Annotated in this window: 51 protein-coding genes and 1 pseudogene (2 of these 52 running past the window's edge); 23 read left to right on the top strand and 29 right to left on the bottom strand. The window is 71.5% G+C overall.

All coding sequences use genetic code 11. The annotated features are described in order from the left end of the window. Window positions 1-575: the 3' portion of an FkbM family methyltransferase gene (locus ACLF3G_RS23225; protein WP_430671785.1), read on the top strand. Its footprint begins 301 nt before the window's first position; only the last 575 of its 876 coding nucleotides appear in the window; its start codon lies beyond the left edge, outside the window; the stop codon is at window positions 573-575. A gap of 24 nt (window positions 576-599) precedes the next feature. On the opposite strand, the gene ACLF3G_RS23220 is transcribed toward ACLF3G_RS23225, so the two are convergent. Beyond that, complete coding sequence (locus ACLF3G_RS23220; protein ID WP_430671784.1) at window positions 600-1,883, bottom strand: lipopolysaccharide biosynthesis protein; 1,284 nt, start codon at window positions 1,881-1,883, stop codon at window positions 600-602. A gap of 194 nt (window positions 1,884-2,077) precedes the next feature. Here ACLF3G_RS23220 and ACLF3G_RS23215 point away from each other — a divergent pair, with 194 nt between their 5' ends. Both ACLF3G_RS23215 and ACLF3G_RS23210 read left to right on the top strand, forming a co-directional pair. Then, a complete protein-coding gene (locus ACLF3G_RS23215) occupies window positions 2,078-2,878 on the top strand; it encodes an FkbM family methyltransferase (RefSeq protein WP_430671783.1) in 801 nt (266 codons plus the stop codon). A gap of 57 nt (window positions 2,879-2,935) precedes the next feature. After that, window positions 2,936-3,787 (top strand): annotated as a pseudogene (locus ACLF3G_RS23210) (alpha/beta fold hydrolase); the annotation flags it as partial. Window positions 3,788-3,834: 47 nt separating this feature from the next. On the opposite strand, the gene ACLF3G_RS23205 reads toward ACLF3G_RS23210, so the two are convergent. Further along, window positions 3,835-4,587 carry a phosphatase PAP2 family protein gene (locus tag ACLF3G_RS23205; protein WP_430671782.1) on the bottom strand — a complete coding sequence of 251 codons (753 nt, stop codon included), beginning with the start codon at window positions 4,585-4,587 and terminating at the stop codon, window positions 3,835-3,837. Between the two features lie 161 nt (window positions 4,588-4,748). Here ACLF3G_RS23205 and ACLF3G_RS23200 point away from each other — a divergent pair, with 161 nt between their 5' ends. Further along, window positions 4,749-6,392, top strand: coding sequence for an alpha-amylase family protein (locus tag ACLF3G_RS23200; RefSeq protein WP_430671781.1), 1,644 nt, complete (start codon window positions 4,749-4,751; stop codon window positions 6,390-6,392). On the opposite strand, the gene ACLF3G_RS23195 is transcribed toward ACLF3G_RS23200, so the two are convergent. The 4 genes from ACLF3G_RS23195 to ACLF3G_RS23180 form a co-directional block, all read right to left on the bottom strand. Continuing rightward, window positions 6,367-7,965 (bottom strand): alpha-amylase family glycosyl hydrolase, encoded by a 1,599-nt coding sequence (locus ACLF3G_RS23195; protein WP_430671780.1) that lies wholly within the window; start codon window positions 7,963-7,965, stop codon window positions 6,367-6,369. The genes ACLF3G_RS23200 and ACLF3G_RS23195 overlap by 26 nt on opposite strands. 68 nt (window positions 7,966-8,033) lie before the next feature. Beyond that, entirely contained in the window at window positions 8,034-8,867 is an 834-nt protein-coding gene (locus ACLF3G_RS23190) for a substrate-binding domain-containing protein (protein WP_430671779.1), read from the bottom strand. Continuing rightward, window positions 8,864-9,580 (bottom strand): ATP-binding cassette domain-containing protein, encoded by a 717-nt coding sequence (locus ACLF3G_RS23185; protein WP_430671778.1) that lies wholly within the window; start codon window positions 9,578-9,580, stop codon window positions 8,864-8,866. Before ACLF3G_RS23185 ends, ACLF3G_RS23190 begins: the two co-directional genes overlap by 4 nt. Then, a complete protein-coding gene (locus tag ACLF3G_RS23180) occupies window positions 9,580-10,284 on the bottom strand; it encodes an ABC transporter permease (protein WP_430671777.1) in 705 nt (234 codons plus the stop codon). Before ACLF3G_RS23180 ends, ACLF3G_RS23185 begins: the two co-directional genes overlap by 1 nt. 101 nt (window positions 10,285-10,385) lie before the next feature. On the opposite strand from ACLF3G_RS23180, the gene ACLF3G_RS23175 reads away from it, so the two are divergent. After that, window positions 10,386-11,267: a substrate-binding domain-containing protein gene (locus ACLF3G_RS23175; protein WP_430671776.1), complete on the top strand. Its 882-nt coding sequence runs from the start codon at window positions 10,386-10,388 to the stop codon at window positions 11,265-11,267. A gap of 3 nt (window positions 11,268-11,270) precedes the next feature. On the opposite strand, the gene ACLF3G_RS23170 is transcribed toward ACLF3G_RS23175, so the two are convergent. Together ACLF3G_RS23170 and ACLF3G_RS23165 are read right to left on the bottom strand one after the other, a co-directional pair. Continuing rightward, window positions 11,271-12,134: a TIGR01459 family HAD-type hydrolase gene (locus ACLF3G_RS23170; protein WP_430671775.1), complete on the bottom strand. Its 864-nt coding sequence runs from the start codon at window positions 12,132-12,134 to the stop codon at window positions 11,271-11,273. Then, a complete protein-coding gene (locus ACLF3G_RS23165; protein WP_430671774.1) occupies window positions 12,131-13,198 on the bottom strand; it encodes a quinone-dependent dihydroorotate dehydrogenase in 1,068 nt (355 codons plus the stop codon). The genes ACLF3G_RS23170 and ACLF3G_RS23165 overlap by 4 nt, the downstream gene beginning before the upstream one ends. Window positions 13,199-13,300: 102 nt before the next feature. On the opposite strand from ACLF3G_RS23165, the gene ACLF3G_RS23160 reads away from it, so the two are divergent. Next, the gene (locus ACLF3G_RS23160; RefSeq protein ID WP_430671773.1) at window positions 13,301-14,158 is read left to right on the top strand and encodes a DMT family transporter; all 858 of its coding nucleotides are present in this window, start codon (window positions 13,301-13,303) and stop codon (window positions 14,156-14,158) included. 44 nt (window positions 14,159-14,202) lie between these two features. Here ACLF3G_RS23160 and ACLF3G_RS23155 read toward each other — a convergent pair whose 3' ends face one another. Further along, window positions 14,203-14,862 (bottom strand): MBL fold metallo-hydrolase, encoded by a 660-nt coding sequence (locus ACLF3G_RS23155; protein WP_430671772.1) that lies wholly within the window; start codon window positions 14,860-14,862, stop codon window positions 14,203-14,205. Window positions 14,863-14,948: 86 nt separating this feature from the next. Then, window positions 14,949-16,271 (bottom strand): reverse transcriptase/maturase family protein, encoded by a 1,323-nt coding sequence (locus tag ACLF3G_RS23150; protein ID WP_430671771.1) that lies wholly within the window; start codon window positions 16,269-16,271, stop codon window positions 14,949-14,951. A 179-nt stretch (window positions 16,272-16,450) separates the two neighbouring features. On the opposite strand from ACLF3G_RS23150, the gene ACLF3G_RS23145 reads away from it, so the two are divergent. Continuing rightward, entirely contained in the window at window positions 16,451-16,585 is a 135-nt protein-coding gene (locus ACLF3G_RS23145; RefSeq protein ID WP_430671770.1) for a hypothetical protein, read from the top strand. Window positions 16,586-16,723: 138 nt separating this feature from the next. Here ACLF3G_RS23145 and ACLF3G_RS23140 read toward each other — a convergent pair whose 3' ends face one another. From ACLF3G_RS23140 to ACLF3G_RS23130, 3 genes are all read right to left on the bottom strand, one after another. Beyond that, complete coding sequence (locus tag ACLF3G_RS23140; protein ID WP_430671769.1) at window positions 16,724-17,134, bottom strand: BLUF domain-containing protein; 411 nt, start codon at window positions 17,132-17,134, stop codon at window positions 16,724-16,726. Between the two features lie 42 nt (window positions 17,135-17,176). Further along, complete coding sequence (gene mutL / locus ACLF3G_RS23135) at window positions 17,177-18,982, bottom strand: DNA mismatch repair endonuclease MutL (protein WP_430671768.1); 1,806 nt, start codon at window positions 18,980-18,982, stop codon at window positions 17,177-17,179. A gap of 148 nt (window positions 18,983-19,130) precedes the next feature. After that, window positions 19,131-19,721: a YqgE/AlgH family protein gene (locus ACLF3G_RS23130; protein ID WP_430671767.1), complete on the bottom strand. Its 591-nt coding sequence runs from the start codon at window positions 19,719-19,721 to the stop codon at window positions 19,131-19,133. 124 nt (window positions 19,722-19,845) lie between these two features. On the opposite strand from ACLF3G_RS23130, the gene ACLF3G_RS23125 reads away from it, so the two are divergent. From ACLF3G_RS23125 to ACLF3G_RS23095, 7 genes are all read left to right on the top strand, one after another. Beyond that, window positions 19,846-20,331 carry a peroxiredoxin gene (locus ACLF3G_RS23125; protein ID WP_430671766.1) on the top strand — a complete coding sequence of 162 codons (486 nt, stop codon included), beginning with the start codon at window positions 19,846-19,848 and terminating at the stop codon, window positions 20,329-20,331. Beyond that, window positions 20,331-20,600 (top strand): hypothetical protein, encoded by a 270-nt coding sequence (locus tag ACLF3G_RS23120; RefSeq protein WP_430671765.1) that lies wholly within the window; start codon window positions 20,331-20,333, stop codon window positions 20,598-20,600. Before ACLF3G_RS23125 ends, ACLF3G_RS23120 begins: the two co-directional genes overlap by 1 nt. 42 nt (window positions 20,601-20,642) lie before the next feature. After that, complete coding sequence (locus tag ACLF3G_RS23115; protein WP_430671764.1) at window positions 20,643-22,079, top strand: M20/M25/M40 family metallo-hydrolase; 1,437 nt, start codon at window positions 20,643-20,645, stop codon at window positions 22,077-22,079. A 101-nt stretch (window positions 22,080-22,180) separates the two neighbouring features. Next, window positions 22,181-22,756 (top strand): GbsR/MarR family transcriptional regulator, encoded by a 576-nt coding sequence (locus tag ACLF3G_RS23110; RefSeq protein ID WP_430671763.1) that lies wholly within the window; start codon window positions 22,181-22,183, stop codon window positions 22,754-22,756. Between the two features lie 4 nt (window positions 22,757-22,760). Next, a complete protein-coding gene (locus ACLF3G_RS23105; RefSeq protein WP_430671762.1) occupies window positions 22,761-24,143 on the top strand; it encodes a cytochrome ubiquinol oxidase subunit I in 1,383 nt (460 codons plus the stop codon). Next, window positions 24,140-25,153 (top strand): cytochrome d ubiquinol oxidase subunit II, encoded by a 1,014-nt coding sequence (locus ACLF3G_RS23100; RefSeq protein WP_430671761.1) that lies wholly within the window; start codon window positions 24,140-24,142, stop codon window positions 25,151-25,153. Before ACLF3G_RS23105 ends, ACLF3G_RS23100 begins: the two co-directional genes overlap by 4 nt. Window positions 25,154-25,163: 10 nt before the next feature. Then, on the top strand, window positions 25,164-25,628 hold the full coding sequence (locus ACLF3G_RS23095) for a DUF427 domain-containing protein (protein WP_430671760.1): 465 nt from the start codon (window positions 25,164-25,166) through the stop codon (window positions 25,626-25,628). A 22-nt stretch (window positions 25,629-25,650) separates the two neighbouring features. Here the strand turns inward: ACLF3G_RS23095 and ACLF3G_RS23090 are convergent, their stop codons facing one another. The 4 genes from ACLF3G_RS23090 to ispH form a co-directional block, all read right to left on the bottom strand. Next, window positions 25,651-26,217, bottom strand: coding sequence for a DedA family protein (locus ACLF3G_RS23090; RefSeq protein ID WP_430671759.1), 567 nt, complete (start codon window positions 26,215-26,217; stop codon window positions 25,651-25,653). A 159-nt stretch (window positions 26,218-26,376) separates the two neighbouring features. Beyond that, the gene (gene rnhA, locus ACLF3G_RS23085) at window positions 26,377-26,823 is read right to left on the bottom strand and encodes a ribonuclease HI (RefSeq protein ID WP_430671803.1); all 447 of its coding nucleotides are present in this window, start codon (window positions 26,821-26,823) and stop codon (window positions 26,377-26,379) included. 13 nt (window positions 26,824-26,836) lie between these two features. Then, window positions 26,837-27,811 (bottom strand): homoserine kinase, encoded by a 975-nt coding sequence (locus tag ACLF3G_RS23080; protein WP_430671758.1) that lies wholly within the window; start codon window positions 27,809-27,811, stop codon window positions 26,837-26,839. A 10-nt stretch (window positions 27,812-27,821) separates the two neighbouring features. Continuing rightward, on the bottom strand, window positions 27,822-28,781 hold the full coding sequence (gene ispH / locus ACLF3G_RS23075) for a 4-hydroxy-3-methylbut-2-enyl diphosphate reductase (RefSeq protein ID WP_430671757.1): 960 nt from the start codon (window positions 28,779-28,781) through the stop codon (window positions 27,822-27,824). Window positions 28,782-28,936: 155 nt separating this feature from the next. Between ispH and ACLF3G_RS23070 the strand changes: the two genes are divergently transcribed. Next, window positions 28,937-29,491, top strand: coding sequence for a hypothetical protein (locus ACLF3G_RS23070; protein WP_430671756.1), 555 nt, complete (start codon window positions 28,937-28,939; stop codon window positions 29,489-29,491). Window position 29,492: 1 nt separating this feature from the next. Here ACLF3G_RS23070 and ACLF3G_RS23065 read toward each other — a convergent pair whose 3' ends face one another. From ACLF3G_RS23065 to ACLF3G_RS23050, 4 genes are all read right to left on the bottom strand, one after another. Further along, entirely contained in the window at window positions 29,493-30,101 is a 609-nt protein-coding gene (locus tag ACLF3G_RS23065; RefSeq protein WP_430671755.1) for a glutathione S-transferase family protein, read from the bottom strand. Window positions 30,102-30,172: 71 nt separating this feature from the next. Then, on the bottom strand, window positions 30,173-30,652 hold the full coding sequence (locus ACLF3G_RS23060) for a GlcG/HbpS family heme-binding protein (RefSeq protein WP_430671754.1): 480 nt from the start codon (window positions 30,650-30,652) through the stop codon (window positions 30,173-30,175). A 61-nt stretch (window positions 30,653-30,713) separates the two neighbouring features. Continuing rightward, window positions 30,714-32,138: a hypothetical protein gene (locus ACLF3G_RS23055; RefSeq protein WP_430671753.1), complete on the bottom strand. Its 1,425-nt coding sequence runs from the start codon at window positions 32,136-32,138 to the stop codon at window positions 30,714-30,716. Between the two features lie 156 nt (window positions 32,139-32,294). After that, window positions 32,295-33,935 (bottom strand): 4Fe-4S dicluster domain-containing protein, encoded by a 1,641-nt coding sequence (locus tag ACLF3G_RS23050; protein ID WP_430671752.1) that lies wholly within the window; start codon window positions 33,933-33,935, stop codon window positions 32,295-32,297. Between the two features lie 86 nt (window positions 33,936-34,021). On the opposite strand from ACLF3G_RS23050, the gene ACLF3G_RS23045 reads away from it, so the two are divergent. The 3 genes from ACLF3G_RS23045 (at window position 34,022) to moaB (ending at window position 37,356) form a co-directional block, all read left to right on the top strand. Continuing rightward, window positions 34,022-34,855 (top strand): uracil-DNA glycosylase, encoded by an 834-nt coding sequence (locus ACLF3G_RS23045; RefSeq protein WP_430671751.1) that lies wholly within the window; start codon window positions 34,022-34,024, stop codon window positions 34,853-34,855. A gap of 264 nt (window positions 34,856-35,119) precedes the next feature. Continuing rightward, on the top strand, window positions 35,120-36,799 hold the full coding sequence (locus ACLF3G_RS23040; RefSeq protein WP_430671750.1) for a lytic transglycosylase domain-containing protein: 1,680 nt from the start codon (window positions 35,120-35,122) through the stop codon (window positions 36,797-36,799). Between the two features lie 17 nt (window positions 36,800-36,816). Then, the gene (gene moaB / locus ACLF3G_RS23035) at window positions 36,817-37,356 is read left to right on the top strand and encodes a molybdenum cofactor biosynthesis protein B (RefSeq protein ID WP_430671749.1); all 540 of its coding nucleotides are present in this window, start codon (window positions 36,817-36,819) and stop codon (window positions 37,354-37,356) included. Between the two features lie 82 nt (window positions 37,357-37,438). Here the strand turns inward: moaB and ACLF3G_RS23030 are convergent, their stop codons facing one another. The 5 genes from ACLF3G_RS23030 to ACLF3G_RS23010 all read right to left on the bottom strand — a co-directional run bounded on the left by ACLF3G_RS23030 (window position 37,439) and on the right by ACLF3G_RS23010 (window position 42,888). Beyond that, on the bottom strand, window positions 37,439-38,614 hold the full coding sequence (locus ACLF3G_RS23030) for a M20 aminoacylase family protein (RefSeq protein ID WP_430671748.1): 1,176 nt from the start codon (window positions 38,612-38,614) through the stop codon (window positions 37,439-37,441). Window positions 38,615-38,625: 11 nt separating this feature from the next. Next, a complete protein-coding gene (locus tag ACLF3G_RS23025) occupies window positions 38,626-39,282 on the bottom strand; it encodes a DUF1028 domain-containing protein (RefSeq protein ID WP_430671747.1) in 657 nt (218 codons plus the stop codon). Continuing rightward, window positions 39,279-39,845 (bottom strand): cytochrome P460 family protein, encoded by a 567-nt coding sequence (locus ACLF3G_RS23020; RefSeq protein WP_430671746.1) that lies wholly within the window; start codon window positions 39,843-39,845, stop codon window positions 39,279-39,281. Before ACLF3G_RS23020 ends, ACLF3G_RS23025 begins: the two co-directional genes overlap by 4 nt. A gap of 95 nt (window positions 39,846-39,940) precedes the next feature. Further along, window positions 39,941-40,636, bottom strand: a complete 696-nt coding sequence (locus tag ACLF3G_RS23015; protein ID WP_430671745.1) for a glutathione S-transferase family protein — start codon at window positions 40,634-40,636, stop codon at window positions 39,941-39,943. After that, window positions 40,633-42,888: a hypothetical protein gene (locus ACLF3G_RS23010; RefSeq protein ID WP_430671744.1), complete on the bottom strand. Its 2,256-nt coding sequence runs from the start codon at window positions 42,886-42,888 to the stop codon at window positions 40,633-40,635. The genes ACLF3G_RS23015 and ACLF3G_RS23010 overlap by 4 nt, the downstream gene beginning before the upstream one ends. A gap of 348 nt (window positions 42,889-43,236) precedes the next feature. Here ACLF3G_RS23010 and ACLF3G_RS23005 point away from each other — a divergent pair, with 348 nt between their 5' ends. From ACLF3G_RS23005 to ACLF3G_RS22985, 5 genes are read left to right on the top strand one after another with little or no spacing between them, the layout of a single operon-like run. Beyond that, entirely contained in the window at window positions 43,237-45,036 is a 1,800-nt protein-coding gene (locus tag ACLF3G_RS23005) for a hypothetical protein (RefSeq protein ID WP_430671743.1), read from the top strand. Beyond that, window positions 45,026-46,201 carry a hypothetical protein gene (locus ACLF3G_RS23000; RefSeq protein WP_430671742.1) on the top strand — a complete coding sequence of 392 codons (1,176 nt, stop codon included), beginning with the start codon at window positions 45,026-45,028 and terminating at the stop codon, window positions 46,199-46,201. Before ACLF3G_RS23005 ends, ACLF3G_RS23000 begins: the two co-directional genes overlap by 11 nt. Window positions 46,202-46,218: 17 nt before the next feature. Then, window positions 46,219-47,280: a hypothetical protein gene (locus tag ACLF3G_RS22995; RefSeq protein WP_430671741.1), complete on the top strand. Its 1,062-nt coding sequence runs from the start codon at window positions 46,219-46,221 to the stop codon at window positions 47,278-47,280. After that, a complete protein-coding gene (gene glpK / locus ACLF3G_RS22990) occupies window positions 47,277-48,767 on the top strand; it encodes a glycerol kinase GlpK (RefSeq protein ID WP_430671740.1) in 1,491 nt (496 codons plus the stop codon). Before ACLF3G_RS22995 ends, glpK begins: the two co-directional genes overlap by 4 nt. Next, entirely contained in the window at window positions 48,764-49,933 is a 1,170-nt protein-coding gene (locus ACLF3G_RS22985; protein WP_430671739.1) for a hypothetical protein, read from the top strand. The genes glpK and ACLF3G_RS22985 overlap by 4 nt, the downstream gene beginning before the upstream one ends. 3 nt (window positions 49,934-49,936) lie before the next feature. Here the strand turns inward: ACLF3G_RS22985 and ACLF3G_RS22980 are convergent, their stop codons facing one another. The 3 genes from ACLF3G_RS22980 to ACLF3G_RS22970 all read right to left on the bottom strand — a co-directional run. Further along, entirely contained in the window at window positions 49,937-51,511 is a 1,575-nt protein-coding gene (locus ACLF3G_RS22980; protein ID WP_430671738.1) for a GMC family oxidoreductase, read from the bottom strand. Between the two features lie 89 nt (window positions 51,512-51,600). Beyond that, window positions 51,601-54,738: an efflux RND transporter permease subunit gene (locus tag ACLF3G_RS22975; protein WP_430671737.1), complete on the bottom strand. Its 3,138-nt coding sequence runs from the start codon at window positions 54,736-54,738 to the stop codon at window positions 51,601-51,603. Next, window positions 54,735-55,089, bottom strand: the 3' portion of a protein-coding gene (locus tag ACLF3G_RS22970) for an efflux RND transporter periplasmic adaptor subunit (protein WP_430671736.1). Its footprint extends 800 nt past the window's final position; the window shows 355 of its 1,155 coding nt (coding positions 801-1,155); its start codon lies off the right edge, out of view — the gene reads right to left on this strand; the stop codon is at window positions 54,735-54,737. Before ACLF3G_RS22970 ends, ACLF3G_RS22975 begins: the two co-directional genes overlap by 4 nt.

The raw sequence follows: 55,089 nt of genomic DNA, 5'->3' as shown, positions 1-55,089 counted from the left end.
CGCTGCGGGCGGCAACGCTGGTCGGGCGCAGCGGGCGGGTGATCGCGGTGGAGCCGGGGCGCGAGGCGCTGCGGGCCCTGCGCGCCAACCTCGCGCTCAACGACATGCCGCAGGTCACGGTCCTGCCGGTGGCGCTCGCGGCCGAGGAGGGCGTGGCGCAGCTTTACCACGTCGCGCTCGGCAACGACCCGCAGGCCTTCTCGCTGCTTCCACAAAAGGGCGATGTCGCGAGCGAGCAGGTGGTGACGCGAACCCTGGATTCGATCCTCGACGAGGCCGGAGCAACGCGGCTGGACCTCATCAAGATGGACGTGGAGGGGCTGGAACTTGCGGTGCTGCGCGGCGGGGCGGCGAGCCTCGCGCGCCTGAAGCCCATGATCATCTTCGAGATCAACGCCGCCGCCGCGCTGGAGGCGAATGGCGCGAGCCACGATGTCTTCGACCTGCTGCTCGCCACGGGCTATCGCATCCACAGGGTCGAGGCGGGCCGCCTGGTCCCGGTCGACCGCCAGCCGGACCAGCATGGCAATCTGCTGGCGGTGCATCCCGAGGGGCCCCAGCCGAGGGGCCTGTAGATCCCGCATCGGAAGGGGATGGGCTCAGAAGGCCCGCGGCACCCGGCGGCGCGCGATCCGGCTTTGCAGGATGGCACCCAGCCCGATGCTGATCGCCGTCATCGCCGCCGCACCCTCGGCGCCCAGCCAGGGGATGGTGGTGACGGCCAGCACCGCGGCCACCGCAAGCTGGACCATGTTCACCCGCAGCAGGTCGTCGCCATGCCCGGTATTGGCGAGCAGCGTGTCGCGGCAGGCCAACAGCGCATTCACGATCTGCCCGAGGCAGAGGATGCGCAAAGCGGCCGCGCCCGGCTCGAACCCCGCCCCCGGAAGCCCCAGCAGCCAGGGCGCCAGCACGATCATCCCCAGCAACGGCGGCACCGCGAGCAGGGCGGAGGACCAGCGCGCGGCGCGCTGCGTCTGGCGCAGCCGGTCCCACTCCTCCAGGCGATACTGTTCCGCCATGCGCGGCGCGGCGATGGTCGCGACGCTGACCAGGATGACCCAGGTCAGCACGGAAAGCCGGCTCGCCATGCTGAAATAGGCCACCGCCTCCGGCGCCGCGAAGGCCGCCAGGATCAGCGTCGGCATGGTGACCAGGGAGACCTGCACCAGCTCCACGCCCAGCAACGGCAGGGCGAGGCGCAGCAGCGGCGTCGCCGGCGCCGCTGACGCGCGGCGCGCCTGGAACCGCGCGCGCTCGGCCCGGATCATGCCGAGCCCCATGGCGAAGGTCAGGAACCGCGCGAGGATCGTGAGGACCAGCGCATCCCCCAAATCCGCGCCCGGCCACAGCCACAGCGCCACCAGCGCAAGCCCTGGCCAAAGCGATGCGCCGGTGAGCTGCGCCGCGACGTTGCGGTGCAAGCCGGCCAATATGCTCCCGGTGGTGAGGGCGAGTGCGTCGGCCAGCACCAGGACGCCGGTCAGCACCAGCACGGGCGCCAGCGCGGGTTGCGCCAGCACCGCATGCGCCACCCATGGACCGGCCAGGCTGGTGGCCCCGCCCACGGCGCAGCCGCCGAGAAAGGCGCCGAGCAGGGCGAGGCGGAGGACCCGCCACGCCGCGGCGCCGTCACCGACGGCCAGTTCGGCCGGGATGCGGTACATCGCGGCGCGTTCCAGCCCGCCGCGCGCAAGTGTGCCGCCCAACCCGCCCCAGGCCAGGGCGATGAAGTACAGTCCCGCATCGGCCAGCCCCAGGCTCTGCGCCACCAGGACGTAGAGGCCGAGCTTGCCGAGGATCTCCAGCCCCCGCGTACCCAGCCCCAGGCCGAGCCGGAGCAGCGAGGCGGCGATCGTGGGAAGCGGCCTCGGCCCTGTCATGCAGTCCTTCCCGGCGCACCCGCCATGCGGGTGACCGCCCGGTCCCGCCGAGCCGTTGCCCGATGTCCCGTTGTTGGCTGTCCAGGGACGGCTATGGGCGTCCGCACCCACGCATGCGATACACCCTGCCCCGCGCAACTCCGAATTGATCTGGGGGCGATTGGCACGATGGATCGCGTATGAGCAGCCTGTCCATGAGCGTCAAGCTGGCGACCTTCCGCTTCAGCCCGGATATGGCCTGGCGCCTCGCAGCCTGGCGCAGCCGGGAGACCCGCTTCGCGCTGCACCTGGCGCGCGGCCTGTCCGATCCGGGCAGGATCGGCGTCGACATCGGCGGCTCCTGGGGGCTGTTCGCCGCCGCCATGGGGCGCTGCGTCCGCCAGTTGCACATCGTCGAACCCAATCCGGCAAAGGTGCAATTCCTGCGCTCCGCCTTCGGGATGCGCCACGTCATCCACGACCTTGCCCTGTCCGACGAGGCCGGGGAGGTGATGCTGCACATCCCCGATGCCTCCTCCGCCCTCGCCACGATCGAGGCCGGCAACCCGGCCACCCAGGCGCCCGGCCGCCAGGTCGCGGTGCGGCGGGAGAGGCTGGATGCGCTGGGGCTTGGACCGGTCGGCTTCATCAAGATGGACGTCGAGGGGCACGAGGCCGCGGCCCTGGCCGGGGCGGAGGCGCTGTTACGACGGGACCACCCGATCCTGCTCATCGAGATGGAGGAGCGGCATCGCCCGGGCGGCGTGCGCAAGACCATCGGATGGCTGGACCAGTTCGGCTACCGCGCCTTCATGCTGGATGCGGGGCGGTTGCGGGATGCGGCGGAGTTCCGGCCGGAGGTGGACCAGCCCCGCTTCGGGCCGAACGACCCGCATCCCAGTCACTACATCAACGACTTCCTGTTCATCCCGTGCGTCAAGGATCCCGCGGGGCTGGCGCGCCTCGCGGGCTTCGGCATCCCGCCCTTGGCGGTCGCCGGCGCGCAGGCGGCCTAGACAGGCCGGGCGGTTGCCGGCGGAGGCAACAGCCTCTCGGCTGGCGCGTTGTCGGGGATGACCAGGATCCGGCAGGCTCGATCGGACGACCGCATGCGTAGCCTTCCGACAGCCGTCCTGGTGGCCGCAGGTCTCGCGGGCGTTCTCCTGGGCCTGTATGCCGGGCGCCGTGTGCCGGCTGGGCTGGGGCCGGCAGGCCGCCTTGCCAGTCGCTGGACCCGGGTGGACGGCATCCCGCTGCACGCCCTGGTCGCCACCGGGCCGCGGGCCGGCACAGGGCGGCTGCCGGTTGTCCTGGTGCATGGCCTCGGCATGTCGAGCCGCTACATGGCGCCGCTGGCACGCGAACTGGCCGGCGACCTGCCGGTCTTCGCGCCCGATCTGCCCGGCTTCGGGCGGAGCGGCGATCCGCCGCAGGTCCTGACGGTGCCCGGGATGGCCGATGCGCTGGCCGGCTGGATGGACGCCAGCGGCATCCGGCGCGCCATGCTGGTGGGCAATTCGCTGGGCTGCGAGGTGCTGGTGGAACTCGCCCTGCGGCGCCCGGACCTGGTCGAGCGGCTGGTCCTGCAGGGACCGACCCCGGATCCGGAGCATGCCTCGGCGCCGCGCCAGGTGGCGCTGTTCTTCCTGACGGCACTGTTCGAGCGGCCCTCGATCGGGCTGGTCGCGGTGGCCGACTACCTGCGGGCCGGGGTGTGGCGCTATGCGGCCACCTTTCGGCACATGACCCGCTATCGCGTGGCGGACGGCCTGCCGCGCATCACGGTGCCCACGCTGATCGTCCTCGGCGCGCGGGACTACCTGGTGCCGCGTGGCTGGGCGGAACGCATGGCACGGCTGCTGCCCCGCGGGCACCTCGCCATCGTGCCGGGCGCGGCGCATGGCATGAACTACTCCCACCCGCGCCAGCTTCGCCGCGCCATCCTGCCCTTCCTGCTGGGTGACGAGGCGGATCAGCCGCCGGTGTCGGTCTCGATCCGGCCGCGCCGTTGCAGCGCGCGGGCGATGAGCCAGAACAGCAGCGCCCAGCCGGCGCCGACCGTCCAGCCGGCCAGCACATCCGTCGGCCAGTGGACGCCGAGGTAGACGCGGCTGACGCCGACCAGCAGCGTCAGCAGCACGGCGCAGCCGAGCACGAAGACCTTGACCCGCCCATCCGGCTCCACGCGCGCCAGCAAAACGCCGAGGGTCAGGTAGACCACCGCCGCCATCATGGAATGCCCGCTCGGGAAGCTGGCGGTGGAGACGTAGGAGCCGTGCGGCACCAGGTCCGGGCGGGTGCGGTCGAAGGCCGCCTTCAGCAGGGTGCTCGCCAGGATGCCGCTGCCCACGGCGGCGAGAAGCAGCCCCGCCGCGTGCCACAGCCGTCGCAGTGCCATGAACGCCGAGACGGCGAGGATCAGCAGCACCAGCACGGCCACGCCACCGAGCGCGGTGATGTCCCGCCCCATTTCCACAAGCCATCCGGGCCCCAGCGGGTCCGCCGGATCGGCCGCGGAACGCAGCGCGAGGAGCAGCGCGCGATCGATCGCCAGCGTCTCGCCCTCCACCACTGCGTCGGCGAGCTCGATGAAGCCCCAGGCGCTTCCGGCCAGCAGAAGCAGCAGGATCACGGTCCCCAGTTCCATCCGCTCGCCGAAGGAGGCCAGCGCCCGGACCAGCCATTCTGCCGGATGCCGGCGGCGATGTTCCGTCTCGATCCCCATGCGCCCCTTCGACTCTGACTTGCTGGCAGTGCGCCGGCCCCGACCTCGCCGCATGTGAACGGCCGGGAGAGGAATACGTTGCCGCCGGCTCGTCTCCGGAAGCTGGCAGATGCCGATTCGCGGAACCATTGGATGCCGGGGCGGTTGCCGTCCCGGAAGCCATGCAGGGACGCGCCATGATCAACCTGTGGTACAAGAACGCGGTCATCTACTGCCTCGACGTCAAGACCTTCATGGATTCGAACGGCGACGGCATCGGTGACTTCCGTGGCCTGGCGGACCGGCTGGACCACATCGAGGCGCTGGGTGCGACCTGCGTCTGGCTGCTGCCCTTCCACCCGAGCCCGAACCGCGACAACGGCTACGACATCACCGACTACTATGGCGTCGATCCGCGCCTCGGCACACTGGGCGACTTCGTCGAGTTCACCCACGCCGCGCGCGACCGCGGCCTGCGCATCATCGTCGACCTGGTGGTCAACCACACCTCGATCGACCACCCCTGGTTCCAGGAGGCACGGCAGCCGGGATCCCCGCGTCGCGATTGGTACGTGTGGTCGGAGGAAGAACCCGCCGACATGCATGAGGGGATGGTCTTCCCCGGCCAGCAGGATTCGACCTGGAGCTGGGACGACACGGCGCAGGCCTGGTACATGCACCGCTTCTACAAGCACCAGCCCGACCTCAACATCGCCAACCCCGAGGTGCGCGAGGAGATCGAGCGCATCATGGGCTTCTGGCTGCAACTCGGCGCCACCGGCTTCCGGCTCGACGCCGTGCCGTTCCTGATCGAGTACCGCGGCGTGGAGGCGCCGAAGGACCGTCCCGATCCGCATCAGTACCTGGTCGAGATGCGGGACTTCCTGGACTGGCGCGAGGCGGAGTCCGTGCTGATCGCGGAGGCGAACATCGAGATGTCCGACCTCGACGAGTATTTCGGCGACGGCGACCGGTTGCAGATGATCATCAACTTCGTGCTGAACCAGCAGGTCTTCCTGGCGCTCGCACGGGGCGAGGCGGAGCCGGTGATGCGCATCATGCGCGATACGCCGAAGATTCCGCTGATCGCGCAATGGGGCAGCTTCCTGCGCAACCACGACGAGCTGGATCTCGGCCGGCTGACGGAGGCCGAGCGCGCCGAGACGTTCGAGGCCTTCGCGCCCGATGAGAACATGCGGATCTATGAGCGCGGCATCCGGCGTCGCCTCGCGCCGATGCTGGGCGGCGACCTGCGGCGCATCGCCATGGCGCACAGCCTGATGTTCGCGCTGCCCGGCACGCCGGTGATCTGGTACGGCGAGGAACTCGGCATGGGCGAGGATTTGTCGCTGCCGGAACGCTTTCCCGTGCGCACCCCGATGCAGTGGAGCGAGGAGGAGAATGGCGGCTTTTCCGGAGCGCCGACGGATCGCCTGGTGCGGCCGGTGGTCCGCGGCGGCGAATTCGGCTTCGAGCGGCTGAACGTGGCGGCGCAGCGCAACCGGCACGACTCCCTTCTCGAACACAACCGCCGCCTGATCGCCACGCGCCGCGCCTGCCCCGAGATCGGCTGGGGCCCCTGCGAGGTGATGGAGACCGGCGTGGCAAGCGTGCTGGCGCTGCGTTCGGAATGGCGTGGCGGCGTGGTGGTCACCCTGCACAACCTGGCGGCGGAGCCCGTGGAAATCAGCCTGCCGGACGATCCGGGCATCCTGATCCAGCTTCTCGGCAGTTCCGAACTGCCCGAGCGGGACGCGGCCACCCGCCCGATTCCGCTGGAGGGTTATGGCTTCCGCTGGTTCAGGTTGCGCGGCGAGCGGCGATAGGGGCGAGGATCACGCCCTCCGCCGGCCGCAGCACCACCTCATCGACGTGGCCGGCCCGGTCCAGCGCCGTCGACAGCAGCAGCTGCGCGGGGCCGATATCCAGGCGGCGGGTCTCTTCGCCGAAGTTCAGCGCGATGCGCAGTCGCGATCCGCTGGCGGCGTCGTGCCGTTCATAGACCAGCACGTCACCCTCGGCGGAGATTGGCACATGGACGCCGGCCCGCAGCGCCACCTGCGCGCGCCGCAGCGCGATGAGGTCGCGGTATAGCGTCAGGATGGACTGCGGGTCCTCCGCGAGCCGCGCGACGTTGCGCTGTGCGAAGTCCGGCGATAGCGGCAGCCACGGCTCGCCGGTGGTGAAGCCGCCGTGGCGCGAGCCGTCCCACGGCATCGGCGTGCGCGCGGGGTCGCGGCCCAGGCCACGGCCGGGCTCGCGCCGTTCCCACGGGTCCTGCACGCGATCCGCTGGGATCGCCACGTTCTCCATGCCGATCTCGTCGCCGTAGTACAGTGTCGGCGTGCCGCGCAGCGTCAGCAGCAGCATCGCGGCGATGCGTGCCTGCGCCGCGCCGATGCGCGTCGCGATCCGCTTCTGGTCGTGGTTGCCAAGCACCCAGTTCGGCCAGCCCTCCGCGGGCAGTGCGGCTTCATACTCCGCGATCAGCTTCGCGATCGCCGGCGCCGTCCAATCCGCGAAGATGAGCTGGAAGTTGAAGGGCAGGTGCGCGCCCTCCATCTCCGCGCCGTAGTACGCCACAAGCCGTTCCAGCGGCAGGTAGATCTCGCCGATCAGGACGCGGTCGGGGTAGGCATCCAGCACCGCGCGCATCTCGGCCACCACCGCGTGAATCTCCGGCTGGTCGGCGGAATGGACCTGCAGCAGGCGGTCGATGCCGGCGTTGTGCGGCTGCCAGGCGGGGTTGGGCGGGTTGTCGCGGAACTGCGCATCCTTGATGAGATGCCAGATGACATCGACCCGGAAGCCATCCACGCCGCGATCCAGCCAGAAGCGCAGCGCGTCGTGCATGGCGCGGCGCACCTCCGGGTTGCGCCAGTTCAGGTCCGGCTGCTCCGGCAGGAAAGCGTGGTGGTAGTACTGGCCTGTATGTTCATCGAGCGTCCAGGCGCTACCGCCGAAATTGGCCAGCCAGTTGTTGGGCGGCCCGCCATCCGGGGCCGGGTCGCGCCAGATGTACCAGTTCCGCTTCGGGTTGGCGCGCGATGCGCGGCTTTCGCGGAACCAGGGGTGCTGGTCCGAGCTATGGTTCGGCACGAAATCCAGGATGACCTTGAGCCCGCGCGCGTGCGCCTCGGCCACCAGCAGGTCGAATTCATCGAGCGATCCGAAGACCGGGTCGATCTCGCAGTAATCCGCCACGTCGTAGCCGAAATCCGCCATTGGCGAAGGGTAGATCGGTGAGATCCAGATGGCGTCGACGCCGAGCCATTCCGGATGGTCCAGGCGCTGGCGGATGCCGCTGAGATCGCCGATGCCATCCCCGCTGCCATCCTGGAAGGACCGTGGATAGATCTGGTAGACGATCCCGTGCTTCCACCAGACGGCGTCGACCATGCCTGCATCTCCTCGATCAGCGTTCGCATATCGAGGATCAGCGAGGCTATGCGGTCTGGGTTCCGCGGCTACTCCGGCTGCGATGCGTTCGGGAAGAACAGCTGCTCGCCGTTGATCCGGTAGGAGGCGATGGCGTCCTGGCCGGTCGGCGAGACGATCCAGTCGATGAAGCGTTGCGCGTCCGCCGCCTTCACATGCGGGTGCCGCTGCGGGCTGACCAGCATGACGCCGTACTGGTTGGCCAGCCGTGCATCGCCCTCGACCAGGATGCGCAGCCCCTGCCGGTTGGCGAAGCTGAGCCAGGTGCCGCGATCCGTCAGTACGTAGGCCTCCTGCGCGGCCGCGGTGTTGAGCGTCGGGCCCATGCCCTGGCCGACCTCGCGGTACCAGGCGCCGCGCCCGGCCACTGGATCGACGCCGGCCCTCTGCCACAGGCGAAGCTCGGCCGCATGGGTGCCGCTGCGGTCGCCACGGCTGATAAAGGCCGCGCGGGCCTCAGCGATGCGGCGCAGGGCATCGTTGGTGTCGCGTAGGCCGGCAACACCGGCGGGGTCCGCGGCTGGGCCGACCAGGACGAAGTCGTTGAACATCACGTGCAGCCGTGATCCGCCATGGCCATCCTGCACGAAGCGCTGTTCCGCCGCATGGTCATGCACGAAGACCACATCGGCATCGCCGCGGCGGCCCACATCCAGGGCCTGCCCGGTGCCAAGCGCGACCACACGAACCGCAATGCCGGATTCCGCCTGGAAGCGCGGCAGGATATGGCGGAACAGGCCGGATTGCTCGGTGCTGGTGGTGGAGGCGACGGTGATGAAGCGGTCCTGCGCCTGCACGGCGAACGGCAGCGCAAAGGCCAAGGCCAACAGAACGCGGCGGAGCACGACAGTGTCCTGGTTCACCACACCAGTTCCCCGCGCAGGAAGGCCGCGGCTTCCGGTGTGGCGGGCCTGCTGAAGAAGGCGTCGGCCGGCGTCTGCTCCAGCAGCCGCCCGCGATGCAGGAACAGCATCTCGCCCGCCAGGCGCCGGGCCTGGCCGAGGTCGTGCGTGGTCATGACGATCTTGGTGCCGCGCGCCACGAGCGTCGCGACGATCGTTTCCACGGCGCGGGTCGCGGAGGGGTCCAGGCTGGCGCAGGGCTCGTCCAGGAACAGCACCTCCGGCGCCAGCGCCGCGGCGCGCGCCAGGGCGAGCCGCTGCTGCTCGCCGCCCGAGAGGCTCCGCGCCGGCTGCTGGGCGAGGGCGGCCAGCCCCACCATCTCCAGCGCCGCCCGGGCGAGCGCCTGCCGTGCCGCGGCCGCCACGCCGGCCAGCTTCAGCGGGTAGATTGCGTTGGCCAGTACGCTGCGGCGGAGCAGCACCGGCCGCTGGAATACCATGGCCTGCCGCCGCGCCGCCGCAGGTCCGGCCCAGATGATCCGTCCCGCGCTCGGGACCAGCAGGCCGTGCAGCAGTCGCAGCAGCACCGATTTGCCGGCGCCGTTGGGGCCGATGATCAGCGTCGGCGGCCCGGCCTGGATCGCCAGGTCGACCGCGGTCAGGATCGGCGTGCCGGCGACGGTGTAGCCCAGCGCCTCCGCGCGCAGCGGCAGGATGGTGTCGGGCGCGCGCATCAGGCCGCCGCCCGCGCGGCCACGTCGCGCAACCCCTGCGCCAGCGCGTTCACCACCAGCACGATCGCCATCAGCACCATGCCGAGCGCCAGCGCCAGCGGCAGGTTGCCGGCGCTGGTCTCCAGCGCGATGGCGGTGGTCATCACACGCGTGAAACCCTCGATGTTGCCGCCGACGATCATCACCGCGCCAACCTCCGCCGAGGCGCGGCCAAAGCCGGCCAGCAGCACGGTCAGCAGCGCGAAGCGGCCATCCCACAGCAGCGTCGGCACGGCGCGCGCGCGGCTGGCGCCGAAGGAGCGGAGCTGTTCGGCGTATTCCTCCCACAGCCCTTCCAGCACCTGGCGCGACAGGGCGGCGAGAATGGGCGCGATCAGCACGGCCTGGGCAATCACCATGGCGGCCGGAGTGAACAGCAGCCCGAACGCGCCGAGTGGACCGGAACGCGACAGCAGCAGGTAGATCAGCAGCCCTGCGACCACCGGCGGCAGCCCCATCAGCGCGTTCAGCACCGCCAGGATCGCGCCGCGCCCCGGAAACCGCGCCACGGCCAGCAGCGCACCGAGCGGCAGCCCGACCAGGGCCGCGATCAGCAGCGCGGAGAAGCTGATCCGCAGCGACAGCAGCACGATCTGCGCCACGGCCGGGTCTGCGGTGGCGACAAGATGCAGGGCGGTGGTGGCGGCGGTTCCGAGGTCGTTCAAGTCGGCTCCCTGGGCAGGCTGCAAACTGCGGATGGCAGCCACAGGGGTCAACCCGGCAAACCCTTGACGCAACGACACCATCTGCCGTTCCCTGCCGGCACATGCCGGATGTCCTGACCCTGCGCGAGGCGGCGGCCTATCTCCGGCTTTCGGAGCGATCGCTCTATGACCTGGCGCGGGCCCAGCGCCTGCCCTGCGTCCAGCTTGGCGGCAAGTGGCTGTTCCCCCGCGCGAAGCTGGAGCACTGGCTGGCGGCCCAGGCCGAGGGTCCGGCGGGCGAGCACCGCCCGGACCCGCCGCCGATCCTGGCCGGCAGCCACGACCCGCTGCTCGACTGGGCGGTGCGCCAATCCGGCTGCGGCCTGGCGCTGCGGGCGGGCGGCAGCCTGGAGGGGCTTGCGGCCCTGGCGGCCGGCCAGGCGATGGCCGCCGCGATGCATCTTCGTGACCCGGACACCGGCGCCTTCAACGAACCCGCGGTGCGGGAGGATCTGCCGGGCCGCCCTATGGTCGGCATCATCTGGGCCTGGCGCGCCCAGGGCCTGATCCTGCCGCCCGGCAACCCCCGCGGCCTGCATCGCATCGAGGATCTGGTCCAGCCGGGCCTGCGCGTCGCCGGTCGCCAGAAGCGCGCCGGCAGCCATGTCCTGCTGGTGCATCTGCTGGGCGAGTCCGGCATCCGCCTGGAACAGGTCGGCTTCCTGCCGACCCCGGCGCTGGCCGAGGACGAGGTGGCGGCCGCGGTGCAGGAAGGTCGTGCCGATGCCGGCTTCGGGATCGGCGCCGAGGCCACCGCCCGCGGCCTGGCCTTCGTGCCGCTGTTCCGGGAGCGCTTCGACCTGGTGATGGCGCGGCGGCACTATTTCGCGCCGCCGATGCAGCACTTGCTGCGGTTCGCCCGCCACCCGGAGTTCGCCGCCCGCGCCGGGCGCCTCGGCGGCTACCAAGTGGCGGAGAACGGCGCCGTCGCGTTCAGCCTGTAGCCGCTACCAGCGCAGCGCGGCCAGGGTGGCGACGGGGCGCACCCCCTCCGCCGCCGCTTCCGCCGCCAGGCGCTCCGGGTCCGGTGTCGCGCCATGGGCGTGCGCGGCCAGCCCGGTCAGCGCCCAGACCGCATCGATGCCTGCCGCCTGCGCGCCGGCCAGGTCCGTGTGCGGGCTGTCGCCGATGGCGACGATGCGGGACCGGTCGCTCAGGCCCAGCAGCTCCAGCACCGGTGGGTAGCAGGCCGGGTCGGGCTTGCCGATCTCGATCGCCATCGGCCCGCCCAGCGCCAAGTACAGGTCCGCCAGCGCCCCGGCGCACAGCACGCGCTGGTCCCCCACCATCACATGCCGGTCCGGATTGACGCAGACCATCGGCAGGTGGCGTGCGGCGCAGGCGGTCAGCGCGGCGCGATACGGCTCGATGTCGGTGTTGCCACGGGCCGGCTCCGGCCCCGTGTTCAGCACGAACTCCGCATCCTCCGCCCGGTCCACCAGCACCAGGCCGGTCTCCGCCGGCACGGACAGGTCGCGTTCCGGCCCGATATGCAGCGCCCGCGTGCCGAGTGCCGCGAAATCCGCCCGGTCCCGGTGCTTCAGGTGGCGCCAGGCCAACTCGCCCGAGGTCATGGTGCCGTCCCACAGCGCGCGGTCCAGCCCCATCCCGGTCAGCAGCGCATCGACCACGAAGGACCGGCGCGGCGCGTTGGACAGGAAGGCGATGCGCTTGCCGGCGGCCTTCAGCCGGCCCAGCGCATCGGCCACCCCGGGATAGGGCTGGCGGCCATCATGCACCACGCCCCACAGATCCAGGATGAAGCCGTCATAGCGCTCCGCCAGCGGGGCGACGCCGTCCAGCATCCTCATCGCACGTCGACTCCCACGGCCTCGGCCACATTGGCAAAACCCTCCCGCCGCAGCGCGGCGGCGAGGTCGCGCTTCAGGCGCGGAATCAGCGCCGGCCCGCCATAGGCGAAGGCGGCATACAGCTGCACCAGCGCGGCGCCGGCCTTGATCTTCTCCAGCGCCTCCGCCCCGGTCGAGACGCCGCCACAGCCGATCAGCACCAGGTCGCGCCCCCGCGCCAGCCCCGCCACGCGCCGCAGCAACTCCGTCGAGGCGGCGCGCAGCGGCGGGCCGGACAGGCCGCCGGCCTGCGCCTTCAAGGCCGATCGCAGCGGCGCCGGGCGGGCGATGGTGGTGTTGGAGACGATGAGCCCCTGGATGCCATGGGCGACGGCGGCCTCCACGATCGGCTCCACCGCCGCCGGCGAAAGGTCCGGCGCGATCTTCACCAGGATCGGCGGCCGTGGCCCCGTCAGCGCGGCACGGGCCTCCGCGACGGCGACCAGGATCTCCCGCAGCTGCGATTCGCCCTGCAGGTCGCGCAGGCCCGGCGTGTTGGGGGAGGAGACGTTGATGGCGACGTAGCCGGCATGCGGGGCCACGGCGGCATACAGCGCCGGATAATCCCGCAGCGGCGCCGCGCCATCCTTGTTGATGGCGATGTTCACGCCGAGCACGGCCGGGCGCTTCGCCGGCAGATGCGCCAGCCGGGCCAGGAAGGCGGGCAGGCCGGCATTGTTCATGCCCATGCGGTTGATCACCGCCCGGTCCTCCGCCAGCCGGAACAGGCGGGGCTTCGGATTGCCGATCTGCGGCTTCGGCGTGACGGAGCCGGCCTCCACGAAGCCGAAGCCCAGCCGCATCAGCGGCGCCAGCGCCACCGCCGACTTGTCGAAGCCGGCAGCCAGGCCGATCGGGTTGCGGAAATCGAGGCCCAGCGCGCGCGTCGCCAGCACCGGATCGTCGGCGGATCGGTCGGCGCCGGCCAGGCCGAAGCGCAGCGCGCGCAGCGCCAGGTCATGCGCGCGTTCGGGGTCCATGCCGCGCATCAGCGGCATCAGGACGGAGGCGAGTTGCGGGGTCATTGGACGCGGCTTTTGCACGGGATGCAGGCCGGTGGAAAGGTGTCCTGGTTGCAAGGCAGCCCGCCCACGGCCACAACCCCGCCGTTTCCAGGGGAGGATGATGTGCGCGGTCCCGCGCTGATGCTGGCCGGGATCGGCCTGTTCGGCCTGCTCGATGCCAACAGCAAGCTGCTGTCCGATGGCCATTCGGTCTGGCAGGTGTTGCTGGTGCGATTCGTGACGCTGCTGGTGGTGGTGCTGGCGATGCGCGCGCTGGTGCCGGGCTGGGGCGGGCCCCTGACCACGCGCTTCCCCCGGCTGCATGCGGCGCGCGCGCTGGTGATGCTCGGCAGCGCCATCTGCTTCTTCCAGGCCTTCAGCCGGCTGCCGCTGGCCGAGGGCTACCTGGTGTTCTTCACCTCCCCCTTCATCGTGCTGGCGCTGTCCGCGCTGTTCCTGCGGGAGGCGCCGGGCCGCGCCGCCTGGGGCTGGTGCGCGGTGGGTTTTTGCGGCGTGGCGGTGGGGCTGGCGCCGGGCTTGTCCGGCATGGCGGGGGGCGCGCCGGTGGCGGGGTATCTGTACGCGCTCGGCGGCACCTTCTGCTATTCGGCGGTCTTCACCCTGAACCGGCAGTTGCGCGGCGAGCCCGGCATCGCCCGCGTGCTGGTCTGGCCCTCCCTGCTCGGCCTGGCGGTGATGCTGCCGCTGGGGCTGGCCAACTGGTCCACGCCGAGCTTGCTGACCCTGGGGCAGATGGTGGGCAACGGGCTGATCGTCGGCCTCGCCACCGTGGCGCTGGCCGAGGCGTTCCGGCACGCCTCCGCCAGCCGGCTGGCGCCCTTCGGCTATTCCGGCCTGGTCTGGTCGCTGACCTGGGACTTCGCCTTCTGGAGCCGCGTGCCCGGCGCCGCGATGCTGGCCGGCGCCGCCGTGGTGGTCTTCGCCTGCATCATGAGCGAACGCGCCGCCGCCCGCTGGTAGCCCTCTCTCCCCACGAGGGGAGAGGGTTGGGTGCGGGGGTGGCCCTACCGCGGCAGGAAGGGATTGGTGCGCCGTTCCTCGCCGAAGGTGGAACCCGGGCCGTGGCCGCAGAGGAAGCGCATCTCGTCCCCCAGCGGTAGCAGCTTGGTGACGATGGCGTGGATCAGCGCCTCGTGGCCGCCATAGGGGAAGTCCGTGCGGCCGATGGAGCCGCGGAACAGCACATCCCCCACCACCGCGAAGCCGAGCGCCACATTGGTGAACACCACATGGCCGGGCGCATGGCCGGGGCAGTGCAGCACGCCGAACTCCTGGCCCGCGATGCGCACCGTCTCACCCTCCGTCAGCCAGCGATCCGGCGTGGCATTGGCGAGGTCCGGGATGCCGTATTGCCGCGCCTGGTCGGCGATGCCCGAGAGCAGGAAGGCATCGTCGCGATGCGGACCCTCGATGGGGACGGGCGCGGATTGCGCGGCGACCAGCGCATCCCGCAACGCCTCCGCCCCGCCGGCATGGTCCAGATGGCCATGGGTGAGCAGGATGTTGTCGATGGTGCAGCCGGCCTTGGCGATGGCGGCCAGGATGCGCGGCACATCGCCGCCCGGGTCGATGACCGTGCCGTGCAGGGTCTCGGCATCCCAGATCAGGGCGCAGTTCTGCTGGAAGGGGGTGACGGGGATTTGGGCGGCTTGGAGCTTGGACATGTGAGGAGAGGTGAAGGGGGAGGGAAGAAGAGTCAAATTTCGCTCGTACCGCGAGCTTAGTACTGTTTCAGCAATCGGGGTTGCGCCTATTCCTGAGAAGTTTGAGTTGACCGCAAAGCTTTCAGCTTCGCGATTTCCAGCGCCGCAGCCTTCTCGAGCCGCTTAACTTGATGCTTTATCTTCTGATTGGCAGCGAAGGACCCGCAGCTACGGCGGCCATAGGCTGAAAAATTTCGGATTGTCTTGAGGCCGTCCACTCGGTTCACCTTAACGCAAGTGAATCGTCTTGTAAGTTTCTTCAAGTAGACTTTTCGGCCTTTGCTGTCGGATTTCGATGAAAGGGCGATTTTCCGAGTTCGTTTGATGGCCTGGCGCATTTTGCGCCACTGCCGCGAAAGAGAGCTTTCCCGAATCGTGGCGCCCTGCTCAAGAAGATTGAAGCCTAAATATTGCGCTGCTTTTCCTGCGCGCGGCATTTCACTCTCGATATCAAAATGTGTTCTCTCGGTCTTCGATTCAGATAAATCAAGTTTCTCGCGAGATATGTATTCTTTGATGGCAACTTCAGCGGCGGCAGAATGCTCTGGAGAGCAGATTAGCAATATGTCATCTGAATAGCGACGGTACAGAGCGCCAAATTTTGCCGCTAAAGCAGCGGCAGCAGTGTCAAATTCAACCATGTAAAGATTCGACATCACGGCACTGATCGGCGTTCCTTGGGGAATGCCCCGGCGCCTGCCGTCGAGTAATTCAGGATTGATATGGATCTTGATTTTTTCTTCCTTAAGCTCCCGCAGGCTGCAGATCCTATCGCGGGTCCGATGCTTGAGACGCGCTCCGAATTTATTATGCGCTTTCAAAGCATCAATTTCAACAAAATGAAATCGTGTAATGGACTGGAAGACCTTGTACCAATCCTCTGGTATTTCTGAAACGCCAAGGAGGTTTTTTAGGCGGCTCTTTAAAAGAGCATGGTCAAGCGTGTCGAAGAAGCTAGAGACATCGAAAGCCAAAATTGAAGCTTGCCTAAGCTGGTGCGCAAATCGAAGCGCCTCCGCGGCAAAATCGTAGTTTGATAGTCCTATCCCACGATATGCTATTACGTTTCGGTTTAATCCCGACATTGAATAGTGATTCTCAAGTTTTTCCTCTAAAAGGTGACCATAGTAAGAAAAAATACAGGCATCCTTGTGAGATGCGTACTTTATCGGCCTCTCTTTCAGTACCACCGAACGGGGGCCTGAGGGAGTCAGCCTTTTATATCTTTTCTCTGTTTTTAGATAGTGAATCAGTGGAGAAAAAGAGTGGCTGGCAACGTAAGCTCCGTCCATCGCCTTTTCCGCGAAGTCGACGCTGATCGGTCGATCGAAGTGGCGATATCCGCGAGGCTTGAACCATTCAGTTGCCACGTACGCCCCCACTCGCAAAGTCCGGGGGACTAGCCCTGACCCTGAGCCCCGGAGCTACCCGGACGTCCCCCGAACGCACGCCACCATCTGCTAGAACAGGATTGGCCATTGAACCAATTGCATCCAGCACGGGTCTCAAAAACGCGAGGTGGTATAGTGTAACCGTGGAGGTCCGAGCGATGCTCAGTGTCTCATTCGACATGGTGGCGGTGGCGGCGATGCTGGCCAGCATCGTCGTCGCCGGCAACCTGATCGAGGTTGACCGTTCCAACAGTTTTACCGCTCGGCCAATTCCGGCAGCCAGATGGAGATGAGCAACAAGCAGGCATTGTTCAAGTTATACGATGCGGTTGTGGGTAATTTTGTTCCGCAACCTTCGCGTGTGCCTTCCTGGTGACGATCAAACCTGAGCTTCGGTCGAACGGCGCCAACAGGTCTGCCTACTTGTTTAGCTACCCTACCTCCCCCGCCACCCGCTCAAACACCCCCCGCGCCTCCGCCGCCGAGGCGCGCGTCACCGCCCCGCCCCGCACATCTTCCCGGCTCCACATCCAGCTCCGCGCCGGGTCGTCCAGCATGTCCCAGTTCGGAAAAAGCCGCGCCGGCGCGTCGCCGACCCACACCAGCGAGACCTCCAAATGCCGGTCATCCCGCAGGATGCGGCCGAAGGTGGCGGTCACCTTGCTGCGCTCGCCTTCCAGCATCTGCATGAACAGGTCGGCGCGGCAGATCAGCGCGCCGGTCAGCCCGTCCCGCTTGTTGTTGCGCCGGGCGGCCATCAGGATGTCGTCCAGCATCTCCCCGGTGAAGCCGAAGGGGCGGGAGGTGTAGATCAACTGCATCATCGGTGTGTTCTGGGGCATCTTCGGCGCGTCCATTCCGGGTTGGCGCCATCCTGCCCTGGTTCAGCGCCGGCCGAACAGCCTCTCCAGCTCCGCCTTGCCGAAGCGCAGCACGGTGGGGCGGCCGTGGGAACAGGTGGCGGCGCGCGGCGTCGCCTCCATCTGGCGCAGCAGCGCCGCCATCTCCGCGGACCCGAGCCGCCGCCCGGCACGGATGGAGCCATGGCAGGCCAGCCGCGCCACCGCCGCATCCAGCCGCGCCTCCAGCGCCAGCGCCTCGTCCATCTCGGCGAGTTCCTCGGCCAGGTCACGCAGCAGCGGCGCCGGGTCGGGCGCGCCGAGCAGCGCCGGCATGGCGCGCACCAGCACCGCGCCGGGGCCGAACCCCTCGATCTCCAGACCGAGCCGCGCCAGCGCCGCCACCTGGTCCAGCAGCCGCGCCGCATCGGCCGCCGGCATCTCCACCACCGCCGGCAGCAGCAGCGGCTGGGCGCGGACGCCGCCTTCCACCAACTGCGCCCGCAGCGCCTCATGCGTCAGCCGTTCATGCGCCGCATGCTGGTCCACCAGCACCAGCGACCCATCCGCCGCCTCCGCCAGCACATAGGTCTCCAGGATTTGGCCCAGCGGCCGGCCGAGCGGGCCATCCTGCGGGAAGTCGGGCAGGGGGGCCGGCAGCGGCGCGGCGGCGAAGCCCAGCGGCAGAGAAGGCCCGCGCGGCCGCTGCGGCAGCGGGCCGGAGGGCGGTCGCCAGCCGGGGAAGATGCCGGGCGGCGCGGCCTCGGCGAAACCGGGCGGCGCCGCGAAGGCCCCGGCGCCGAGGTCGTCCGGCGCCGCCCCGGGCGCGCCCACCGCCACGGCGCGGCGCAGCGCGGAAATCATCAGCCCGCGCACCGCCTCCGCATTGCGGAAGCGCAGCTCGGACTTCATCGGGTGGACGTTCACGTCCACGGTCTCCGGCGGCACCTCCAGGAACAGCGCCGCGGCCGGGAAGCGCTTCGCCGGCACCAGGTCGCGATAGGCGACGCGCAGCGCCGTGCGCAGCAGCGGGTCGCGCACCGGGCGGCGATTCACCACCAAATGTTGCGCGGCGGAGGTCGCGTGGTGATGCGTCGGCAGCCCGGCGAGGCCGGACAGGCTCGCGCCGTCGCGGGAGGCCTCCACCGGCACCGCCGCGGCGGCGAAATCCGGCCCGAGCAGGCCGGCGATGCGCGCCGCGCGGTCGGCGGGGGGCAGGGACAGCGCGACGCGGCCCTCGACCTCGACCCGGAAGGCCACTTCGGGCCAGGCCATGGCGAGGCGCCGCACCGCCTCCACCGCCTGTTCCGCCTCGTGGCGGGGGCTGCGCAGGAAGGCACGGCGGGCCGGGGTGGCGAAGAACAGGTCGCGCACCTCCACGCGCGTGCCGGGCGCGCCGGCGGCCGGCGCCACATCGCCCTTGCGGCCGCCCTCCACCTGGATCGCATGCGCCGCCGCGCCCGCGGTGCGGGAGGTGAGGGTGAGGCGGGAGACCGCGCCGATGGAGGGCAGCGCCTCCCCCCGGAAGCCCAGCGTCGCGATGCGAAACAGCATCGCCTCCTCCGCCAGCTTGGAGGTGGCGTGGCGATCCATCGCGAGGCTCAGGTCCGCGGCGTCCATGCCGTGGCCGTCATCCTCCACCAGGATGCGGCCGATGCCGCCGTCCTCCAGCGTCACGGAAATGCGGGTGGCGCCGGCATCCAGCGCGTTCTCCACCAGCTCCTTCACCGCCGCGGCCGGGCGTTCGACCACCTCGCCGGCGGCGATGCGGTTGGCGGTGGTCTCGGACAGCAGGCGAATCCGGGGCGCCATGCCGCTGGTGTGCGGCGCCCCCCGCGGGAAGTCCAGCATCAGTCCACAATCAGTGCTGGCGGCCCGCTCTCGGGCGGGCCGAGGCCGCGAAGGCGGCCCGCGCCCAGACCAGCCGAGCCAGCGGACCTGTCAGTGCAAGGCGCGAAGGCAAGCGCGCGGAGCGCGCGCCCGCCATCTGAGGGCAAAATCACGCATGTCCGGCGCTGCCGGACAATGCCGAGGGGTCGATGCCGAGCTTGGCCATCGCGGCCCGCCACAGCTGGTCCGGCTGTTCGGCGAACAGCAGATCCTCATCCGCCGGCACCGACAGCCAGGCGTTCTGCTGCAATTCATTGTCGAGCTGCCCCGGACCCCAGCCGGCATAGCCCAGCGCCAGCAGGCCCGCGCGCGGACCGCCGCCGCTGGCGATGGCCTTCAGGATCTCGACGCTGGCTGTCAGCGCCAGGCCCGGCTGCACCGTCAGGCTGCCCTCCGTCTCCCAATCCGCGGTGTGCAGCACGAAGCCGCGGCCGCCTTCCACCGGGCCGCCCTGCGTCAGGCGGATGCGGCGTGCCGGCGGCACCGGGTCCAGGCCGAGCTGGCCGAGCAGTTCATCGAAGGACAAATTGTCCAGCGGCTGGTTCAGCACCAGCCCCATCGCACCCTCGGGCGAATGCGCGCAGAGGCAGATCACGGTGCGGGTGAAGCGCGGGTCGGCCATGCCCGGCATCGCGACCAGCAGCTGGCCGGTCAGGTAGCCTTCGGCGTCGGTCGGTGAGTTGGGATCGCGGCTTGCCATGATGCGCCAATACATGGCGCTGGCCGGGCGGCGTCGCAAGCGCGCCCGCCCCTTGCGGAGGGACGTCGCATGGACGCGGAGGTGCATCTTGATCTAATCAGGGCAAGGATTCAGGAGACCGCGTATGACCATCAAGCCAGGCGACAGCATCCCGGCCGCCACCCTCATGCAGGCCACCGCGGAAGGACCGAAGGAGGTCTCGACCGAGGCGCTGTTCAAGGGCAAGACCGTGGTGCTGTTCGGCGTCCCCGGCGCCTTCACGCCGACCTGCTCCGCGAAGCACCTGCCGGGCTTCGTGACCCAGGCGGATGCGCTGCGCGCCAAGGGCGTGGACACCATTGCCTGCATGTCGGTCAACGATGCCTTCGTGATGGGCGCCTGGGCCAAGGACCAGGGCATCACCGACCAGGTGGTGATGCTGGCCGATGGCTCCGCCGCCTTCACCAAGGCGCTCGGCCTGGAATTCGACCTGACCGCGCGTGGCCTCGGCGTCCGCAGCCAGCGTTTCGTGCTGGTGGCGAAGGACGGCAAGGTTTCGCATGTGGCGGTGGAGGCGCCGGGCGCCTTCGAGGTCTCCAAGGCCGAAGCGGTGCTGGCCCACCTGTCGTGATGAACCCGGGCGCCTACGCGCTGTTCGCCTGGCAGGCGGGCTGGGTCTTCACGCTGCGCAGCATGCAGCTTGGCACCGACCCGGTCGGCGCCACCGCTGCGCTGGCCGAGATGGTGGCGGAGAAGCAGAAGGCTTTCACCGATGGCGCCTTCGCCGCCAGCCGTGCCGTGATGAATGGCGCCCGGATGGATGTCGTGGCAGAGGCGGCGCTGCGCCCGGCCCGTCGCCGCGTCTCCGCCAACATGCGGGCGCTGAACCGCAAGCCGTAGAAACCGCCGCGGATCGGCCGCCGCGATGCGAAGGGGGCCGGCATGACAGCGCATGATCGCGTTCAGGGGCTCATCGCCGAGCGGCTTCCGCAGCACCTGGACCTGCTGCGCGACTACATGGCGATCCCGAGCACGCTCGGCGATGCCGCGGGCGTCCGGCGCGCGGCCGAGTTCCTGGCGGCGCAGTATCGCGCGCTCGGCTGCCAGGTCGCGGAGGTGGTGGAAACGCCGAGCCTGCCGGCGGTCTGGGCCAGCTACGATGCCGGCGCGGCGCGGACCCTCGCCGTCTATGGCTACCTCGACACCAACGGCCTCGGCAGTGGCTGGACGGTCGAACCCTACCAGGGGGTGGTGGCGGCGCATCCGGCCTTCCCGCGCGTGCTGTATGGCCGGGGCGCGGCCAGCAAGGGCGGCGCGCTGGCCTTCCTGCAGGCGCTGCGCGCCATCCGCGATGCGGAGGGCGAATTACCGATCAACCTACTGTTCCTGATCGAGGGGGAGGAGTTCCTCGGAAGCCCCTTCATGCCGGACCTGATCAAGCGCTATGAACCCCAGCTGGCGCGTGCCGATGCAGTGATCTGGCCCGGTCCCAGCCAGGCGGCGAATGGCGACGTGGCGCTGTTCCTCGGCAACAAGGGCCTGCTGAAGCTCGAGATCACCTGTTCCTCGGCATCCTGGGGGCGCGGGCCAATGGGCGCGGCGGCGCATTCCTCGACCCAGGGCGTGCTGGACTCGCCGACCTGGCGCCTGGTCCACGCGCTGGCCACGCTCTACGACCCGAAGACCGGGCGCATCCTGGTGGACGGCTTCACCGAGGGGCTGAGCCCGCCGACGCCGGAGGAGGACGCGCTGCTCGACCAGCTGGCCGCGCTCTACCGGGGGCGGGAAGCCTCGGCGGTTCCTGGCATCGGCCCACGCGCAACCGTGTCGCGCTTCCTCGGTGATGCGGAGGGGCGCGAGGTATTCCGCCGCTACTGCTTCGAGCCGACCATGAACATCGATGGGCTGGCGGCCGGCATGACGGGTCCAGGCACCCCCGCCTGGACGCTGCCGGAGGTCGCGCGCTGCACCATCGATCATCGACTGCCGCCGGACATCGACCCGGATGCCTGCCTCGCCCGGATCCGCAGCCACTTGGATCGCCAGGGCTACCCGGATATCGGGCTGCGGGTCCTGGGCGCCGTCGGGTCCCAGAAGCTTCCGGTCGAGCATGACCTGGTGCGCGCGGCGCGCGCGGCGCTGTCTCGCCGGGGTATCGAACCCACCATCTGGCCCTGCCGCGGCACCAGCGGCCCGACCGGGCATTTCAGCGCCATCCTGGGCAAGGGCGTGCTCGGCGCCACGGGCCTGGGCTATGCGAGCGGGCATTCCGGCCCTGACGAATTCCTGGTCATCGAGGGCGATGGACGGGTCGGTGGGCTCACGGAACTGGTGGGGTCCCTGGCCGACCTGGTGCTGGACTACGCCAGCGGGGCCTGACGGCGGGCGCCGCTCCGCGCCAGCACGACGGCTGAATGTGGACGACTTGAAACGTTCGCGGGTTTCCCCATTTCAGAAATTACTGAAACTCCGGGAACGACATGAACCTCCCTCCGCTCGTCCAGGCCTTCGTGCTGCATTTCGGTGAGATGGGCAGCCGCTGGGGCATCAATCGCACCGTCGGGCAGATCTACGCCCTGCTGTACGTCTCGCCGGAGCCGCTGAATGCGGAGCAGATCGTCGACGCGCTCGGCGTCTCACGCTCCAACGTCTCGATGGGGCTGAAGGAGCTCCAGGCCTGGAACCTGGCGATCCCGAAGCACATCCCGGACGACAGGCGCGACCATTTCACCACGCCCGACGACGTCTGGCAGATCCTTCGCACCCTGGCCGAGGAGCGCAAGAAGCGGGAGGTCGATCCGACCCTGTCGGTGCTGCGCGAACTGCTGATGCAGACCCCCGGCAGCGCGGAGGAACGCCACGCCCAGGCGCGGATGGCGGAGATGCACGGGCTGATCGAACAGCTCACCACCTGGTACGACGACGTCAAGCGTCTCGAAACCGAAAGGCTTGCATCGCTCCTGGCGCTCGGCGCCCGCGTGACCAGATTGCTCGAAGCGAAGGACAAGGTGGTGGGCCTGGTTCGCGGCCGACCCAACGCAAGCCGGGAGGCCTGAGTCGATGGATCCGATCCTGCTGGCGCGCATCCAGTTCGCCGCCAACATCTCCTTCCACATCCTGTTCCCCACCATCACCATCGCGCTCGGCTGGGTGCTGCTGTTCTTCAAGGTTCGCTACGCGCGCACCCGCGATGAAGCCTGGATGGATGCCTACCGCTTCTGGGTGAAGGTCTTTGCGCTTTCCTTTGCGCTGGGGGTGGTCTCGGGGATCACCATGTCATTCCAGTTCGGCACCAACTGGCCCGGCTTCATGGAGAGGGTGGGCAACATCGCCGGCCCGCTGCTGGCCTATGAGGTGCTGACGGCCTTCTTCCTGGAGGCCACCTTCCTGTCGATCATGCTGTTCGGCTTCAAGCGCGTGCCGGGCTGGATGCACACCGGCGCGACTTTCCTGGTGGCCTTCGGCACCACCATGTCCGCCTTCTGGATCCTGGTGCTGAATTCGTGGATGCACACCCCGGCGGGCTTCGAGATGCGCGACGGCGTGGCGCATGCGACGGACTGGTTCGCCATCATCTTCAACCCCTCCATGCCCTACCGCTTCTCGCACATGCTGACGGCGAGCGGGCTGACCGTCGCCTTCCTGGTCGCCGGCATCTCCGCCTGGCGCTGGCTGCGTGGCGACCGGGCGGAGGGTGTGCGCAAGGCGCTGCGCACCGGCATCGTGATGGCTGCGGTGCTGGCACCGCTGCAGGCGCTGCTGGGCGACCTGCACGGGCTGAACACGCTGGAACACCAGCCTGCCAAGGTCGCGGCGATGGAGGGCAACTGGGAAACCCGCGGCAACGTGCCGCTGGTGCTGTTCGCCATCCCGGACGAGCAGGCCCGCGAGAACCGCTTCGAGATCGCGATCCCGAACGGCGCCAGCCTGATCCTGAAGCACGAGGCGGCCGGCGTGGTGCCCGGGCTGAACGATTTCCGCGGCGAGCATCCGCCCGTCGCGCCGGTGTTCTTCGCCTTCCGTATCATGGTGGGCATCGGCCTGCTGATGATCGCCATGGGCTGGGCCGGGGCCTGGTACCTGTGGCGCCGCGGCGCCCTGCCGCGGCCGCTGCTGTGGGGTTTCGCGCTGATGAGCTTCGGCGGCTGGGTCGCGACGCTCGCCGGCTGGTACGTCACCGAGATCGGCCGTCAGCCCTGGCTGGTGACCGGCGTGCTGAACACCGCCCAGGCCGCCGGGCCGCTGCCGGCATCCAGCATCGGCACCACGCTGGCGATGTACCTGGTGCTCTATGGGCTGCTGCTGGTCGCCTACATCACCACGATCTTCCGCCTGGCCCGTGCCGGCCGCGTGGCGGAGAAGGTGGAGGGCGCGATGATGAAGCCGGGCAGCGCGCCGGGCGACACGGCTCAGGATAAGATGGTGCAGGGAACGCCGGCATGACCCCCTTCCTGCCCGGCGATTGGCTGCCGCTGATCTTCGCGGTGCTGATGGCGGTGGCCATCCTCGCCTATGTCGTGCTCGATGGGTTCGACCTCGGCGTCGGCATCCTGCTGGAAACGGCGGCGGAGGAGTCCGAGCGCGACCGGATGATCGCCGCGATCGGCCCGTTCTGGGATGCCAACGAGACCTGGCTGGTGCTCGGCGTTGGCCTGCTGCTGGTGGCTTTTCCGGTGGCTCACGGCATCATCCTGACAGCGCTGTACATGCCGGTCGCCATCATGCTGGTGGCGCTGACGCTGCGCGGCGTCGCCTTCGAGTTTCGCGCCAAGGCCCGCGACACCGCGCATAAGCGGCGCTGGGACCGCTGGTTCTTCGTGGGCTCCCTGGTCTCGGCGCTGGCGCAGGGCTGGATGCTGGGGCGCTACGTGCTTGGCTTCGCCGAGGGCTGGGCCGCAACCGGCTTTGCGGTGATGGCCGCGATCGGGCTCGCCATCGCCTACGCCTTCATCGGCGCCTGCTGGCTGGTCTGGCGGACGGAAGGTGCGTTGCAGGCGCACGCCATCACCTGGGCGCAGCGCACGCTGTGGCCGGTGGCGCTCGGCATCCTGCTGGTTTCGGCGGTGACGCCGCTGGTCTCGGCCCGCATCGCCGCGCGGTGGTTCGACTGGCCGGGCATCCTGATGCTGGCGCCGATGCCGTTGCTGACGGCGGCGCTGCTGTACGGCCTGTACCGGCTGCTGGCGCGCATGCCGCTGCGCGAGGATGCCTGGCACCAGCTTCCCTTCTGCGGCGCCACAGCGCTGTTCGTGCTGTTCTTCGCCGGCCTCGCCTGGTCCTTCTTCCCCTATGTCGTGCCGGAACGCATGACCATCTGGGAGAGCGCCAGCGCGCCCGAAAGCCTGTCCATCATCCTGGCCGGGGCCGCCTTCGTGCTGCCGATCATCGTGCTGTATACCGTGTTTGCCTGGCGCGTCTTCGGCGGCAAGGCGCGCGACCTGACCTATTACTGAGGATCCCTGGATGCCCGAGCGCGTCGCCGACTACCCGCGTCCGCCGCGGCTGGAGCCGAATTCGCGGCTGGTCCGCATCCGCCTGGGCGGCGAGTGGGTGGCGGAGACGCGCGCCGCGTTCCGGGTGCTGGAGACCTTCCACCCGCCAAGCTGGTACCTGCCGCCAGAGGCCTTCCGCCCCGGCGTGCTGAGCCCGGCGGCGGGGTCCAGCTTCTGCGAGTGGAAGGGCGCTGCGCGGTACTGGGACCTCGCCTGGAACGGCCGGACCGCGCCGCGCGCCGGTTGGAGCTACCCTTCGCCGACATCCGGCTTCGCCGCGATCCGCGATCATGTCGCCGTCTATGCCGGGCTGATGGAGGAATGCCGGGTGGATGAGGAGGTGGTTCAGCCGCAGCCCGGCGGGTTCTACGGCGGTTGGATCACCTCGGAGCTGGTCGGGCCGTTCAAGGGCGGGCCCGGGACTTTGGGGTGGTAGCCTGGGGACTGGTGAACCGCGCTCAGGCCGGTAGCGCCCGTCGCGCGGCCCTGCGGCGCAGCAGGTTGCGTGCCACCAGCAGGCCGAGCAGGGTGAAGACCACGGCACAGATCAGGTAGAACAGCCTTTCCGTCCCGAGCCAGCTGCCGAGGAACCAGCCCGCCGCCACGAAGCTGCTGGCCCAGACGCCGGCGCCGATGAAGTTCAGGATGGCGAAGCGGCGATACTCCATCCCCGCCAGGCCGCAGGCGGCGGCGGCGACGTTGCGGATGCCGTACAGGAAGCGGAAGCCCAGCACGAACAGCGTGCCGTGCCGGTGCAGCATCTCGGTCGCCCGTGCGGCGTTGCGCTGGCAGCGCGGGAAACGCGCCAGCGCGCCTGGTCCGTAGCGACGGCCGATAAAGAACCAGGTCTGGTCTCCGGCGAAGGACCCGCCCCAGACCACGACCATCAGCAGCCAGGGGTCGATCCCGCCGGCCGCGGCACCCACCGCGGCGGCGGCCAGGACAAATGTCTCGCCCTCGAAGAAGGCCCAGAGCGCCGCGATGGCATAGGCGTAGCCGCCCCACTCCGCCCAAAGCTCAGCCACCGGCGGCAGCCGAAGCCGGTGGCTCAGGGTTCAGGGTGAGGGCGATGGCAATCTCGGACATCGGGAGCGTTCCCAGCTTCTGGGCGCAGGATGCCATAAATGTGATGGATGAACATCCTCTGATTCAAATCGGTCGCGGCAGGGCGTCGTCGCGCATCATCAGGAGCCCAACCCCTCCCGCGCCTGGGTCGCCAGTACATCCGCTCGCTCGTTCATCACGTCGCCCGCATGCCCGCGCACCCAGCGCCAATCCACTTCATGCGGCTTCGCCGCCGCCAGCAGGCGCTGCCAGAGGGGAAAATTGGCGACAGGCTGCTTCGCGGCGTTGCGCCAGTTGTTGCGGACCCAGCCCTTGATCCAGCGCTCCATCCCGTTGCGGACGTATTCGCTATCCGTGTGCAGCACGACGCGGCAAGGCTTCTTCAGGGCTTCCAGCGCGGCGCAGGCGGCGGTCAACTCCATGCGGTTGTTGGTGGTGGCGGGGTCGGCGCCGGACATTTCCTTCTCCAGCGCCCCGAAGCGCAGGATCGCCGCCCACCCGCCCGGGCCCGGGTTCGGCTTGCAGCCGCCATCGGTCCAGATCTCGACCAGCGGCCGATCATCCAGACTTGTGGCGTGATCAGGCTCCGATGGCACCGGCCGTCTCCACCTGCGCGAAGAAGCGCAGTTTCCTCAGGTATTCCAGGGGGTCCTTCCGGGTCACCAGCGCATCCGCCGGCGTGTGGGTCCAGTCGAACAGGCGGGTCAGCAGGAAGCGCAGCGCGGCGCCGCGGCACAGCACGGGCAGCGCCGCGGCCTCGGCCGGGTCCAGCGGCCGGATGGTCTGGTAGGCGGCCAGCATGGCGCGTGCCTTGGTCAGGTTGAAGCCGCCATCCGGCTCGAAGCACCAGGCGTTCAGGCAGACGGCGATGTCGTAGGCCAGCAGGTCGGTGCAGGCGAAGTAGAAGTCGATCACGCCGGAAACGCGGGGGCGGCCTTCCGCATCCGGCAGGAAGAACACGTTGTCCGGGAACAGGTCGGCGTGGATCTGCCCGACCGGCAGCGCGCCCGGCCATGCGGCCAGGATCGCCGCGTGCTGCGCCTCCAGCTGCGCCATCAGCCCCGGCTGCACCTCGTCGCCACGAGACCGGCAGGCCTCCAGCAGCGGCGCCCAGCCGGCCGGCCCCAGCGCGTTCGGACGGCGCCCCACGAAATCCGCCCCCGCCGCATGCAGCCGCGCCAGCGCCAGGCCGAGCGGGGCCATGTGCTCCGGCCGCACCCGGCGCGGCCAGACGCCTTCAAGGAAGGTGCAGATCGCCGCCGGCCGGCCCGCCAGGTCGCGCAGCGCCTGCCCGTCCCGCCCGCGCACCGGCGTGGGGCACGCCAGGCCACGCGCGGCCAGGTGTTCCATCAGCCCGAGGAAATAGGGCAGCTCCGCCCGGTCGACGCGCTTCTCGTACAGCGTCAGCACGAAGTCGCCGCCCGTGGTGCGCAGGGCGTAGTTGGAATTCTCCACGCCTTCCGCGATGCCACGGAAGGCGATCAATCCACCGATGTCATAATCGCCCAGGAAGGCGCGCAGCGCCTCGTCCGAGACTTCCGTATAGACCGCCATGAAGCTGGATCTATTCGGCGGCGAGGCCGGGCGGCAGGCGGAACACGACCTTCTCCTCGGCCACCACCACCTCCTCCACCGCCAGGTCGAAGCGGGTGGCGAGGCGGGCCAACACTTCCTCCACCAGCACCTCCGGCGCGCTGGCGCCGGCTGTGAGCCCGATGGTGGTGCAGCCATCGGCGATGGCGGGGTCCAGCGAGGACCCGCGCTGCACCAGCAGGGACCGCGCCGCGCCGGCACGCTGCGCAACCTCCGCCAGCCGCACCGAATTGCTGGAATTCGGCGCACCGACCACGATCACCAGCTCCGCCCCCCGCGCCGCGATGGCCTTCACGGCGGCCTGGCGGTTGGTGGTGGCGTAGCAGATATCCTCCTTCGCCGGCGCCGCGATACCGGGGAAGCGGCGGGCCAGGATGGCGACGATGCCGGCGGTGTCATCCACCGAGAGTGTGGTCTGCGTGGTGAATGCCAGCGGCTTGTCGCCGGGCGGGACCACGATCTCCGCCTGTGCCGCATCCTCCACCAGCGTCACGGCGCCGGGCGGCAGTTGCCCCATGGTGCCGATGACCTCCGGGTGGCCGGCATGGCCGATCAGCAGGATGTGGCGCCCGCGGGCGTGGTGACGCTCGGCTTCCCGGTGCACCTTGCTGACCAGCGGGCAGGTCGCATCGAGGGCGAACATCTTCCGGGACGCGGCTTCCTGCGGCACCGCCTTGGGCACGCCATGCGCGGAAAACACCACGGGCCGGCCATCGTCCGGAATCTCCGAAAGCTCCTCGACGAAGACGGCGCCCTGGCGTTCCAGGCTTTCCACCACGAAGCGGTTGTGGACAATTTCATGCCGTACATAGACTGGCGCACCGTGGCGGCGCAGCGCCTCCTCGACGATCTTGATCGCGCGGTCGACGCCGGCACAGAAGCCGCGCGGGCCTGCGAGCAGCACGTTCAGCCGGGGCTTGGTCTCGGGCATCGTGGTCCTTGGCGGCTGGGACCCGGGGGTGGGCCGGGGGGCGGATACGGCATGGCGGGGATGGTCGGACGGCGCCGGCGATGCGATAGACGCGACCTGCGCATTCGGCCGGTATCCTAACGCCCGGCGCCGCGCGTTCAATGGGGGAGGGTGGCATGGCGCGCATCAACCGGTCATCTGGCCTGCTGGCGGGGCTGCTGCTGCTGTCCGGCTGCGGCGCCCTGACCACCCCTGTCGACAACAGCCAGGCGCCATGCCCCCGCATTGCCATCCTGGCGGATGGCGCGGACCTGACCCGCTTCCGCCCCGGCGCCGGGCGTGGCGACCTGACGGCGATGGTGGCCGATGCCCGCATCGCTGGCTTCGACGCCACCTGCGACTACGCCGACCGCGCCCGTACCACGCTGAACGTGCGCGTCACCCCGCGCTTCGATTCGGAACGTGGCCCCGCCGCGGAAGGTCGCACGCTGGACCTGCCCTGGTTCGTCGCCCTGACCGATGCCGCCGATAGCGCCGTGCTGGACCGCCAGGCCTTCGTCACGCGCGTGGCCTTTGGCCCCAACGTCGCCCGCAGCAACGCCACCGGCCAGACGGCCCGGCTCGCCCTGCCGCTGGGCGAGGGGCGCAGCGCGGCCAGCTACACCGTCCGCCTCAGCCTGCAACTGACGCCGGAAGAACTGGCGCTGAACCGGACGCGCGGGCCGCGCTGAATCAGCCTTCCCGCTGCTTCCGTGCCGCCAGCGCGGCGGGACGGGTGAGGCAGGCATCGAGCCAGGCCTTCACGCGTGGGCAGGGGCTGAAGTCGAAGCCGTTCATCGCCGCGCCGTACAGCACGCTGGCCAGGTTGCAATCCGCCATGGTGAAGGCGGCGCCCAGCAGCCAGGGGCCGCCGGCGGCCAAGTGCGCCTCCAGCACCTGCAGCCGCGCCGCCAGGGCCTCCGCTCCGGCGGCGGCCTGCGCCGGGTCGCGCTGGTCGGCCGGGCGGATGAAGGTATTGTAGGCCCATTGCATGGCGGCCGGTTCGGCCTCGGTCGCCGCCCAAAGCGTCCATTGCAGGACGCGGGAGGCGTCGTCGCCGGCCGGCATCAGCGGCGGGCCGGCCTTGGCACCCAGATGCAGGTTGATCGCCAGGCTCTCGAACAGCAGCAGCCCGCCATCCTCCAGCGCCGGGATCTTGCCGTTCGGGTTGATGCCGGCCATCGCCGCCTTCAGCCCGGGGCCGAAGCCGGTCGGCACCACCTCATAGGCCAACCCGGCTTCTTCCGCCGCCCAGATGCAGCGGAAGGCGCGCGAGCGCGCGATGCCATGGATTCGCAGCATATTATCCCGAGTCTCTTGCGGTTGCTGAGCGATCCTTGCCCGGCATCCCGCAAGACGCAATCAGACCTCGATCAGGCCGCGTCGCCGGTATCCGCCGTGAGGCCCGCCGCCTGGATGCCGGCGACGGCGCAGACCTCGTCCTTGTCCGACGCATCGCCGGAAACGCCGACCGCGCCGAGCACCGCGCCATCCACTGCCCGCACCAGCACGCCGCCCGGCACCGGTACGGCGCGGCCACCGGCGAGGTCCGACAGCGCGTTCATGAAGCCCGGCATGGATTGGCTGCGCCGCGCCAGCTCCCGCGATCCGAAGCCGAGCGCCATGGCGCCGAAGGCCTTGCCCCAGGCGATGTCCGGCCGCAGCAGGCTGCTGCCATCCTCCTTCAGCGCCGCCTTCAACTGGCCGCCGGCATCCAGCACCACCACCGTCAGCGGCGCCAGGCCCAACTCGCGGCCCTTGGCCAGTGTGGCATCGAGGATCTGGCGCGCGGCGGCGGTGGTGATGCCGTGCTGGAAGCCGCCAGGGGGGGAATGGGGTGCGGCGTGGGTCATGAACTGTCTCCGGTGAGGCGAGCCTTCCTCTGCCCCGAACCGGCGGCCGCGGGAAGGGGGGTCAGCGGATCGCCAGCTCGACCGGCTCGGCTTCCGTGCCATCGGCCAGGATCGCCCGCAGCACCAGCAGCCGCGCCGACTCGCTCGCCGGGAACTCCACCAGGATGCGGGCCGGATCGCCGGCCAGCAGCGCGGCATCGGTGACGCCGACCGGGAGGCGTTGCGGCCTCGGCTCCGCATCCGTGCGCCACTCCACCGCCGCGAGGCCGGCGCGGAGGTGCCCCGGGATCGGCAGCGGGTTCAGCCGGCTGGGCTCGATCCAGCCCGGCTGGTACAGCGCGAAGGGATGCTGGCGCGCCAGGCTGCGCTGCGCCTGGGCCCGTAGCGCCGCGGCCGGGTCGAAGCGATACGCGACCTCGGCCGAGGCGACGCCGTCCCGGTCCAGGTAGCGCAGGCGCAGCGTCGTGGGGCGGAAAGGGCGCGGCAGGCGGAGGGTCGGCGGCGACTCCTCCGCCCCGACGGCGACCCAGGCGTCATCCTGCCAAAGCTGGACCGCGCTCGCCGGCTCCGGCACGGCCAGGCGCAGCAGCGCCGGCTGGTCCGGCATCCCGGGTGGCGGCAGCAGGGTCGCGACCTCCAGCCGCCGCCCGGCCACCTCCCGCGCCCAGCCCAGCGCCGCGACCCCCTGCCGCAGCACGGCGGCGCGGCGTGGATCCAGGAAGCTGGCCTCGAAGGCGTCAAGACGCTCCGCATCGTCGAAGGGGGCCAGCAACACCGCAATGCCGCCGGCCTCGGCGATGGTCGGGCCCCGAGGCAGCATCGCCGCGATGCGCGCCTGGGCCAGCGCGGCGGCGGCCACCAGGTTATCCGGCTCCGCCACCACCAGCGGGTCCAGCGCCGCGACGCGGGCGGCGGGCTCGGCCAGCGCCAGGGCGTGCAGCAGCTCGGGCAGGGGTGACGGCAAATCGCCCGGCAGCGGCGGCGCGCCCGGCCGCCGCAGCAATTCCGCACCCAGCAGCAGCGAGTCCGGGCGCGGCGCAGGGTCGAGCCGCAGCGCCTGTGCGAGTGCGGACGAAGCGCCCGGCACATCCCGCCGCAAAGCCAGCAGCAGGGCGTTGAAAAGCGCCTCATCCGCCGAGGCGGGCTCGGGCCGGAGCGACGCAGCGGGATCCGAAAGCGCCGCGCGCAGCCGATCCGGGTCCCAGGGATGCGGCGCCAGGCGCAGCGCGCGCTGTTGCCACGCAGCCAGTTGCGGGACGGACCCCGCGAGCAGCCCGCGTGGCTGATCGGCCATCGCCTGCAGCAGCGCCAGGATGCCGAGGCCCGCGGCCAGCCGAGCCGCGCCGCGCGTCCAGGTTGAGGGTCGGATCAGCGTGATGGCGAAGCCCGCGGCAGCCAGCAGCGCCAGCAGGCGGAGCGCCGGTAGGACCGGCTGCAGCAGATCCGCCGCCACGGCCAACCCGGCAGCCGCGCCAAGGCCCGCCATCCGCCATAGCGGCGTCGACCTTCCGGAAGCCGCGCGCGGCGGCGGCGTGACCTTCGCCGGGATGACAACAGTCGGGAGGCGCGGGCCGTCCGCAACCCGCCGCAGGGGCCGGATCGCGTTCATGCCGATGCCGCCCCCGGTGCCGCCCGGCCGAGGCTACATGCCGCCGATGTAGTTCGGGCCGCCACCACCTTCCGGGGTCTTCCAATCGATATTCTGGGTCGGGTCCTTGATGTCGCAGGTTTTGCAGTGGACGCAGTTCTGCGCGTTGATCACCAGGTGCATCTCGCCCTCCCCGTTGCCGGCCTCGGCGCCGACCGCCTCGTACACCGCGGCCGGACAGTAGCGGCTTTCGGGCGAGGCGAACTGGTCCCAGTTCACGCCCTTCCAGCGGGCCGGGTCGCGCAGCACCAGGTGGCTCGGCTGGTGTTCCTCATGGTTGGTGTTGGAGATGAACACCGAGGACAGCCGGTCGAAGGTCAGCACGCCGTCCGGCTTGGGGTAGACGATCTTCTTTGCCTGCGCCGCCGGCTTCAGCGTCTCGTGGTCCGCGTGGTGGCCCCAGGTCCAGGGCGCCTTGCCGCGCAGCACGTAGGTGTCCAGCGCCGCCGCCGCCATGCCGCCCCAGAAGCCATACTTCGCGAAGCCGGGGCGGATGTTGCGCACCCCCTCCAATTCCGTCCAGACCCAGGAGGCGCGGAGCGCCGCGGGGTAGCTCTCCAGCACCGGCGCCGGCGATTCCCCGGCCAGGGCCTCGGCGATGGCGTCGGCGGCGACCATGCCGGACTTCATCGAGGTGTGCGTGCCCTTGATCTTGGGCACGTTGAGGAAGCCGGCCGCGTCGCCGACCAGCATTCCGCCGGGGAAGACCAGCTTCGGCACCGCCTGGATGCCGCCCTCGTTCAGCGCCCGCGCGCCGTAGCTGATGCGCTTGCCGCCTTCGAGGAAGCCGCGCACCGCCGGGTGCAACTTGAAGCGCTGGAACTCGTCGAAGGGCGACAGCCAGGGGTTCGGATAGTCCAGCCCGACGACGAAGCCGATCGAGACCAGGTTGTCGCCCAGCATGTAGAGCCAGGACCCGCCATAGGTGTCGGAGGCCAGCGGCCAGCCGGTGGAATGCCACACCAGGCCGGGCTTATGCTTCTCCTTCGGGATCTCCCACAGCTCCTTCATCCCGAGCGCGTAGGTCTGCGGGGCGACGCCATCCCGCAGGTTGAAGGTCTCGAACAGGCGCTTGGACAGGCTGCCGCGGCAGCCCTCCGCGAACACCGTGTAGGTGGCGCGCAACTCCATACCCGGTTCGTAGGACGGTCCCTTGCTGCCGTCCTTCTGGATGCCGGCGACGCCGGCGACGACCCCCCGGACCTGACCATCCTCGATGATCGCCTCGGACGCCGCGAAGCCCGGATACAGCTCCACGCCGAGCGCTTCCGCCTTGGCGCCGAGCCAGCGGCACACATTGCCGAGGGAGACGACATAGTTGCCCTCGTTGTGCATCTGCGGCGGGGTCGGCAGCTTGAATCCGCGGGTCTCCGTCAGCAGCATGAAGCGGTCGTCGGTGACGGCGGTGGTCAGCCCCGGCGGGTCGTCACGCCAATCCGGGAACAACTCGTCCAGCGCGCGGGGTTCCAGCACGGCGCCGGACAGGATGTGGGCGCCGATCTCGCCGCCCTTTTCCACCAGGCAGACATTGGTGTCCGGGCGCGCCTGCTTCAGCCGGATCGCGGTGGCGAGGCCGGCCGGGCCGCCGCCCACGACCAGCACATCGAATTCCATGGCCTCGCGCTCGTCCGACATTACTGTTCCTCCGGCGTTCCTGGTCGCCACGGATGTAGCGTCGCCGCCCATTGCGCGGAACCCCGAAGCGGCCCGATATCGCGCCCATGCAGGCAGGATTGCGCGAGGCGCTGCTGGCCGCCCTGCGGCTGCAGATCGAGTTCGGGGCGGATGAGGCGCTGGAAGCGGCGCCGCTGGACCGCCTGGCCGCCCGCGCCCCGGCGCCCGCCCCACCGGAGCCGCCTCCCGGCGCACTGGCGAAACCTGCGTTGGCGCAACCCGCCCTCCGCAGCGCGCCGACCCTGCCGCTGGTCACCACCCCGGCCGCCGCCACCGCCGCACTGGCTGCCACCGCGCAATCCCTGGCGGAACTGCGGGAGGCCATCGCCAATACCGACAGCCCGCTGCGCGATACCGCCACCAACCTGGTCTTCGCCGATGGCGTGCCCGAGTCCGGCCTGATGATGATCGGCGAGGCGCCGGGCGGCGACGAGGATCGCCAGGGCAAGCCTTTCGTCGGCGTCTCCGGCCAGTTGCTCGACCGCATGATGGCGAGCATCGGCCTTGACCGGCGGCAGAACTTCTACCTGGCCAACATCCTGCCCTGGCGCCCCCCCGGCAACCGCACGCCGACGGATGGGGAGGTGGCGATGTTCCTGCCCTTCATGCTGCGCCACGTCGCGCTGGTCCGCCCGCGCCACATCGTGCTGCTCGGCGGCGTCTCGGCCAAGGCGCTGCTGCGGGCGAAGGATGGCATCACCCGGCTGCGTGGCCGCTGGCACAGCCTGCCGGAGCCGGGCGGGGAGGGGGTGGCCGGCCTGCCTGCGCTGCCCACGCTGCACCCGGCCTACCTGCTGCGCACGCCATCCGCGAAGCGGGAGGCCTGGGCCGACCTGATCCTGTTGCGCCGCACACTGGATGGCGAGGTCCCGCCCGGCTGAAGAATCTTGTGTGAGCGGAACGAGACAACCGCCTGATTCCAGGCGGGATGTCTCGTGATATGAGATTCGCTTTTCATTAAGGGGTTGCCACCAACCCGAAGGCGCCGCTAGGGGTGGCGCGCCATGCAAGCGCTCTGCCAAAAGGCCCCGCGCCCACGACCGGCAACCAGCCTGCGCTCCACCGCGCGGGCCCTGCTGTTCGGGGCGACGTTGACGATGGGGGCTCAGGTCCCCGCCGTCGCGCAAGGGTTCGACCAGACCGCCATGAGCGTCCCGCGTCCCACGCTTCGGGACCAGGTCGCCGGGTTCCCGCAACCGCTCGCCCCCTCCGATGCGGCGAGGCTGCAACGCGTTTTCGAGCTGCAATCCCGGGGCGAGGCCGGCCAGGCCGCGCGCGAGACCGAGCGGCTGGAGGATCGCCGCCTGCTCGGCCATGTCCTGGCCGATCGCTGGCTGCGCCGGCCGGAGGCCGCGCCGCTGCCGGAAATCGTGGTCTGGCTGACCGACCATTCGGACCACCCCGACGCCGCCGCACTGCACGCCCTGCTGGAACGCCGTGCCCCCCGCGGCACCATCCTGCCAGCCCTGCCGCGCCAGGAGGCGCTGACCGACGGCACCGACGTGGTGCCGGAGGAGCGCGAACCTTCCGCCCGCAGCATCACCCGCAACCCGTCGCTCGACCGCAGCGTGCGGGAGCGGGCGCGGGAGGATGCGGCCGGCGCGCTGGCCCTGATCGAGCGCAGCCGTACCTCCGGCGCCTATGCCGCACTGCTGCGGGCGGAGGTGGCGCAGGCGCAGTTGCAGCAGGGTCGCGACGAGGAAGCCTTCGCGATTGCCTCCGCCGCCGCCCGGCAATCCGGCGGCAGCGCCATGCCGGGCTACATCGCCGGCCTCGCCGCCTGGGCCTTGAACCGGCCCGAAGCGGCGCTGGCCTATTTCGAGCACGCGGCGCGCTCCGAACTCGCCGCTCCCGCCACCCGCGCGGCGGCCGCCTTCTGGACCGCGCGCGCCGCCGTGCGCGCCCGCCGCCCGCAGGCCTATGTGCCCTGGATGATGCAGGCGGCGCAGGAGCCTCGGACCTTCTACGGGCTGGTGGCGCGCCGGGCGCTCGGCCTGCCGATGGGCTTCGCCTGGCAGAGCGAGGTGGCCGGCAGCGGGGAGGCCGCGGCGATCGCCGAGACCGCCGCCGGCTGGCGCGCCCTGGCGCTGCTGCAGATCGGCCAGGTGGCGCGGGCGGAGGCGGAGCTGAGGTTGTTGTGGCCGCGGGTGCAGGGCAATGCCGGCGTGGCGCGCGCCATGCTGCTGGTGGCCTCCCAGGCCGGCATGTCCGACCTCGCCTCGCAGATCGCCAGCCTGTCGCAATCCGCCGATGGCCGGCCACGCGACTTCGCCCGCTTCCCGCTGCCGCGGCTGGAGCCGATGCATGGCTTCCGCATGGACCCGTCGCTGGTCTATGCGCTGGCCCGGCAGGAATCGAACTTCAATCCAGGCGCGGTATCGCCGGCCGGGGCCCGTGGCATCCTGCAGATCATGCCGGCGACCGCCAGCTACGTCACCGGCGACCGTAGCCTGGCCGGTGCCAACGTGGCCCGGCTGCACGACTCCGCCTTCTCGCTGGAAGTCGGCCAGCGCTACGTCCACTATCTGGCCAGCCACAACCAGGTGGATGGCGACCTGATCCGGCTGCTGGCGGCCTACAACAACGGCCCCGGAAACCTGTCCCGCTGGCTGCCGGCGGTGCGCCACCGCGGCGACCCCTTCCTGTTCATCGAGAGCATCCCGGTCGGCGAGACCCGGCTTTTCGTGCAGCGCGTGCTGGCCTATTCCTGGATCTACGCGACCCGGCTCGGCCTGCCTTCGCCGTCGCTCGACGCCATGGCGACAGGGCGCTTCCCGCAATTCCAGGGGGCGCCGGCGGTGGCGGCGATGCTGGTCTCGCGCTGACCGGGACAGGTGCGGACATGCCCATCGACGAGTCGCGAAAATTCGTGCCGGTGAACATCGCGGTGCTGACGGTGTCGGACACCCGCGACCTCGCCTCCGACCGCAGTGGGGAGACCTTGGCGGGGCGGATCACGACCGCAGGCCACCGCCTGGTGGCGCGCGAGATCCTGAAGGACGAGGCGGCGCTGATCGCGGCGAAGCTGCGCGCCTGGATCGCGGACGACCAGGTCGACTGCGTCATCACCACCGGCGGCACCGGCATCACCGGCCGCGACGTGACGCCGGAGGCCTTCGCCCGGGTGCTGGAGAAGGAGATCACCGGCTTCGGCGAGCTGTTCCGCATGCTCAGCTACGCCAAGATCGGCACCTCCACCATCCAGTCCCGCGCCATCGGCGGCGTCGCCGGCGGCACCTACCTGTTTGCGCTGCCGGGCAGTACGGGGGCCTGCAAGGATGCCTGGGACGACATCCTGGTGCACCAGCTCGACAGCCGTTTCCGGCCCTGCAACCTGGTGGAGCTGATGCCGCGGCTGCAGGAACACCTGCGCGCCGCGTGAGGCACCGAAAGCCCTCTCGCCCGGTGGGGGGTTCAACGCATGCGTTGAACGGTTGGGTGAGGGGGGCGCCCTGCCCCGGTCGTCAGCCCCGCTTCAACTCCTGCTCCACCATCCCCGCGAAGAAGCTCGCCCCGATCGGCAGCAGGTCGTCGTTGAAGTCGTACTGCACCGTGTGCACCGGCGCGCTGCCCTTGGCGCCGGCGGCCTGGCCGAGCTTGATGTAGGCGCCGGGCTTCTCCAGCAGCATGAAGGAGAAATCCTCCCCGCCCATCACCGGCGGCATGTCGCGCCGCACCTTGCCCTCGCCGAGCACATTCGCCGCGATCCGCGCTGCCAGCCGCGCCTGCTCGGCGTGGTTCACCGTGGCGGGGTAGCCGCGGGTGTAGGTCAGCTCCGCCACCGCGTCATGCGCTGCCGCCGTCGCCTCGATCACCCGGCGCATGGACGCCTCGACCAGGTCCTGCACCGCGGGGGACAGGGTGCGCACCGTGCCGTTGAGCATCGCCTCGTCGGGGATGACGTTGCTCGCCGTGCCGGCGTGGAACTGCGTGGTAGAGATCACGGCGGATTCCAGCGGGTCCACGCGCCGCGCCACGATGGTCTGCAACGCCGTGACGATATGCGCGCCGACCACCACCGGGTCGATGCCGCCATGCGGCCGCGCGGCGTGGCCGCCCTTGCCGCGGACGATCACGGTGAAGCCGTCGCTTGCCGCCATCATCACGTCGTCGCGGATATCGGCCTCGCCGATCGGCAGGGACGGGTCGTTGTGCATGCCGTAGACGCTGTCGCAGGGGAAGCGGCTGAACAGGCCCTCGTCCATCATCACCTTGGCGCCGGCGCCGCCTTCTTCCGCAGGCTGGAAGATGAAGTTCACCGTACCGTCGAAGTTGCGGGTCTCCGCCAGGTACTTCGCGGCGCCGAGCAGCATGGTGGTGTGGCCGTCATGCCCGCAGGCATGCATCACGCCTGGGGTCTGGGAGGCATAAGGCAGGCCGGTCGCCTCCGTCATCGGCAGCGCGTCCATGTCCGCGCGCAGGCCGATGCTGCGGCCGGAGCTGCCCTGGCCGCGCAGCACGCCGACGACGCCGGTTGTGGCGATGTTGGTGTGCACCTCGATGCCCCAGGACGCCAGCAGCTTGGCTACCTGCGCCGCCGTGCGGTGTTCCTCGTAGCGCAGCTCCGGATGCGTGTGCAGGTCGCGGCGCCACGCCTCCATCTCGGGCTGCATGTCGGCGAGACGATTGATGATGGGCATGAGGTGTCCGTTCAGAGCACGATGGCGGAATCGGGATTGAGCACGCGGACGACATAGGCGTCCACCAGCGGCGCGTATTCGGCCCACAACGCGCGCAGCGCAGGGATCGGCGCCGCGTGGCCATCGGCGCGCAAATCCACCAGGGCGAAGTCGTGCGCGCCGAAGACCAGCAGGCTGGCGGAGCGCACCGCGCCATGCTCGCCGCCCGCCGCCTCCCCAGCCTCCAGCCCGCGCAGCAGGCGCTCGGCGAGCGGCAGGGACGGGTCCGCGGCAAAGCCGGCCGCCATGGCGTCCGGCACCTGGGCGCTGGACAGGATGTTGCCGATGGCGACCACGTCCGGTCCATGGGCCGCCCCGAATTCGCGCTTCACATGCGCGCCGTGGAAATGCGCCGTGCGGCCATCCCGGTCGATCGCCGCCAGTTGCCGCCAGCCATGGTCGGGGGTGGAGGCGACCAGCGCCGCCACCGTCTCCGCCGCCGTGCAGCCGGACCGCAGCAGCCCGATGCCGCGCGGACCAAGCCGCGGATCCGTCCGATGCTGCGTCAGCACCGCCCCCACGCCCGGTGCCACGGCCTGCACGCGGGCGCCGACGGCGAGGGAGGAGGTGGTGGCGGCGGCCCCGAACTGGCCGGTGCGGGCGCAGCGGCCGATGAGGGAGAAGGTCATCTTGTCTGCACGTAGTCCCAGAAGTTGAAGGCGAAATCCTGCTGCGCGCGGGTGTTGATGTGGCAGGTGAAGCAGGAGGTCATGGGGATGTTGCGGCGCGCGCCGGTGCCGTCGAAGGCGGCGTATTCCCATTCGCCGTTGCGGATTTCCGGCCCGTAGCCCTCGCCCCAGCCGGCTTCCTTCTGCTGCACCCCGAGCGCGATCCAGCCCGGCACCGCGATGAAGCGGCCCTGCTGGTCGAGCAGCGGATTGCCGGCGGCGTCCACCCGGGCGCGGGTATCCGCCATGATGATGAGCGTGCCATGCGGCAGCGGCTGGCCAGGCCGGGCGGCGGCGAAGGCCTCCGGATTGACGTACAGGTGCCGGATGATCTTGCGATCCGCCTTGTCCACCGTGGCGTAGCGGATGAAGCGGGTCTGCCAATCCTCCGGAAGGGTGATGTTGTGCGGCCCGGTGCTATAGGCCGCGCGCGGCTGCGCCCGGGCCGATTGGTCCAGGGCCAGCGCAGCGAGTGCTAGCAGGGCGAGCGCCGCGGCGCCGCCCAATACCGTCTTGTTGTTCATGAGGTGGCCGTCCTTGTCCCGGGGTCCCGCTCTCCGCCTCGCATCAGGGCACAGCCGCGCCCTCCGGAACAGTGACAGCCTGTCAATCTGTCGGGTCAGTCGAAGGCCGGGACGTGCCGAGCCAGGCCACCATGCAGGTCCAGCATCCGCTGCCGCCAGGCCTCCACCGGGTCATCCGCCGCCAGCACCTTGAAGGGGCTGACGCAGCGGGCCCATTGGAAGCCGCCGAAGACAATGCAATCCGCATACAGCGGCGCCGCGCCGCCGAGGAAGGGCTGCGCGCGCAGCATCATGCGCAGCGGGTGCAGGTCGCGCCGGAAACCCTCCACCGCCTGGTCGCGATCCGCCGTCACCGCTTCCAGTGGCTGGCCGAAGCGGGCCTCCCGGCTGCTGCGGAAATACGCCGCGTCGGCCTCGGCCAGCACGCCGGGGATGTCGGAGACCACCAGCCGCACCAGCCCGGCATTCACCACGGCATCGGTCCAGGTGTTGACGAAACGCGCCAGCGCCCGGCCGCCCGCACCGCCGAACAGGGTGGGGCGGTCGGAGTAGGTGTCCTCCAGGTATTCGGCGATGGTCCAGCTATCGGTCACGGCGCGGTCGCCATCCAGCAGAACCGGCACCTTGTCGCCGCCATGCGCGCCAATCGCCTCCCGGTCGGTGAAGCGCCACGGGATCGTCTCCACCGGCAGTCCCTTGGCCGCCAGGGCCATGCGGGTGCGCCAGCAATAAGGGCTGAACCGGCGGTCCGGATCGGCCCCGGCGAGGTCGTACAGGCGCAAGGCGGTCATGGAGCTTCCTCATCCTCACCACGGCGGATCGCCGCGGCGCCGGCGGCATCGCCGAGCTGGTCAAGCCGCACCGCGATCTCCTCCCGCTCCACCAGGTCGGCGAGGGCGGCCCGGGCGCGCAAGGCGGCAACCAGTTCGGCGCGGCGACCCTGGCGGGTCAGCACGGATTCGTAGCGGCGCCGCCAGCCGGCCCCGAGTGTCTCCTCCGCCACGCCACGCAGCGCCGGCTGCATCGCCTGCGGTGCGGAGGCCAGCGCCAGGAACAGCACCTGTTCCTGCTGCGAACGAGACAGCTTCGGCAGCAGGCCGCGCAGCGTCGCGACGCCGGCACCCATGCCTTCGGCGCGCAGCCGGGCCAGCACCAGGGCGGCGCCGAAGCGGGCCGGCTCCGTGTCCGCGCGCACGGCCAGCAGTGGCGCGGCGTCCTCCGGCGCCAGTACGGCCAGCAGCGCAAGCCGCGCGGTGCCGGCCTCGCCTGGCGCACCGGCTTCCCGCTTCAGCCGCGGGATGGCCGGGTGCTGGGCGGCGGACAGTTGCGCCGCGGCCGCGCCGGCCTCCGGCGCCGAGGCCAGCAGCAGCACCACGCGGTCCCGCGCCGTGGCCTCCGCCGCCCAGGCCAGCAGGTTCAGCGCGGCGGACAGGGTGGTGGCGTTCAGCGGGCGGGACAGCGCGGCCGCCACCGCCACTTCCTCGGTCGTCCAGCCTTCGGGCAGGGTGGGGGCGGCACGCAGCGCGGCGGCGGCGGCTTCCGCCAGCGCCGGGTCGCGCTGCTGCGCCGCCATGGACAGCGTGCCGGCCAGCGCGGTGGGGGAGGCCGTGCCGCCGCCGCGCAGGAACATCGCCGCATCGGCGAGGCGCCCTTCCGCCAGCGCCAGCCGCAGCCAGGCCTCGCCTGTCACAGGCCCCTGGCCGCGCCAGCGTTCCAGCAGCGGCAGCGCGGCGGCACGGCGTTCGGGCAGCGCGGCGAGTTCGGCGAACAGGCGGATGCTGGCCGGGTCAGGACTGTCACCCTGCACAACGCGGCGCAGCCGGTCATGCGCCGCCTGGTCCTGGCCGAGTTCGCGCAGCACGGCGGCGACGCCGCGGGCGCCCTCCACCGATTCGGGCGGCAGTTCCAGCGCCGCCTGGGCAAAGCGGCGGGCCGCCACGCGGTCGCCACGCGCCAGCGCCACCACGGCGGCGGCGTCGGGCCGTGCCGCCAGGCGCTGGGGGTCGATCTGGCGGAACAGCCCGGGCTGCCCGGCCGCCTCGCGCCCCTGGGTCGAGTCACGGTTCTGGGACCGCGCCGCCTCGTGCAGCCGCATCGGCAGGTCGGCCGGCCAGGCATCCGGCGGTAGCAGCGCGGCGACGGCGAAGGCTTCCTCCAGTTGGCCCTCGCGCAGCGCCAGTTCGACCAGCAGGGCGCCGCCGCCAGGTGGCAGGCCCTCCGTCGCGCGCAGCGCCATCAGGCGGGCGAGCGCCGCGCCCGCCCAGCCGGCCCGCGCCTCGGCCTGGGCCAGCAGCAGCCCGGTCGCGGGGCGCGACTGGTCCTCGGCGGGCAGGCCTTCCAGCAGGTACAGCGCGAGGTCGGGGCGGCCATCGCCCATCAGCACGCGGCGCAGTGCCTCCGCCAGGTCCGGCGCCACCTCCGCCAGCAGCCCGCCGAGCGGCCGCATGGCGAGCGACGGGTCGGGCAGGCGGGCGGCGGCCTGCATGGCGCGCAGCGCCAGTTCCGGGGTCGGGCTGCGACTGGTGGCGGCGAGCAGGCCGGCAAAGGCGCCCGCGGCATCCCCGGCCTCGATGCGGAGCGCAGCGAGCCGCAGCGCCTCCTGCTCCGTCGCGGCGCCGGTGGCGGAAAGCCGCTCCAACGCGGCGCGTGCCGCAGCCGCATCGCCGAGTTCGGCGCGCAGCTGCATCGCCTCCCGTAGCGGCTCCGGCTCGCCGGTCATGCCGTGCAGGCGTTCCAGCGCAATGGCGAGTTGCAGCGGGCGGTGGCTGGCGCGAAGCTGGTCCACCAGGCGCCTCAGCGAGCCGGCATCGGTGGGATTGGCGGCGGCGAGGCGTTCCAGGCTGGCGGCCAGCCGGTCCTCCGCCGGACGCAGCAGGTCGATGCTGCGGGCGGGTGGCGGTGCAGCCGGGGGCGGCAGCAGCGTCGCAGCGGCCAGTGCGGCGAGGGTCGCGGCGCCGAGGGCGAGCCCGAAGCGGCGCGCCTCCGGCCCGGCCCGGAGAGGGTCGTGGGAGTCCGGCTCGGGGAGGGCAGTGGTGGCGGACATCGCGATGCAACTGGTAGCGGGGTGGCGTGCGGCCCGCCAGGGGTTTGGCCAGGGGCGACGCCCGATCCCGCGCTGCGGCGGCGGTCGGCGGGGCGTGCCGGGGCTGGTCCTGCGGGTGGAGTATCGATATGTGGTTGAGGTGGGGGTTCCGGACGCGGCGGGACCGGCGACAGGATCGGGGATAGAGGGTTGAAGATGCCGACCGCCTCGGCTGGCCGTCGCCCGGAGGCCGCGTCGCCGGAGGCTGACGCCCGACTCGATCCGCCCCCCGCGCCGCCGCGCCGCCGGATGCCGCCCGCGGTGGAGCCCCCGGCATCCGAGGAGGCCAGGCGGCCCGCGCAACCCACGATGCCGATCCAGGCGTCGGCGGCCCAGGCGCAGGATGGTCGCGCCGCACGGCCCGTTCGGCCGCGGCGACGTTGGCCGTGGTCGCGCCCGGACCGCCCCGCCGATGCCGCGGTCGCCCGGCTGCGTGCCATGGCGCCGGAGGCGCCGAAGCCATTTGCCCCGCCGGAGGCGCCGAAGCCATTTGCCCCGCCGGAGGCGCCGAAGCCATTTGCCCCGCCGGAGGCGCCGAAGCCGTTCGCCCCGCCGGAGGCGCCGAAGCCGTTCGCCCCGCCGGAGGCGGCGAGGCCTTTCGCTCGGCCGGAGGCGCCGAGGCCACCCGCGCCGCCCGCGAGGCCTGCCGTGGAGGTCGAGGCGTCGCCGCAGCCGGCCGCTGCACCCGAACCGGCCGCCGCGGCGGTCCGCGCCGCGACGGTCCTGCCCGGCCTGCCGCTGCCGAACCTGCCGCCGCTTGAGCTGCCGCTGCGGCCGCTGCTGGAGGGGTTCCTGCTGCTGGCGCTGCTGGCCGGGCTGGATGCGGTGGTGACCGGCGGCACCGGCTTCGCGAACTGGCCGGGCTCCCCCTTCATGCTGCCGGTGCTGTATGTCGCGGCGCGCTACGGCCTGCTGCCCGGCATTGCTGTGGCCCTGGCGGCAGGCGTGCTACGGCTCGGCCTCGCCGTCGCCTCCGATGTCTGGAACGCCAGCGCCTGGGCGCTGCCGCTGGCCTGGCCGCTGATGGCCGGGCTGGTCGGGTATTTTACCGACCAGGCGCGCCGCCAGCTCGGCGCCGCCCGCGCCGCCGCTGCCGCTGCGCAGGCGGACCGCGACGCCATTGCCGATTCGAACGAGCGCCTGGCCGAACGGGCGCTGGAACTCGATGCCCGGCTCGGCGCGCGGCTGAAGGCCACCACCGCGGTGTTCGAGGCTGCCCGCATCCTTGGCACCGGGACGGAGGGCGTGGTGCGCGGCGCCACCGGCCTGCTGCGCGCGGCGACCGGCTGCACCTCCTGTTCCTTCTGGCTGGCCGAGGACAACACCCTGCACCTGGTCGCCGCCGAGGGCTGGCCGGCCGGCAGCCGGCTGGCGCAGACCCTGCTGCCGGGGCCGCTGACCGATGCGCTCGGCCAGGGCCGCGGCGCGTTGGTGGCGACCAGGCTGGCGGACCGGCTGGCGCTGGGCGGCGAGGGCATCCTGGCGGCGCCGGTGTTCTCGCCCTGGGACGACACGCTGCTGGGCATGGTGAAGATCGAGGATATCGGCTTCGCCGATCTCGCGCTGGAGACCATCGCCGCGCTCGAATCGGCCGCCACCTGGATCGGCGCGGCACTGGCCGAGGCGCGGGCGCGGGAGGCGGCGGAACAGGCTTCCGGCGTCGCGTCGCAGGGCCACGCCCCGGGCCTCGCGGGCGGTGGGCTGATGGTGCCGGGCGACGAGGCCGCGCGGGCCATCGCGGTGATGACCGGCATGGCGCGGCGGCTTGGCTTCGAACTGGCGCTGCTCTCGGCCGAGATTCCCGCCGGCCCGCGCGGCGCGGCGGCGCTGGAGGCGACGCGGGCGGCGATGGCGGAAGCCTTCCGAGGCTCCGACCTGCTGCTGGAATCGCGGCTGGAGGAACGCCGCCTGTCCATCCTGCTGCCCGGCTCCGCCGTGGCGGGTGCGGAGATCGCGGCGGCGCGGCTGCGCGGCCTGCTGGCCGAACGCGCGCCGGCGGCGACCGCGCAGGTGGTGGTGGGCGTGGCGTTGCTGCATCGCCCGGCGCCGGCACGGGCTGCACCGATGCAGCCGGGACAGGGGCCGCCGGCCGGTGGCCATGGCCGATAGACGCCGGACGCTGCGCCGGGCGGCCGATGCCGGCCGGCCGGCGGCGCCCTATTCCGGGCCGGAGCGGCGCGTGGCGGAGCGTCGCCGCTCCATGCCGGCCCACGGCGAGGCGGGCGCGCGGCAGGCGCTGCTCGGCCTGGTGCTGGCGCAGGCGGTGGTGGTGGCGGCGCTGTCCTTCGGGCTGTGGCTGGCGGCGCTGGTGCTGCACCTCGCCTGCTGCCTGGCCCTGCCGTTCCTGCTGCGGCGCGAGGAAGTTGGCGCCGCGGGCTGGCCCGGACTGGTGTTGCGGTTGCTGGCGCCGCTGCTGCCGGCGCTTGGTCCGCTTGCGGTCGCCGGCGCGGTCGCGGCCCTGATCGGCGGCGTGCCGCGACGGCTGCGCGACGTGCCGGCGCCACTGCCGGAGGACCCGCTGGATGCGCGGCTGGCCGCCATCGCCGGCGCCCGCGGCGGCAGCGCCCTGCCGGCCGGGCTGCTATTGGAATCGCTCGGCGACGTGCTGCGCTGGGGCCATGCCCGGCAGAAGGCGCAGGCGCTGGAACTGGCGGTGCAGCCGGGCCGGTCGGGCGGCGCGGCGCTGCTGCGCCTGGCGCTCGGCGACCCTGATCCGCAGGTCCGCGCCCGCGCCGAGGCCCTGCGGCCGCAGGCGGAGCGCCGGCTGCTGGAGGCGGTGGAGGCGCTGCGCGGCCGTGGCCGATCCGCCGCCGGCAGCCGGCCGCTGCAACGGCAGACGGACCGCGAGCTGGCCCGCGCGCTCGACCGCGCTGCGTTTTCCGGCCTGCTGGAGCCGCCGCGCGCCGATGCCTGTCGCGCCGAGGCCGCCGGCCTGTGGCAGGCGCTGGCCGAGCCCGGTCCCGAGGGCCCGGATGCCGAGGCGGAGGCGGCGCTGGGGCGGAACCTGCTGGCCCTTGGCGACCTGCCGGCGGCCCGCCTGGCGCTGGAATCGGCGGTGGCGCAGGGAAGCGCGGGATTCGAGGCGATCGGCTGGCTGGCGGAATGCCTGTTCCGCGCCCGCGACTTCGCGGCGCTCGAGGCCCTGGTGCTGCGCTGGCGGCCGCTGCTGGAGGCCGAAGCGCTGCACGAGGGCGCGGCACCCTCGCAATCCCTGGCCTCGGCCGGCCCGCATGCCGCCGCGTGGCGGCTGTGGCTCGCGGAGGCCTCGGCATGATGCACGGTCCGCAACCCATGATCCTCGGCCCGGCCGGGGCGCTGGCGGCGGGCGCCTGGCTGGGGCCCGGGCTGGCCGCGCTGGCCGGCCTGCTGCTGCTGCGGCTGGCTGGGGCGGGCGGCGAATTCCTGGCCCTGTTCATTGTGGTGGCGCTGTCGCTGCTGCTCGGTGCGCCGGTGGCGCTGCTGGCGGCGCTGCGCGGCACCGTGGCCCTGCCACTCGGACTCGCGGCGGCGGGTGCGGCGGCGGCGGCCTTCGCGCTGCTGTTCGGGCTGGACCGGCTGCCGCTGGCGCAGGCGCTGCCCGGGGCGATGGCGGCGGCGGCGCTGTGCCTGCTGTGGGTCGGGCTTGGCATCGCCGCGGCCTATGGGCTGCCGCCGCTGGCCGCGCTGGCCGCGGGACTGGGCCTCGGCCTGCTGCTGGCGCTGGGAATTGGCGGCCTCGCAGGGGCCTTCTGGGGGCTGGGGGCGGGTGCGGCGGTGGCCGGCTTCCGCGCCGCCGTGCCGGCCCTGGCGGCGCCTCGGCGGGCCGGGCGGCCGGCGCTGCGCCGGGGCGTCGGCCCCGCTTTCGCGGGCCTGGCGCTGGCGCTGGCGGTGCTGGCCGGGCCGGTCTCGGCGCATCTGCTGCAAGGCCGCCTGATGGGCACGTCCCTGGCCCTGCTGGTGGCGCTGCCTGGCCTGGCGCTGGTGGTGCTGGCGCGCGGGCTGACGCCCTTCGGCCTTGGCACCCGGCTTCTGGCCTTGCAGGCACTGGCCGTGGCGCTGGGGCTGGCGATAGGCTCGGCGCCGGCCGCCGCCGGGCTGCTTCCGGCCGAGGGGCTTGCCGGATTCCGCCTGGCGCTGCTCGGCGCCGCCTTCCTGCCCGCCTTCGCGGTGTTGCAGGCCACGCTGTTGAGCCGTGCCGCCCTGGCGCCCGCCATCCTGTCCGCGCTGCTGCTGGCGGGGCTTTCGGCCGGGCTGGGGCCGCTGCTGGCGCTGGCCGGGCCACACCTGGCCCCGGCTGGCGGTTTTGCCGCACCGGTACTGGCGACCGGCTTCGCCTTCCTGCTGGTGCTGCGCAACCCGGAGACCAAGGGATGAAGGACCTGCTGCTCGCCATCGACCAGGGCACCACCTCCACCCGCAGCATCCTGCACGGGCCGGACTTGGCGCCGCTCGCCTCGGCGCAGCGCGAATTGCCGCAGCATTTTCCGGCCTCGGGCTGGGTGGAGCACGAGCCGGAAGACATCTGGCAGGCCACATTGGCCACGATGCGGGAGGCACTTGCCAAGGGTGGCGCCGCCGCCGACCAGCTTGCCGGCATCGGCATCACCAACCAGCGGGAGACCACCCTGCTGTGGGACCGCGCCACCGGCCGGCCGATCCACCGCGCCATCGTGTGGCAGGACCGCCGCACCGCGGCGCACTGCGCCAGGCTGGCGGCGGAGGGGGCGGGCGCGCTGATCGCGGAGCGCAGCGGGCTGCTGCCTGACCCCTATTTCTCCGCCACCAAGCTGGCCTGGCTGCTGGAGAATGTCGGCGGCGCGCGGGCCGCGGCGGCACGTGGCGACCTCGCCTTCGGTACCGTGGACAGCTTCCTGCTGTGGCGGCTGACCGGCGGGCGGGTGCATGCGACGGACGCCACCAACGCCGCCCGTACCATGCTGTTCGACATTCGCCGCGGCTGCTGGGATGCCGATTTGCTGAGGCTTTTCGACATCCCGGACTCGGTGTTGCCGGAGGTGCGGGACAACGCCGCGGAATTCGGCACAACGGAGCCCGGGCTGCTGGGTGCCGCCGTCCCGGTGCGCGGCATGGCGGGCGACCAGCACGCGGCGATGCTCGGCCAGGCCTGCTTCGCACCGGGCATGGTGAAATCCACCTACGGCACCGGCTGCTTCCTGCTGTTGAACACCGGCGACGTGGCGGTGCCGTCGAAGAACCGGCTGCTGACGACGCTGGCCTGGCAATTGGGTGGGCACCGCACCTATGCGCTGGAAGGCGCCATCTTCATCGCCGGCGCGGCGGTGCAATGGCTGCGGGATGGGCTCGGCCTCATCAAGGACGCCGCCGAAAGCGGCACGCTGGCGCTGCGCGCCGACCCCGCCCAGGCCGTCTATTTCGTGCCCGCCTTCACCGGCCTCGGCGCGCCGCATTGGGATGCGGAGGCGCGCGGCGCGATCTTCGGCCTGACGCGCAACACCGGCCGGGCCGAGATCTGCCGCGCCGCGCTGGAAAGCGTCGCCTTCCAGACCCGCGACCTGGTGCAGGCGATGCAGGCGGATTGGGGCGCGCAGGGCGGGGGAACGGTCCTTCGCGTTGATGGCGGCATGACAGCCTCCGACTTCGCCATGCAGGCGCTGTCCGACCTGCTCGGCGCACCGGTCGACCGGCCGGAGGTGCAGGAGACCACGGCGCTCGGCGCCGCCTACCTCGCCGGCTTGCAGGCGGGACTGCTGCCGCCGCCGGGGCCGGCGGTGGCCCATTGGCGGCTGGATCGCCGCTTCCAGCCGGCCATGCCGCGCGCTGAGGCGGATCGTCGCCACGCCGGCTGGCAGGACGCGGTGCGGCGCGTGCTGACCCGATGAGCGTTCTGGCCAGCCTGGGGCTGGTGCCGGTGATCAACGCCGCCGGCACCGTCACACGGCTGTCCGGCGGCATCATGGCGCCAGAGGTGGCGGCCGCGATGGCGGAAGCCTCCGCGGCCTGCTTCGACATGCTGGATGTGCAGGCCGCGGCGAGCCGGGAGATCGCGGCGGCCACGGGCGCGGAGGCCGGCATCGTCACCGGCGGTGCCTCCGCCGCGCTGCTGCTGGGGGCGGCGGCCTGCCTCGCCGGGCTGGACCCGATCGCCATGAACACGCTGCCGGCGCCAGGTGCGGTCCGGGAGTTCGTCATGGCCCGCAGCCAGCGCAACATGTACGACCGCGCGCTGGAAGTGGCCGGTGGCCGCATCGTCGAGGTCGGCATCCCGGACCGTTTCTCCGGGGCCGGGGTGCGCGATGCCTCGGTGGGGGAGATCGCCGCGGCGATCGGGCCAGAGACCGCGGCGGTGTTCTGGGTGGCGCAGCCCTGGTCGGAACCCGCGCTGGCGGAGGTGGTGCGCGTGGCGCATGCCGCCGGCGTGCCGGTGCTGGTCGATGCGGCGGCACAGCTTCCACCGCTGGCGAACCTGACGGCCTTCATCGAGGCTGGCGCCGACCTTGTTGCGTTTTCCGGCGGCAAGGCGATCGGCGGGCCGCAGGCCAGCGGCATGCTGGCGGGGCGGCGGCCCCTGGTCGCCTCGGCCCTGGTGCAGATGCTGGACCTGGATCTGCCGGACGAGCAGTTCCGGCTGCCGGTGGAATTCGCCGGCAACGAGATGCTGCCCTTCCTGCCGCGGCACGGCATCGGCCGGTCCTGCAAGGCGGGGAAGGAGGAGGTGGTGGGCCTGCTGGTGGCGCTCCGCCGCTTCGTGGCGGAAGGCGACGCGGCGCGGGGCGCGCGGATGCTGGCACGGTTGCGGGCCGTGCAGGATGCAATCGGCGAGCGGCCCGGCGCGGAAATACTGCCCGGCCCAACCCCGCTGCTGCTGCTGCGCTGCGCCGATGCGCGGGCTGCGCGGCAGGCGGAGGCCGCGCTGCGCGCCCGCCGCCCCGCCATCCATGTGAACCAGTCCCGGCTGCGCGACGGCGTGCTGGTGGTGCATCCGGCGGCGCTGGCGGATGCCGATCTTGCAGAACTCGGGCGCGGGCTGGCGGCGGTGCTGGGCTGAGCTTCAGCCGGCGCGCATCCGCCGCGCCAGCGCCTCCCCGATCAGCACGCAGGTGAAGTGCAAATTGGCGCGGCAATCCGTCGGCATGATCGAGGCATCCGCCACCCGCAGCCCGGTCACGCCGCGCACCGCGAGGTCCGGGTCCACCACGCCGCGCGGGTCCTCGTAAGCCGTCATGTGGCAGGTGCCGGCGGCGTGCTGGATGTCGCCGGCCTCGGCCAGCATCAGCGCGTCCAGCGCGTCGTCGTCCAGCGCTGCCGCCTGATCCATCGACAGCGCGCTCTCGCCGAAATGGATGCGCTCGGCCAGGCGCGCCAGCGGGTCCAGCGCCGTCATCCGCGCCAGGCGGCGCACGCCGTCGCGCAGCCGCAGGCGGTCGCGCGCATCCGCCAGCATGTTCTCCTCGACCACCGGCTGCGCCTCCGGGTCCGCGGAGGTCAGCGACAGCTCGCCGCGGGAGAAGGCGTCGTACAGCGCGACGCCGACCGCGCCCTGTGCCGCCGGCTCGCCATCGGGCGTCAGGCCACGGTGGTTGTAGGCGATCAGGATCATGTCACGCTCGCCGCCTCCGGCGAGCCGGCTGCTGTAGGTGACGCAGCAATTGGTGTGGCGCGCATCGGCGCCGCGCGCGCGGTGCTCCGGCTTCAGGACCAGGCTGGCGCGCAGGATCGGGTGGTCCATCAGGTTGCGACCGACCGCTGGCAGGTCGTGCAGCACGGCGATGCCGAGGCGTTGCAGCGCCGCCGCCGGGCCAAGGCCGGAGCGCATCAGGATGGTCGGGCTGTGGATCGCGCCGGCGCAAAGGACGATTTCTGGCGCCAGGATTTCCTGCCAGTCCTCGCCCTCGAAGCGTACCCGGACGCCGCGGGCGCGGTTGCCCTCGAACACCACGCGGTCGACCAGAGCGCCGCCACGGATCACCAGGTTGGGCCGGCCGCGCGCGGGTTCCAGGTAGCCGTCATTCGTCGTGATGCGCTGGCCCTCGCGCAGGTTGATCGGGTTGCAGGAGACGCCCTCGCCCTCCGGCGCGTTGAGATCCGGCTTCCAGGGATGCCCCGCCGCCAGCGCCGCGTCGCGCAGCCCGAGATCGACGGCGCCCCATTCCGCCACCGGCATCCGGAACACCGGCAGCGGGCCGCCCTGGCGGAGGCCGGGTGCGACGCCGGTATCGGCATCATCCTCGATGGCGTCCTGGATCGGCCGCAGGTCGCGTGCCGACCAACCCTCGCAGCCGGCTTCCGCCCAGGCATCGAACGCGGCCGGGACGCCGCGGATGGCGATCTGGGCATTGACCGCCGAGGACCCGCCCATCGCCTTGCCGCGCCAGTAGAATTTCGGCTCCTGCACCGCCGTGCGCCGCGTCATCAGTCCGGGCCACTGCCACGCGGCCTGGTGCGCCGGGTCGTGCATGAAGGGGATGATGTTGGCGCTGCGCAGTGCCGGCGGCGCTTCCGCCGCGCGCCAGTCGCGCCCGGCCTCCAGCAGCAGCACGCGTCGGTGGCCGTCCTCCGACAGCCGGGCGGCAAGCGGCGCGCCGGCGGAACCGGCCCCGACCACGATCACGTCGAAGGGCTGCATCGTCTGGCTCCGCTGGTGGCGACCCGCAGGCAACCAGCTTGCGGGCCCGCCGGCAAGCTACTCGGCCCGCAAGCTACTCGACCCGCAAGCTACTCCGCCGGCGCCGGTGCGCCGCGTGGCCGGAAGCGGCGGGCGATCCAGCCCTCCGCCTGGTCGATGTAGATGTAGGCGACAGGCACGAAGATCAGGCTGAGCAGGGTGGAGGTGATGAGCCCGCCGATCACCACCAGCGCCATCGGCGAACGGAATTCGCTGTCCGCGCCGATGCCGAGCGCGATGTGCGTCATGCCGGCGACCATGGCGATGGTGGTCATCACGATGGGCCGCGCCCGCTTGCGCGCCGCCTCGACGATCGCGGCCTCCCGTCCCACGCCGTCGCCACGGATCATGATGGCGTACTCGACCAGCAGGATGGAGTTCTTGGCGACGATGCCCATCAGCATCAGCACGCCGATGACGGCGGAGACGCCGAGCGATTTCTGCGCCAGCAGCAGCGCCATCAGCGCCCCGCCAAGCGACAGCGGCAGCGCGCTCATGATCGTCAGCGGTTGCAGGAAGCCGCCGAACAGCAGAACCAGCACGAGGTAGACCAGCAGCACGCCGGACCCCAGCGCCATCAGGAAGCCGCCGAACAACTCCGCCATCACCTCGGTATCGCCGGTCGGCTGTTCGCGTACGCCGGGCGGCAGGTTCTGCATGCTGGGCAGGCTGGCGATCAGCCTGGTGCCCTCGCCGAGCGGCAGGCCGTTCAGCTCCGCCTCCACCGTCGCCTTGCGCAGCCGGTCCAGCCGGTCGATCTGGGCGGGGCCGGAGCCGTGGCGGATTTCCGCCACCGTCTCCAGTGGCACGCCGATGCCGGCGCGGCCCTCCACGCGCAGCGACCGCAACTGGTTCAGGTCGCCGCGGGCGCGCTGGTCCAGCATGACGCGGATCGGGATCTGCCGGTCCGGCAGGTTGAAGCGCGCCAGTGCCTGGTCCACGTCGCCCACGGTTGCCAACCTTGCCGTGCTGGCGATGGCGGTGACGGACACGCCGAGTTCCGCGGCGCGCGCCTGCATCGGCAGGATCTGCAGTTCGGGCCGGGCGAGGGAGGCGGTGGACCGTGCGCCGGCCAGTTCCGGCAGCGCCCGCATCTCCGCCTCCACGGCGCGGGAGGCCGCGGCCAGCGCGACGCTGTCGGTGCCGACCAGCGTGACCTGCAGCTTCGAGCCGCTCTGGCCATCCGCGCCGAAGCGGATGCGGGCGCCGCGCAGGCGCTCCAGCTCCGGCCGCAGCGCCGCTTCCACCTGTGCCTGGCTCAGTGCGCGCTGCGACATCGGCACCAGCGAGACGATGAGGTTCGCCGTGCGCGGGTCGCCGGCGCGGGTCACGGTGCCGAGGCCGGGCGGGCCGCCGCTGGTCAGGGTGCCCATGCTGGCGAAGACGGAGGTGACCTCCGGCCGCGCCAGCATGATGCGCGTCGCCTCCTGCACCACTGCCTCGGTCTCGGCAAGGGATGCGCCGGGCGGCAATTCGATTGCGAGCGAGGCACGGCCGCGATCGGCGCCGGGAACGAAGTCGCGCGGGATGTAGGGCACCAGCGCGATCGACAGCGCGAAGAACAGCACGCCGCCGGCCAGCGTGGTCAGCTTGTGGCGCAGGCACCAGCCAAGCATGGCCATGTAGCCGCGCGTCACGAAGCCATCCGGGCGCGCCGGCGTGTCGCGTCCACCAGGACGCGCAGATGCGCGATGCGCCTTCAGGAAGTAGGCGCCGAGCAGCGGGGTCAGCAGCCGCGCGACGACCAGGGAGAAGGCGACGGCGGCGGCGACGGTCAGGCCGAACTGGCGGAAGAACTGCCCGGGGATGCCCGGCATGAACGCGACCGGCACGAAGACCGCGAGGATGGTCGCCGTCGTCGCCACCACTGCCAGCCCGATCTCCGAGGAGGCATCCAGCGCGGCACGATACACGCTGATGCCCGGCGTCTGGCGGATGTGGCGGACGATGTTCTCGATCTCGACGATCGCATCGTCCACCAGCACGCCCACCACCAGCGTCAGGCCGAGCAGCGTGACGTTGTTCAGCGAGAAGCCCAGCATCTGCATGACGAAGAAGGTCGGGATCAGCGACAGCGGCATGGCGATGGAGGCCATGACCGTCGCGCGCCAGTCGCGCAGGAACAGCCAGACCACGATCATCGCCAGGATGGAGCCGATGACCAGCGCCTCCACCGCCGCGTGGAAGCCGGCGCGGACGAAGACGGCCGTGGAGGTCACGGGGGTGATCGTCACCTCCGGGTGCTCAGCCATCAGGTTCTGTGCGCGCGCCATGACGCCATCGGCGACGCGGACCTCCGACGATCCGCGGGTGCGCAGGATCTCGAAGGCGACGACCGGGCGGCCATCCAGCCGCGCCGCGGTGCGCACTTCCGCCGTGCCGTCCTCGACCTCCGCCAGATCGCCGAGGCGTGCGGTGCGGCCGTTCGGCAGGATGATGCTGCGCTCGCGCAGCGCCTCGACGGTGGGTGCGGAGCCCAGGGTGCGGATGGTCTGCTCGCCGCTGCCCACGGTACCGCGGCCGCCGGGCAGGTTGATATTCTGCTCCCGCAGCTGCTGGTTCACCTGGTTGGCGGTGATGCCGAGCGCCAGCAGCCGGTCCGGCCGCAGCGCCACGCGGATCTCGCGCTCCACCCCGCCGACGCGGTTGACCTGCGCCACGCCGCTGACCGACAGCATGGATTTCGCGATGGTGTCGTCGACGAACCAGCTGAGTTCCGCCACCGTCATGCGCGGGGAGGCGACGGTGAAGGTGACGATGGCGCCGCCCGTCGCCTCCACCCGCGTGATGACCGGGTCGCGGATGCTGGCAGGCAGGTCGCTGCGGATCTGCGCGATCTTGTCGCGCACGTCGTTGGTCGCGCGATCGATGTTCTTGCCGAGCGCGAATTCGATGACGGTGGTGGAGCTGCCATCGACGATGGTCGAGGTGATGTGCTTGACGTCGCCGAGCCCGGCGACCGCATCCTCCACCCGCCGCGTCACCTGGCTTTCGAGTTCCGAGGGCGCCGCGCCGGACTGCACGACGGAGACGACGACGGCGGGCAGGTCGATGTCGGGGCTGTTGTTGATGCGCAGCATCGGATAGGCGAACAGGCCAGCCACCGTCAGCAGCAGGAAGATCACGGCGGTGGCGACCGGGTTGCGGATCGCCCAGCCGGAAATGTTCCGGTGCTTCTCCTCGATCATGGCGAGACGCGCACCAGGTCGCCATCGGCCAGGAAGCCGGCGCCGGTGACGACGACGCGCTCACCGGCCGCAAGCCCCTCGCGGATCTCCACCATGCCGTCCTGGCGTTCGCCGGCGACCAGGCGGCGGATCCGGACGCGGTCGGTGCCCTCCGGCAACACGAAGGCCTGCGGCGCGCCGTCCCGGAACACCACGGCGGCCGAGGGCACCATCACCACCTGCCGCACCGGTCCGGCGATCTCGGCGGCGGCGAACATGCCGGGGCGGAGGCCTGAGTCCGCCGGCAGCGCGACATGGACGATACCGAGCCGCGTGTCGGGCGCCACCAGCGGGGCGATGGCGCGGGCCTCG

It is taken from the genome of Falsiroseomonas sp. HC035, from assembly GCF_050563525.1.
In the GTDB taxonomy this organism is placed as follows: Bacteria; Pseudomonadota; Alphaproteobacteria; order Acetobacterales; family Acetobacteraceae; genus Falsiroseomonas.
Note: the sequence above shows the minus strand (reverse complement) of the source record. Positions and strands in the feature narration are given on the sequence as shown.

Bases quoted from the DNA above. Each gene is read 5' to 3' on its own strand.
- ACLF3G_RS23220 (WP_430671784.1), bottom strand. From the start codon at position 1,883: ATGACAGGGCCGAGGCCGCTTCCCACGATCGCCGCCTCGCTGCTCCGG.
- ACLF3G_RS23215 (WP_430671783.1), top strand. From the start codon at position 2,078: ATGAGCGTCAAGCTGGCGACCTTCCGCTTCAGCCCGGATATGGCCTGG.
- ACLF3G_RS23205 (WP_430671782.1), bottom strand. From the start codon at position 4,587: ATGGGGATCGAGACGGAACATCGCCGCCGGCATCCGGCAGAATGGCTG.
- ACLF3G_RS23200 (WP_430671781.1), top strand. From the start codon at position 4,749: ATGCAGGGACGCGCCATGATCAACCTGTGGTACAAGAACGCGGTCATC.
- ACLF3G_RS23195 (WP_430671780.1), bottom strand. From the start codon at position 7,965: ATGGTCGACGCCGTCTGGTGGAAGCACGGGATCGTCTACCAGATCTAT.
- ACLF3G_RS23185 (WP_430671778.1), bottom strand. From the start codon at position 9,580: ATGCGCGCGCCCGACACCATCCTGCCGCTGCGCGCGGAGGCGCTGGGC.
- ACLF3G_RS23175 (WP_430671776.1), top strand. From the start codon at position 10,386: ATGCCGGATGTCCTGACCCTGCGCGAGGCGGCGGCCTATCTCCGGCTT.
- ACLF3G_RS23170 (WP_430671775.1), bottom strand. From the start codon at position 12,134: ATGAGGATGCTGGACGGCGTCGCCCCGCTGGCGGAGCGCTATGACGGC.
- ACLF3G_RS23165 (WP_430671774.1), bottom strand. From the start codon at position 13,198: ATGACCCCGCAACTCGCCTCCGTCCTGATGCCGCTGATGCGCGGCATG.
- ACLF3G_RS23155 (WP_430671772.1), bottom strand. From the start codon at position 14,862: ATGTCCAAGCTCCAAGCCGCCCAAATCCCCGTCACCCCCTTCCAGCAG.
- ACLF3G_RS23145 (WP_430671770.1), top strand. From the start codon at position 16,451: ATGCTCAGTGTCTCATTCGACATGGTGGCGGTGGCGGCGATGCTGGCC.
- ACLF3G_RS23140 (WP_430671769.1), bottom strand. From the start codon at position 17,134: ATGCCCCAGAACACACCGATGATGCAGTTGATCTACACCTCCCGCCCC.
- mutL (WP_430671768.1), bottom strand. From the start codon at position 18,982: ATGCTGGACTTCCCGCGGGGGGCGCCGCACACCAGCGGCATGGCGCCC.
- ACLF3G_RS23130 (WP_430671767.1), bottom strand. From the start codon at position 19,721: ATGGCAAGCCGCGATCCCAACTCACCGACCGACGCCGAAGGCTACCTG.
- ACLF3G_RS23125 (WP_430671766.1), top strand. From the start codon at position 19,846: ATGACCATCAAGCCAGGCGACAGCATCCCGGCCGCCACCCTCATGCAG.
- ACLF3G_RS23120 (WP_430671765.1), top strand. From the start codon at position 20,331: ATGAACCCGGGCGCCTACGCGCTGTTCGCCTGGCAGGCGGGCTGGGTC.
- ACLF3G_RS23115 (WP_430671764.1), top strand. From the start codon at position 20,643: ATGACAGCGCATGATCGCGTTCAGGGGCTCATCGCCGAGCGGCTTCCG.
- ACLF3G_RS23110 (WP_430671763.1), top strand. From the start codon at position 22,181: ATGAACCTCCCTCCGCTCGTCCAGGCCTTCGTGCTGCATTTCGGTGAG.
- ACLF3G_RS23105 (WP_430671762.1), top strand. From the start codon at position 22,761: ATGGATCCGATCCTGCTGGCGCGCATCCAGTTCGCCGCCAACATCTCC.
- ACLF3G_RS23100 (WP_430671761.1), top strand. From the start codon at position 24,140: ATGACCCCCTTCCTGCCCGGCGATTGGCTGCCGCTGATCTTCGCGGTG.
- ACLF3G_RS23095 (WP_430671760.1), top strand. From the start codon at position 25,164: ATGCCCGAGCGCGTCGCCGACTACCCGCGTCCGCCGCGGCTGGAGCCG.
- ACLF3G_RS23080 (WP_430671758.1), bottom strand. From the start codon at position 27,811: ATGGCGGTCTATACGGAAGTCTCGGACGAGGCGCTGCGCGCCTTCCTG.
- ispH (WP_430671757.1), bottom strand. From the start codon at position 28,781: ATGCCCGAGACCAAGCCCCGGCTGAACGTGCTGCTCGCAGGCCCGCGC.
- ACLF3G_RS23070 (WP_430671756.1), top strand. From the start codon at position 28,937: ATGGCGCGCATCAACCGGTCATCTGGCCTGCTGGCGGGGCTGCTGCTG.
- ACLF3G_RS23065 (WP_430671755.1), bottom strand. From the start codon at position 30,101: ATGCTGCGAATCCATGGCATCGCGCGCTCGCGCGCCTTCCGCTGCATC.
- ACLF3G_RS23060 (WP_430671754.1), bottom strand. From the start codon at position 30,652: ATGACCCACGCCGCACCCCATTCCCCCCCTGGCGGCTTCCAGCACGGC.
- ACLF3G_RS23055 (WP_430671753.1), bottom strand. From the start codon at position 32,138: ATGGCGGGCCTTGGCGCGGCTGCCGGGTTGGCCGTGGCGGCGGATCTG.
- ACLF3G_RS23050 (WP_430671752.1), bottom strand. From the start codon at position 33,935: ATGTCGGACGAGCGCGAGGCCATGGAATTCGATGTGCTGGTCGTGGGC.
- ACLF3G_RS23045 (WP_430671751.1), top strand. From the start codon at position 34,022: ATGCAGGCAGGATTGCGCGAGGCGCTGCTGGCCGCCCTGCGGCTGCAG.
- ACLF3G_RS23040 (WP_430671750.1), top strand. From the start codon at position 35,120: ATGAGCGTCCCGCGTCCCACGCTTCGGGACCAGGTCGCCGGGTTCCCG.
- moaB (WP_430671749.1), top strand. From the start codon at position 36,817: ATGCCCATCGACGAGTCGCGAAAATTCGTGCCGGTGAACATCGCGGTG.
- ACLF3G_RS23030 (WP_430671748.1), bottom strand. From the start codon at position 38,614: ATGCCCATCATCAATCGTCTCGCCGACATGCAGCCCGAGATGGAGGCG.
- ACLF3G_RS23025 (WP_430671747.1), bottom strand. From the start codon at position 39,282: ATGACCTTCTCCCTCATCGGCCGCTGCGCCCGCACCGGCCAGTTCGGG.
- ACLF3G_RS23020 (WP_430671746.1), bottom strand. From the start codon at position 39,845: ATGAACAACAAGACGGTATTGGGCGGCGCCGCGGCGCTCGCCCTGCTA.
- ACLF3G_RS23015 (WP_430671745.1), bottom strand. From the start codon at position 40,636: ATGACCGCCTTGCGCCTGTACGACCTCGCCGGGGCCGATCCGGACCGC.
- ACLF3G_RS23010 (WP_430671744.1), bottom strand. From the start codon at position 42,888: ATGTCCGCCACCACTGCCCTCCCCGAGCCGGACTCCCACGACCCTCTC.
- ACLF3G_RS23005 (WP_430671743.1), top strand. From the start codon at position 43,237: ATGCCGATCCAGGCGTCGGCGGCCCAGGCGCAGGATGGTCGCGCCGCA.
- ACLF3G_RS23000 (WP_430671742.1), top strand. From the start codon at position 45,026: ATGGCCGATAGACGCCGGACGCTGCGCCGGGCGGCCGATGCCGGCCGG.
- ACLF3G_RS22995 (WP_430671741.1), top strand. From the start codon at position 46,219: ATGATCCTCGGCCCGGCCGGGGCGCTGGCGGCGGGCGCCTGGCTGGGG.
- glpK (WP_430671740.1), top strand. From the start codon at position 47,277: ATGAAGGACCTGCTGCTCGCCATCGACCAGGGCACCACCTCCACCCGC.
- ACLF3G_RS22985 (WP_430671739.1), top strand. From the start codon at position 48,764: ATGAGCGTTCTGGCCAGCCTGGGGCTGGTGCCGGTGATCAACGCCGCC.
- ACLF3G_RS22980 (WP_430671738.1), bottom strand. From the start codon at position 51,511: ATGCAGCCCTTCGACGTGATCGTGGTCGGGGCCGGTTCCGCCGGCGCG.
- ACLF3G_RS22975 (WP_430671737.1), bottom strand. From the start codon at position 54,738: ATGATCGAGGAGAAGCACCGGAACATTTCCGGCTGGGCGATCCGCAAC.